The sequence below is a fragment of the Rhodococcus sp. NPDC059968 genome (assembly GCF_042738615.1).
Taxonomy (GTDB): Bacteria; Actinomycetota; Actinomycetes; order Mycobacteriales; family Mycobacteriaceae; genus Rhodococcus_F.
Map to the genome: position 1 here is coordinate 1 of NZ_JBHWUE010000029.1, position 55701 is coordinate 55701.

Annotated in this window: 55 protein-coding genes and 2 pseudogenes (1 of these 57 only partly in view); 26 read left to right on the plus strand and 31 right to left on the minus strand. The window is 66.8% G+C overall.

Annotated elements, in window-relative coordinates:
• Positions 1-251: 251 nt before the first annotated feature.
• From ACFWAY_RS22860 to ACFWAY_RS22890, 7 genes and pseudogenes are all read left to right on the plus strand, one after another.
• A complete protein-coding gene (locus ACFWAY_RS22860) occupies positions 252-473 on the plus strand; it encodes a hypothetical protein (protein ID WP_378512284.1) in 222 nt (73 codons plus the stop codon).
• A gap of 23 nt (positions 474-496) precedes the next feature.
• Positions 497-676, plus strand: coding sequence for a fumarylacetoacetate hydrolase family protein (locus ACFWAY_RS22865; protein ID WP_378451320.1), 180 nt, complete (start codon positions 497-499; stop codon positions 674-676).
• Positions 594-989, plus strand: coding sequence for a fumarylacetoacetate hydrolase family protein (locus ACFWAY_RS22870; protein WP_378512285.1), 396 nt, complete (start codon positions 594-596; stop codon positions 987-989). The genes ACFWAY_RS22865 and ACFWAY_RS22870 overlap by 83 nt, the downstream gene beginning before the upstream one ends.
• A gap of 555 nt (positions 990-1544) precedes the next feature.
• Complete coding sequence (locus tag ACFWAY_RS22875; RefSeq protein WP_378451201.1) at positions 1545-1862, plus strand: hypothetical protein; 318 nt, start codon at positions 1545-1547, stop codon at positions 1860-1862.
• Between the two features lie 50 nt (positions 1863-1912).
• A pseudogene (locus tag ACFWAY_RS22880) lies at positions 1913-2209 on the plus strand (SDR family NAD(P)-dependent oxidoreductase); the annotation flags it as partial.
• Between the two features lie 85 nt (positions 2210-2294).
• The gene (locus ACFWAY_RS22885) at positions 2295-2765 is read left to right on the plus strand and encodes a hypothetical protein (RefSeq protein ID WP_378451322.1); all 471 of its coding nucleotides are present in this window, start codon (positions 2295-2297) and stop codon (positions 2763-2765) included.
• A gap of 116 nt (positions 2766-2881) precedes the next feature.
• Positions 2882-3349, plus strand: a complete 468-nt coding sequence (locus ACFWAY_RS22890; RefSeq protein ID WP_378512286.1) for an SRPBCC family protein — start codon at positions 2882-2884, stop codon at positions 3347-3349.
• A gap of 100 nt (positions 3350-3449) precedes the next feature.
• Here the strand turns inward: ACFWAY_RS22890 and ACFWAY_RS22895 are convergent, their stop codons facing one another.
• Positions 3450-3845 (minus strand): hypothetical protein, encoded by a 396-nt coding sequence (locus ACFWAY_RS22895; protein WP_378451199.1) that lies wholly within the window; start codon positions 3843-3845, stop codon positions 3450-3452.
• A 160-nt stretch (positions 3846-4005) separates the two neighbouring features.
• Positions 4006-5463 (minus strand): CHAD domain-containing protein, encoded by a 1458-nt coding sequence (locus ACFWAY_RS22900; protein WP_378512342.1) that lies wholly within the window; start codon positions 5461-5463, stop codon positions 4006-4008.
• A gap of 170 nt (positions 5464-5633) precedes the next feature.
• Between ACFWAY_RS22900 and ACFWAY_RS22905 the strand changes: the two genes are divergently transcribed.
• Entirely contained in the window at positions 5634-5831 is a 198-nt protein-coding gene (locus ACFWAY_RS22905) for a three-helix bundle dimerization domain-containing protein (RefSeq protein WP_378451198.1), read from the plus strand.
• Positions 5832-5905: 74 nt separating this feature from the next.
• Here ACFWAY_RS22905 and ACFWAY_RS22910 read toward each other — a convergent pair whose 3' ends face one another.
• From ACFWAY_RS22910 to ACFWAY_RS22950, 9 genes and pseudogenes are all read right to left on the minus strand, one after another.
• Complete coding sequence (locus ACFWAY_RS22910; protein ID WP_378451197.1) at positions 5906-6133, minus strand: hypothetical protein; 228 nt, start codon at positions 6131-6133, stop codon at positions 5906-5908.
• A gap of 215 nt (positions 6134-6348) precedes the next feature.
• Positions 6349-10281, minus strand: coding sequence for a Pls/PosA family non-ribosomal peptide synthetase (locus ACFWAY_RS22915; protein WP_378512343.1), 3933 nt, complete (start codon positions 10279-10281; stop codon positions 6349-6351).
• 31 nt (positions 10282-10312) lie between these two features.
• On the minus strand, positions 10313-10777 hold the full coding sequence (locus ACFWAY_RS22920; RefSeq protein WP_378512287.1) for a MarR family winged helix-turn-helix transcriptional regulator: 465 nt from the start codon (positions 10775-10777) through the stop codon (positions 10313-10315).
• 84 nt (positions 10778-10861) lie between these two features.
• Positions 10862-11893, minus strand: coding sequence for a glutamate ABC transporter substrate-binding protein (locus ACFWAY_RS22925; RefSeq protein ID WP_378512288.1), 1032 nt, complete (start codon positions 11891-11893; stop codon positions 10862-10864).
• A 22-nt stretch (positions 11894-11915) separates the two neighbouring features.
• Positions 11916-13229 (minus strand): hypothetical protein, encoded by a 1314-nt coding sequence (locus ACFWAY_RS22930; RefSeq protein ID WP_378451194.1) that lies wholly within the window; start codon positions 13227-13229, stop codon positions 11916-11918.
• A gap of 27 nt (positions 13230-13256) precedes the next feature.
• Positions 13257-13574 (minus strand): DUF3349 domain-containing protein, encoded by a 318-nt coding sequence (locus tag ACFWAY_RS22935; protein WP_378451317.1) that lies wholly within the window; start codon positions 13572-13574, stop codon positions 13257-13259.
• Positions 13575-13661: 87 nt separating this feature from the next.
• A pseudogene (locus tag ACFWAY_RS22940) lies at positions 13662-14024 on the minus strand (DUF3349 domain-containing protein); the annotation flags it as partial.
• Positions 13931-14206 carry a hypothetical protein gene (locus ACFWAY_RS22945; RefSeq protein ID WP_378451193.1) on the minus strand — a complete coding sequence of 92 codons (276 nt, stop codon included), beginning with the start codon at positions 14204-14206 and terminating at the stop codon, positions 13931-13933. The pseudogene ACFWAY_RS22940 and the gene ACFWAY_RS22945, both read right to left, overlap by 94 nt.
• 12 nt (positions 14207-14218) lie before the next feature.
• A complete protein-coding gene (locus ACFWAY_RS22950; protein WP_378512289.1) occupies positions 14219-15397 on the minus strand; it encodes an anion permease in 1179 nt (392 codons plus the stop codon).
• 462 nt (positions 15398-15859) lie between these two features.
• Between ACFWAY_RS22950 and ACFWAY_RS22955 the strand changes: the two genes are divergently transcribed.
• Positions 15860-16561 carry an MspA family porin gene (locus tag ACFWAY_RS22955; RefSeq protein ID WP_378512290.1) on the plus strand — a complete coding sequence of 234 codons (702 nt, stop codon included), beginning with the start codon at positions 15860-15862 and terminating at the stop codon, positions 16559-16561.
• 80 nt (positions 16562-16641) lie between these two features.
• Here the strand turns inward: ACFWAY_RS22955 and ACFWAY_RS22960 are convergent, their stop codons facing one another.
• Positions 16642-16845: a three-helix bundle dimerization domain-containing protein gene (locus tag ACFWAY_RS22960; protein WP_378451190.1), complete on the minus strand. Its 204-nt coding sequence runs from the start codon at positions 16843-16845 to the stop codon at positions 16642-16644.
• A 533-nt stretch (positions 16846-17378) separates the two neighbouring features.
• On the opposite strand from ACFWAY_RS22960, the gene ACFWAY_RS22965 reads away from it, so the two are divergent.
• From ACFWAY_RS22965 to ACFWAY_RS22985, 5 genes are read left to right on the plus strand one after another with little or no spacing between them, the layout of a single operon-like run.
• On the plus strand, positions 17379-18509 hold the full coding sequence (locus ACFWAY_RS22965) for an ABC transporter ATP-binding protein (protein ID WP_378512291.1): 1131 nt from the start codon (positions 17379-17381) through the stop codon (positions 18507-18509).
• A gap of 53 nt (positions 18510-18562) precedes the next feature.
• The gene (locus tag ACFWAY_RS22970) at positions 18563-19939 is read left to right on the plus strand and encodes an ABC transporter substrate-binding protein (RefSeq protein ID WP_378512292.1); all 1377 of its coding nucleotides are present in this window, start codon (positions 18563-18565) and stop codon (positions 19937-19939) included.
• Complete coding sequence (locus ACFWAY_RS22975) at positions 19936-20799, plus strand: metallophosphoesterase (RefSeq protein ID WP_378512293.1); 864 nt, start codon at positions 19936-19938, stop codon at positions 20797-20799. Before ACFWAY_RS22970 ends, ACFWAY_RS22975 begins: the two co-directional genes overlap by 4 nt.
• Positions 20774-21769, plus strand: coding sequence for a carbohydrate ABC transporter permease (locus tag ACFWAY_RS22980; RefSeq protein WP_378512294.1), 996 nt, complete (start codon positions 20774-20776; stop codon positions 21767-21769). The genes ACFWAY_RS22975 and ACFWAY_RS22980 overlap by 26 nt, the downstream gene beginning before the upstream one ends.
• Positions 21759-22592 (plus strand): carbohydrate ABC transporter permease, encoded by an 834-nt coding sequence (locus ACFWAY_RS22985; RefSeq protein WP_378512295.1) that lies wholly within the window; start codon positions 21759-21761, stop codon positions 22590-22592. Before ACFWAY_RS22980 ends, ACFWAY_RS22985 begins: the two co-directional genes overlap by 11 nt.
• On the opposite strand, the gene ACFWAY_RS22990 is transcribed toward ACFWAY_RS22985, so the two are convergent.
• Positions 22561-23541 (minus strand): LysR substrate-binding domain-containing protein, encoded by a 981-nt coding sequence (locus ACFWAY_RS22990; RefSeq protein ID WP_378512296.1) that lies wholly within the window; start codon positions 23539-23541, stop codon positions 22561-22563. The two genes, ACFWAY_RS22985 and ACFWAY_RS22990, sit on opposite strands and share 32 nt — an antisense overlap.
• A 251-nt stretch (positions 23542-23792) precedes the next feature.
• Between ACFWAY_RS22990 and ACFWAY_RS22995 the strand changes: the two genes are divergently transcribed.
• Positions 23793-24152, plus strand: coding sequence for a YtxH domain-containing protein (locus ACFWAY_RS22995; RefSeq protein WP_378451183.1), 360 nt, complete (start codon positions 23793-23795; stop codon positions 24150-24152).
• Between the two features lie 99 nt (positions 24153-24251).
• The gene (locus tag ACFWAY_RS23000) at positions 24252-24986 is read left to right on the plus strand and encodes a GAF and ANTAR domain-containing protein (RefSeq protein ID WP_378512297.1); all 735 of its coding nucleotides are present in this window, start codon (positions 24252-24254) and stop codon (positions 24984-24986) included.
• Between the two features lie 374 nt (positions 24987-25360).
• Here the strand turns inward: ACFWAY_RS23000 and ACFWAY_RS23005 are convergent, their stop codons facing one another.
• Complete coding sequence (locus ACFWAY_RS23005) at positions 25361-25810, minus strand: hypothetical protein (protein WP_378512298.1); 450 nt, start codon at positions 25808-25810, stop codon at positions 25361-25363.
• A gap of 191 nt (positions 25811-26001) precedes the next feature.
• Between ACFWAY_RS23005 and ACFWAY_RS23010 the strand changes: the two genes are divergently transcribed.
• Complete coding sequence (locus tag ACFWAY_RS23010) at positions 26002-28182, plus strand: catalase (protein ID WP_378512299.1); 2181 nt, start codon at positions 26002-26004, stop codon at positions 28180-28182.
• 24 nt (positions 28183-28206) lie between these two features.
• Here the strand turns inward: ACFWAY_RS23010 and ACFWAY_RS23015 are convergent, their stop codons facing one another.
• The 7 genes from ACFWAY_RS23015 to ACFWAY_RS23045 form a co-directional block, all read right to left on the minus strand.
• Complete coding sequence (locus ACFWAY_RS23015) at positions 28207-28572, minus strand: HNH endonuclease (RefSeq protein ID WP_378512300.1); 366 nt, start codon at positions 28570-28572, stop codon at positions 28207-28209.
• A gap of 70 nt (positions 28573-28642) precedes the next feature.
• Positions 28643-30376 (minus strand): CocE/NonD family hydrolase, encoded by a 1734-nt coding sequence (locus ACFWAY_RS23020; RefSeq protein WP_378512301.1) that lies wholly within the window; start codon positions 30374-30376, stop codon positions 28643-28645.
• 23 nt (positions 30377-30399) lie between these two features.
• A complete protein-coding gene (locus ACFWAY_RS23025) occupies positions 30400-31341 on the minus strand; it encodes an MBL fold metallo-hydrolase (RefSeq protein ID WP_378512302.1) in 942 nt (313 codons plus the stop codon).
• A 1-nt stretch (position 31342) separates the two neighbouring features.
• Positions 31343-32263, minus strand: a complete 921-nt coding sequence (locus tag ACFWAY_RS23030) for an alpha/beta hydrolase (protein ID WP_378512303.1) — start codon at positions 32261-32263, stop codon at positions 31343-31345.
• Positions 32264-32279: 16 nt separating this feature from the next.
• Positions 32280-33407 carry an FAD-dependent oxidoreductase gene (locus ACFWAY_RS23035; RefSeq protein WP_378451175.1) on the minus strand — a complete coding sequence of 376 codons (1128 nt, stop codon included), beginning with the start codon at positions 33405-33407 and terminating at the stop codon, positions 32280-32282.
• A gap of 14 nt (positions 33408-33421) precedes the next feature.
• Positions 33422-34375, minus strand: coding sequence for a phosphotriesterase (locus tag ACFWAY_RS23040; RefSeq protein ID WP_378451174.1), 954 nt, complete (start codon positions 34373-34375; stop codon positions 33422-33424).
• A gap of 49 nt (positions 34376-34424) precedes the next feature.
• Positions 34425-35411, minus strand: coding sequence for a phosphotriesterase (locus ACFWAY_RS23045; RefSeq protein WP_378512304.1), 987 nt, complete (start codon positions 35409-35411; stop codon positions 34425-34427).
• Positions 35412-35557: 146 nt separating this feature from the next.
• Between ACFWAY_RS23045 and ACFWAY_RS23050 the strand changes: the two genes are divergently transcribed.
• Positions 35558-36145 (plus strand): TetR/AcrR family transcriptional regulator, encoded by a 588-nt coding sequence (locus ACFWAY_RS23050; RefSeq protein WP_378512305.1) that lies wholly within the window; start codon positions 35558-35560, stop codon positions 36143-36145.
• Here the strand turns inward: ACFWAY_RS23050 and ACFWAY_RS23055 are convergent.
• The 5 genes from ACFWAY_RS23055 to ACFWAY_RS23075 form a co-directional block, all read right to left on the minus strand.
• On the minus strand, positions 36055-37068 hold the full coding sequence (locus ACFWAY_RS23055; protein WP_378451172.1) for a LysR family transcriptional regulator: 1014 nt from the start codon (positions 37066-37068) through the stop codon (positions 36055-36057). The two genes, ACFWAY_RS23050 and ACFWAY_RS23055, sit on opposite strands and share 91 nt — an antisense overlap.
• A 39-nt stretch (positions 37069-37107) precedes the next feature.
• Complete coding sequence (locus ACFWAY_RS23060) at positions 37108-38241, minus strand: NAD(P)/FAD-dependent oxidoreductase (RefSeq protein WP_378512306.1); 1134 nt, start codon at positions 38239-38241, stop codon at positions 37108-37110.
• Positions 38238-38432 carry a ferredoxin gene (locus ACFWAY_RS23065; protein WP_378451170.1) on the minus strand — a complete coding sequence of 65 codons (195 nt, stop codon included), beginning with the start codon at positions 38430-38432 and terminating at the stop codon, positions 38238-38240. The genes ACFWAY_RS23060 and ACFWAY_RS23065 overlap by 4 nt, the downstream gene beginning before the upstream one ends.
• Entirely contained in the window at positions 38429-39604 is a 1176-nt protein-coding gene (locus tag ACFWAY_RS23070) for a cytochrome P450 (RefSeq protein WP_378512307.1), read from the minus strand. Before ACFWAY_RS23070 ends, ACFWAY_RS23065 begins: the two co-directional genes overlap by 4 nt.
• 295 nt (positions 39605-39899) lie before the next feature.
• The gene (locus ACFWAY_RS23075; RefSeq protein ID WP_378512308.1) at positions 39900-40820 is read right to left on the minus strand and encodes a LysR family transcriptional regulator; all 921 of its coding nucleotides are present in this window, start codon (positions 40818-40820) and stop codon (positions 39900-39902) included.
• A gap of 423 nt (positions 40821-41243) precedes the next feature.
• Here ACFWAY_RS23075 and ACFWAY_RS23080 point away from each other — a divergent pair, with 423 nt between their 5' ends.
• From ACFWAY_RS23080 to ACFWAY_RS23090, 3 genes are all read left to right on the plus strand, one after another.
• The gene (locus tag ACFWAY_RS23080) at positions 41244-42638 is read left to right on the plus strand and encodes an SLC13 family permease (RefSeq protein WP_378512309.1); all 1395 of its coding nucleotides are present in this window, start codon (positions 41244-41246) and stop codon (positions 42636-42638) included.
• A 208-nt stretch (positions 42639-42846) separates the two neighbouring features.
• Positions 42847-43965, plus strand: a complete 1119-nt coding sequence (locus ACFWAY_RS23085; RefSeq protein ID WP_378512310.1) for a PrpF domain-containing protein — start codon at positions 42847-42849, stop codon at positions 43963-43965.
• A gap of 37 nt (positions 43966-44002) precedes the next feature.
• Complete coding sequence (locus ACFWAY_RS23090; protein ID WP_378512311.1) at positions 44003-44848, plus strand: HpcH/HpaI aldolase/citrate lyase family protein; 846 nt, start codon at positions 44003-44005, stop codon at positions 44846-44848.
• 6 nt (positions 44849-44854) lie between these two features.
• On the opposite strand, the gene ACFWAY_RS23095 is transcribed toward ACFWAY_RS23090, so the two are convergent.
• Positions 44855-45775 carry a LysR family transcriptional regulator gene (locus ACFWAY_RS23095; protein WP_378451164.1) on the minus strand — a complete coding sequence of 307 codons (921 nt, stop codon included), beginning with the start codon at positions 45773-45775 and terminating at the stop codon, positions 44855-44857.
• Positions 45776-45989: 214 nt separating this feature from the next.
• Here ACFWAY_RS23095 and ACFWAY_RS23100 point away from each other — a divergent pair, with 214 nt between their 5' ends.
• From ACFWAY_RS23100 to ACFWAY_RS23115, 4 genes are all read left to right on the plus strand, one after another.
• Complete coding sequence (locus ACFWAY_RS23100) at positions 45990-47261, plus strand: CaiB/BaiF CoA transferase family protein (protein ID WP_378451163.1); 1272 nt, start codon at positions 45990-45992, stop codon at positions 47259-47261.
• Positions 47261-48052 (plus strand): HpcH/HpaI aldolase/citrate lyase family protein, encoded by a 792-nt coding sequence (locus ACFWAY_RS23105; RefSeq protein WP_378512312.1) that lies wholly within the window; start codon positions 47261-47263, stop codon positions 48050-48052. Before ACFWAY_RS23100 ends, ACFWAY_RS23105 begins: the two co-directional genes overlap by 1 nt.
• 464 nt (positions 48053-48516) lie before the next feature.
• On the plus strand, positions 48517-49641 hold the full coding sequence (locus tag ACFWAY_RS23110) for a DUF3500 domain-containing protein (protein ID WP_378451161.1): 1125 nt from the start codon (positions 48517-48519) through the stop codon (positions 49639-49641).
• 68 nt (positions 49642-49709) lie between these two features.
• Positions 49710-51011, plus strand: coding sequence for a HupE/UreJ family protein (locus tag ACFWAY_RS23115; protein ID WP_378512313.1), 1302 nt, complete (start codon positions 49710-49712; stop codon positions 51009-51011).
• A 13-nt stretch (positions 51012-51024) separates the two neighbouring features.
• Here the strand turns inward: ACFWAY_RS23115 and ACFWAY_RS23120 are convergent, their stop codons facing one another.
• A complete protein-coding gene (locus ACFWAY_RS23120; RefSeq protein WP_378451159.1) occupies positions 51025-51939 on the minus strand; it encodes a LysR substrate-binding domain-containing protein in 915 nt (304 codons plus the stop codon).
• A 106-nt stretch (positions 51940-52045) separates the two neighbouring features.
• Between ACFWAY_RS23120 and ACFWAY_RS23125 the strand changes: the two genes are divergently transcribed.
• Positions 52046-53290 (plus strand): CaiB/BaiF CoA transferase family protein, encoded by a 1245-nt coding sequence (locus ACFWAY_RS23125; RefSeq protein ID WP_378512314.1) that lies wholly within the window; start codon positions 52046-52048, stop codon positions 53288-53290.
• Here the strand turns inward: ACFWAY_RS23125 and ACFWAY_RS23130 are convergent.
• The 3 genes from ACFWAY_RS23130 to ACFWAY_RS23140 form a co-directional block, all read right to left on the minus strand.
• The gene (locus ACFWAY_RS23130) at positions 53287-54066 is read right to left on the minus strand and encodes an NAD(P)-binding domain-containing protein (RefSeq protein ID WP_378451157.1); all 780 of its coding nucleotides are present in this window, start codon (positions 54064-54066) and stop codon (positions 53287-53289) included. The genes ACFWAY_RS23125 and ACFWAY_RS23130 overlap by 4 nt on opposite strands.
• 122 nt (positions 54067-54188) lie before the next feature.
• Positions 54189-54602, minus strand: coding sequence for a carboxymuconolactone decarboxylase family protein (locus ACFWAY_RS23135; protein ID WP_378451156.1), 414 nt, complete (start codon positions 54600-54602; stop codon positions 54189-54191).
• 121 nt (positions 54603-54723) lie between these two features.
• A protein-coding gene (locus tag ACFWAY_RS23140; RefSeq protein WP_378451155.1) for an NAD-dependent succinate-semialdehyde dehydrogenase crosses the window boundary here: on the minus strand, positions 54724-55701 show its 3' portion. The gene runs 399 nt beyond the window's last position; the window shows 978 of its 1377 coding nt (coding positions 400-1377); its start codon lies off the right edge, out of view — the gene reads right to left on this strand; it ends in the stop codon at positions 54724-54726.

Below are 55701 nucleotides of genomic sequence, written 5' to 3' on the forward strand. Positions count from 1 at the left end.
ATGATTGCACTGAAAGTGCCTTTCCGTATGTGGACAATCGTGATGTGAGAATCTTGATTGTCTCACTACGGGAGGCGCTTTCGTCATTCGCACCCTGTTACGGCCGGCGTAGTCTCCACGGATCCAGGCTAAGTTAGTCCTCGGCGGGTCGGCCGGTGTGGGCGACGCAAAGGCGCTGCACCGGATGAGGTCTGTGCGGAAATGTCCGATGTGATGGGCGCGCGAAATCGGAGTCCGCCGACGTCTTCGACGTGCTCGCGGCCGGCAACCCGAGCGGGGTGTCGACCGGTCGGCGGCTGCCCTGGGATTCGACCACCGAACTGGCGGTGCCGGTTCCGGTCGGCAGCATCCGTGACTTCATCACCTTCGAACAGCACACAGCAGGCGCGCTGCGCGCGGTCACCGGGGCCGGCGAGGTGCCGAAGGACTGGTACGACGCGCCCGCCTTCTACTTCACCAAACCCGACGCGTGATCGGATCGGGCGCAACGGTTCCGATGCCGCCGGGCTGCGAGGTGCTCGACTTCGAGCTGGAAGTCGCGGTCGTGATCGGCGAAGCCGGCTACAAACTGTCCGTGGACGAGGCCTTCGATCATGTCGCCGGGTTCAACCATCCTCAACGATTGGTCGGCCCGCGACCTGCAGGTCGTGAGATGCGGGGGCCTCGGACCCGCTAAAGGCAAAGTCACCGCCACCATCCTCGGGCCCGTGCTGGTCACCGTGGATGAGTTCCTCGACTGCGAGGTAGATGGTCGCTTCGACCTCGCCATGGAAGTCTTCGTCAACGACACCCGCATCGGTGGCGACATCCTGGCGAACATGGCGTGGACCTTCGCCGAGTTGATCTCCTACGCCAGGCGAGGGACCTGGGTACGCCCCGGTGACGTGCTCGGCTCCGGAACCTGCGGTGGTGGCTGCCTCGCCGAACTGTGGGGGTGGCACGGGATCGACAACCACCACCGCTGCGCATCGGTGACACCGTCACCATGACCGTGGAAGGAATCGGGACCATCCACAACACTGTGGTCGCCGGACCACCCCTGCATCCTGTTCCTGCGGCCAACCGCAAATCGATTGATCGACAATTGTTTTGGAAGCTGTGTTCAATCGGTGCTACTACTGGAGGCGCCGCATCCGAGGTCGTCCGAGAAGCCATGACGCGTCGCATCAACCTGGGTGGAGGCATCGCCGCAGGCTTCGTCGTGATCGGCCCGAGAAATGAAACAAACCAATTGGCCCGTTTTCTGGTAACGTCTGGGCCGTCATGGTGGTCACATGACGACGCGGACGTCTCAGGCACACGAGTCGGTTCACGCGAGGGGTGGAGTGCAGGTGTCGCCTGAGCTGCTGGTTGGGCGGCATCTGCATCCAACGTCCCCGGGGCTCGGCGCGCGTCCGGCCGCGGATTGAAGCCTCGTTTCGGTAGTGACGCACGTCACAGCATTCCGGGGTCTGGCCGGCGTAACGTTCCCGGCCCTCATGGACACCATTCGAGTAGCCGCAGACGCTGGGCCAGCGGCACTCGGATCAGGAAGACCCACGACCATGAGCACCACACAGCTCCACCCGATCACACACTCCGCCGCCAGCACCTCCTCCTGGAAGCGACTGGCCGCCGTCGCCGCCGCGACCGCCGCACTCGGCCTTATCCCGGTCGGCGCCGCCAACGCCACCACCGCACAACCGAACGCCGTGCAGCCCGTCGCCTCCGCAGTCACCCACGACAGTCCGCTCGACCGCGACAACGACATGCAGCAGGAACGCCAGCACGACCGCCAGCGTGACCAGCGGCAGGACCGCCGCGCCGAAACCACCGTGCTCGACCAGATCCTGGTCGGCTTGAACAGCAGCACCCAGATGTAGAGCCGGGCGAGCCGAACCCTCGCACCAGCCGCCGAACACGGACAACGCCAATGACACAGGACCGGATCACCAGTCCCTTCGACGCGACCTCGACCGCCATCGAGGTCCTCGAAGGAATCGACTTGCGCGGCAAGCGCATCATAGTCACGGGTGCCTCGTCCGGCATCGGCATCGAGACCGCTCGCGCGCTCGCCAGTGCCGGCGCAGACGTCACCATCGCCGTCCGAAACCCGGACGCCGGCCGTATCGTCGCCGACGACATCAACACCGCCCTCGGTCAGCAGCGTGTCGCAGTTCGCACGCTCGATCTCGCCGATCTCAGTTCAGTTCACCGCTTCGCCGACCAGTGGGGCAGCACGCCCCTCGACGTGCTCGTCAACAACGCCGGAATCATGGCTACTCCGCTCGGCCGAACGATGTCCGGCGCGAATCGTGTCGCTGAGCTCCCGCGGACACCTGAGCTCCGACATCGTCTTCGACGACATCAACTTCGACAACCGCGAGTACGACCCGTGGCTTGCATACGGGCAATCCAAAACCGCGAACGTGCTGTTCGCAGTCGAGGCAACCCGCCGCTGGGCACACGACGGAATCACGGCAAACGCGCTGCACCCCGGCGGCATCTGGACCAACCTGACCCGACACCTGCCCGAGAGCGTGTACAACACCCTGCGCGCCGACCCCACCGCCGAGTACAAGTCACCCCAGCAGGGAGCGGCGACATCCGTGTTCGTCGCAACCTCACCCCTCCTCCGCGACGTCGGCGGACGCTATTTCGAAGACAGCAACCAAGCCGTCCGTTACGCGGGCGGACCCGAGCGAGTCGGAGTCGCCGACTACGCCCTCGACCCTGAATCGGCGCAACGACTCTGGACGCTGTCCCTCGCAGCGGTCAACAGGTAGCCCGCACCCAAGGAGGTCCGCACACCCAACACGGACCCCGCACACCCAACACGGACCCCGCACACCCAACACAGACCCAACGTGTCAACAGATTTCAAGTATCAGAGGAGAACGCCATGTCCACGATCCACCTCCATCAGACCACCACCGCAACACCCGAACAGGTCCTCGACGCGCTCACCGACTTCGGGCCCGGCCGCGAGGCGCTGTTCGGCAACAGCGCCGACGACTACCTCCAAGTGCACGAACTCGGCACCGACCACGCCGACGTCACCGAGGGCTCGGGCAGTGTCTGGGAACGCCTGCAGTACGACTGGACCGATCCCCGCCGCATCGTCATGACGACAACCGACTCCAACCTGTGGGGCGGGAAGTCCGGCCACACCTACACCCTCACCCCGATGCCCGACGGGACCACCGACATCGACGCCGTCGTGGTCCGCGACGGCAAGAATCTCAAAGGACGAGCGCTCGGGGCCGTGCTCGGCGCCTTCGGCACACGCGTGCTGGGAAGGGAGTTCGACAAGACGGTCGACGCCATCGAAGCCCGCAACGCCACCCCGACGACGGCGGACAACACCTAGACGCCGCACTCGGCACCGGCGAGAACCACGGCCGAGGTGCTCGTCGGTGCATATCTTTTTCCGAAGAAGGCGGGCGCATACCGAATGCGTCCGCCGACCGTCACGGCGTAGGCGCAGCCGGCGTCTTCGTCGGTGCTCGGCGCCGCGGTGCCGCCCCTGCTCCGGTCGCCTTCTCGCCGGTCGCCTTCTCGCCGGTCCCGGATTCGTCCGGCTTCGGGGTACCCGGCTTGAACTGGTCGAGCACCAGCGCCGTCCCACCGACCGCGGCCACGATCGGCCACTGCACCACACCGGTCAACGCGACCGCGCCCATGGTCAACACGGCTGCGGGCGTCGAATGACTTCCGCGCCGGGCACCCTCCTGAACCCCGACGGCCGCCCCCTTCACGCTGCCGACCAGACCGCCGACCGCGGCTCCGCCGATCGCGCCGAGGGTGGCTGTCGCGGCCTCACCCGCTCCGGCCGCCATCCGTGCCGTACCGCTCACCAGATTCATCGCCTTGCACCCCACTTCGCCATTGCTCGAGATCGACGACGACGCCGATCCTGTCCGACCGGGAGTACCCACCGACTGCCCGAATGAACAGGCGGCCGACCACGGGTTTCCATACGGCGACGGCGTGTGCCCATCCCGCGACGATCCGGCACGATCCGGGTCAGGTCGCCAGCTCGGTTGCCTGGGTGCGGGCGTGTTGCGCGGCTTGTTGTTCGAGGCCGTAGAGCAGGCCGAAGGTGAAACCGTTCTCGCCCGGGGTGGTGCCGGCGCGGGCGCCGAGGGTGCGCAGGATCCCGGCGGCGACGACGCTGTCCTGGTGTTCGCCGAGCACTTCCTGCAGTTTCTTGAATTTGGCGACCTTCTTCTTGGCAGGCTTCTTGCCGAGGACAGGGGCCGCGAGCTCGGCGGCGTAACGGGCGCGTTTGGCAGCCTTACGGGCACGGTGCAGCGCGTCGTCATCGGTACCGGCCGCGGCAGCGGTCACCCTCGTGACGGCCTTCCGTTCCGCCCGCCGCGATCCTCGCTCGATCGACCGAGGTTCGGTGACCGCCTCGGTCAACGGTGGACTGATGCGCCAGGAGGTCAGAGCGGTGAGCAACTTCCGGTAGCGGTCCCCGCTCAAGGCCTCCATCACCGCGGCGCGGTGATGAAGTTGCTCGCCGAGTAGATCGTTCTCGATCCGGGCGGCCACCGGTCCCAGCACCAATTCCGTCGGGAGGGCGGCGACCGCGGCAGCGAACCTCTCGCGTTGCACCTGCCGGTCCCGAACCTCACCGAGCAGTCCCGCGTACCAGGACAACTCTGCATCGAGCCAGTCCCGCGACGTCGGGTCGAACAAGGTGCCGTAGACGCGCAGGGTGCTGCGCAGTCGCCGGATGCCGACACGAGTGGGATGGACCGGGTCGTGTCCACGGCGCAGTGCCACGTCGCCGGCGACGATCGCCTGGATCTGTGCATCCACATATGCGAGCAGCACAGCCCGCGCGTCGCCGCCCTCGTCGGGAGTGCGGGACGGGTCGGAATCGGTTGACAGCGCCCGCTCGAGTTTCGATCCCCGCCCGGCGGGGTGCGCGGCGCCGCGGGTGAGGCGTTTGCCGATCCGCTTCAGCAATTTCTCGTCGCCGCCCTCGCCGACCTCGACCTCGACCTCGCGCCACTGGCTGGCCCGGGCGCTCTCCCCGACCGCGGTCGCCTCAACCCGATCGTCGGCCACCTCGGCGAGCAGGATGCCCTGCTTGTCGTAGAGGCGGTGTGCGCTCCGCACGGTCGAGATCATCGCCACCGGATGTAGAGGTTTGCCGAGGGCGACACCCGCGATGAGATCCGCGAACTCCGCAGGGACGCTGTCACCGTCATCGGGCGGAAGCCGGAGCTCGGTGCGGGCCTTGTCTGCGGGCACCTTCAGATGCCAGCCGGCGTCGGCACCCCCGGACCGTCGGCGCAGCGTCACGTGGTGACGGAACAGGTCCTGGTCGGCGGTGTCGTAGTAGACGCTGTCCAGCTCGACCGTGGCCTGCTCGATGCGGCCGTCGGCGGGTAGCGCCTTCGCGAGATCCGGGACCGCGAAGTCGAGATCCACGTCGTACTTGTCTTCTCGCTCACGCTGCGCCTCGAGCAGGGTTCCCATGACACCTCACCACATTTCGACGTTGTACGTCGGCGGTCGAATCGACCCGAATCCAGTGCGAGTACCCTTCCCCAGCCTAGGTGAACAACCGGTGAATACCGCTCGCAGATGCACCCGAGTAAACAGTGCATTCACGCCACCGTGGGGACGACAATTCGAAGATGAACTCCACCACCGAAGAGCAGCACATCGGCGTGGTACGACAACGCCTGGCGCGGCGGTTTCCGACCATCGATTCCGGCGTGATCGATCAGGCGATCGACACCGCACACCACCGGTTCGACGGACGACCGGTACGCGACTTCGTTCCGTTGCTCGTCGAACGCGCTGCCATCAGATCGCTCACTGACGACACCTAGCGGGCGCCCTCACCACGACGTTTGCGTTCTGCACATCCCAGCTACTCCGTCACCCGCCGGAGTCCCGCACCTGTTCACACGGGTTCGGTGTCGGGCTCTTCGTCGTCGAGGTCTTCGCTGTCGCGGAAGATCAGATTGCCGTCGTCGAGGGCGATCGCCCACCGCCGGGAGAAGGCCCAATCGCGTCCGTAGGCCTTCGGGCTGAGGCCACCCGAGTCGGCGAAATCCTCGATGATCACTCCCGACGCGAGGGGCCACTGGTCGGCCGGAAGTTCCGCGTCGAGGGAGTGCGGGGTGCGCACTCGTGTTCCGACCGAAAACCGTCGCCGTCGCCCGCTCTTGGGATCAGGGTTCATCGACATGCGTCTTCTCGTTCCGCTCAGTGATGTCGCAGGGTGTCATCACATTCCGCAGCTATCCAGGCCATCGCCGCAGCCCTACGACGAGGCCGAGCATACGGGCCGATCCGTGGTTACGCGCGAGTAGCGAATTGGCGCAGCCCGGTCGACGCCGGTGCTCACCGGCCATGTTCGGGCTGGGGTGCGATGGGGTTGCCCTGCCAGCGGGTCGAGTCGGGCACGCGGTCTCCGCGCATCACCAGCGACGCCGGCCCGACGGTGGCGCCCGGTCCGATGGCCGAGGCGGGCAATGCCACGCTGTGCGGGCCGAGGGTGGCGCCGGCGCCGAGGGTGACGGTGTCCATGCTCATGATCCGGTCGTGGAACAGGTGGGTCTGCACCACACAGCCGCGGCTCACGGTCGCACCCTCACCGAGGGTCACCAGGTCTGCTTCGGGCAGCCAGTACGTCTCGCACCAGACGCCGCGCCCGATGGTCGCGCCCATCGCCCGCAGCCACAGGTTCAGCACGGCGGTACCGGTGGCGGCGCGGGCGAACCAGGGTGCGGCGACCGTTTCGACGAATGCGTCGGACACCTCGTTGCGCCAGACGAACGAGCTCCACAGCGGGTGTTCGACGACGCCGATGCGGCCGACGACGATCCACTTGGCCGCCGCCGCGATGCCGCCGGCAACGGAACCGGCGACGAGGAGTACGAGCCCGGACAGCAGTGCTGCCCACACGAATCCGATGCTGCCGGTGAGCGCCTCGAGGGCGACGAGCACACCGAGCCCGATCCCGAACGTGATGATCATCGGGATCAGCCGGCAGGTTTCGATCAGGGCTCGGGCGACCCGCAGGCGGGTCGGGGGATCGAAAGTTCGCGACGTCGCGGTTTCGGTGGCCGAACGGCGCAGCCGGACGGGAGGGCTGCCAAGCCAGGACGAACCGGATTTGCCCTTCTTGTCCGGGGTTGCCGAGAGTACCGCGACCAGACCGTTCTTCGGCACGGTGCGTCCGGGTCCGGTCATGCCGGAGTTGCCGAGGAACGCACGTTTGCCGATCTTCGCGGGCTCGATGCGCAGCCATCCGCCGCCGAGTTCGTAGCCTCCGACCATGGTGTCGTCGGCGAGGAACGCGCCGTCCGCGACGGTGGTGTATCGCGGGAGGACCAGTGCCGTCGAGATTTCGGTGTTCTTACCGACCTTGGCGCCGAGCAGCCGCAACCAGAGCGGGGTCAGCAGGCTGGCGTACAGCGGGAACAGGAAGGTACGGGCGGAGTCCATCAGCCGTTCGGTGGACCATGCCTGCCACCCGATCCGGCTGCGCACCGGGTGATAGCCCTCGCGCAGGCCGAGCCCGAGCAGGCGCACCGCGACGACGGTCATGCCCGCGAACAGGGCGAGGGTGAGGATGGTCGCGGCTGGGAGCATCGGCAGTGCTGTCATCACGGCCGCGCCGAGGTCGTCGGCGTCGCGGATCCACCACCCGAGCAGGACGAGACCGCCGGCAAGCGCGAGCAGGGGCATCGCCGCTACCGCGAGGGAGGTCAGGCCGTAGATGGGTACCCATTTCGAGGCACGCGGCGGCCGGTTCTCCGGCCAGGGGTGCACGGCCTTGCCGACCTTGACTGCGGGCGAGCCCGCCCACCGCTGACCTGCCGTGACTTTTCCGGTGACCGCGGACCCCGGGGCCACCTCCGCGTGCGCCCCGATGCGGGCGCCGGGAAACAGGGTCGAGCGGGCACCGACCGACGCCCCGGCTCCGATGCGGATCGATCCGACGTGGACGACGTCGCCGTCGATCCAGTACCCGGACAGATCTGTCTCGGGTTCGATCGAGCAGCCCTCGCCGAGTTCGATCATTCCGGTGACCGGGGGAAGGGTGTGCAGGTCCACCCGCCGACCGATATTCGCGCCGAGCGCCCGAGCGAAGTAGACCATCCAGGTGGCGCCGGACAGGTTCGCCGCCCCACTCGCCTCGATCAGCCGCTCGGCGACCCAGATACGGACGTGTTCGGGACCGCCGCGGCGGTAGGTGCCCGGTTCGATCCTCCGTAGAAGCAGCCGGGAGCCGGACGCGGCGATCGCCATCCGGCCGACCGGGGTGATGAAGACGAGGAACATCACCAGTACCGGCCACCACGACAGCGTCGGCGCCCACGGCGCGGGCGAAGCCCAGGCCAGAACGTTGTTCGCCATTGCCAGCCAGGTGATCCATTGCAGGCCGGTGAGGGTGGTCAGCGGGACGGTCGCCGCGATCTGTACCCATTGGGTTGCCCGCGGTGTCGGCGCGACAGTGCGTGGCTCGACGAAAGCGGTGGGTGCGAGTTCGTCGAGGAACTGGGCCAGTGAGCCGAGACGTGGGTGGTCGTAGAGTTGTGCGACGGTCACCTCGGGGAAGCGTTCGCGCAGGGCGCTGACCAGCTGGGCGGCGCTCAGCGAGCCCCCGCCGATGGCGAAGAAGTCGTCGTCTTCGCCGCCGATCTCGGCGCCGAGGATTCGGGTCCAGAGCCCGGCGATCCACGCCGCGGTTCCGTCGAGACCCGAGGCCTGCGCGTCGGGCCCACGGGACCCGGGCAGTGGCCACGGCAGCGCACCGCGGTCCACCTTGCCCGAGGTGCGGGTGGGTAGCTCGTCTACCCGTGCCAGCCGGGGTACGAGGGCTGCCGGAAGCTGCTGCGCCAGTTGCGCGCGGGCATGGGTGAGGTCGAATCCCTCCCGTGCGGCGAGGTATCCGATGAGCATCCCGGTGCCGGCTTCGGACGTGCGCACCGTGGCGGCCGCTGCGGTGACTCCGGGTAACGCGTGGAGGGCCGCGTCGATCTCACCGAGTTCGATGCGCCGCCCGCCCAGCTTGACCTGGTCGTCCGCACGGCCCTGGAACAACAGTCCCTCGCGGTCGAGTCGCACCAGGTCGCCGCTGCGGTAGGCGCGATCCCAGCCGAGCGAGGGCATCGGCGCGTACTTCTCGGCGTCCTTGGCCGGATCCAGGTAGCGGGCGAGGCCGACCCCGCCGATCACGAGTTCCCCGACCTCGCCGTCGGCTACTCGGCGGCCGCCCGCGTCGACGACGGCGAGGTCCCACCCGTCGAGCGGGAGCCCGATGCGCACCGGGCCGATCCCGGTCATCTGTGCGGCGCAGGCGACCACGGTGGCCTCGGTGGGGCCGTAGGTGTTCCACACCTCCCGGCCATCGACCGCGAGCCGCCGAGCAAGCTCGGGCGGGCAGGCCTCGCCGCCGAAGATCAGCAACCGCACGGAGTCGAGGGCCTCCGCGGGCCAGAGCGCGGCCAGCGTCGGGACCGTGGAGACAACGGTGATCGACCGCGAGATCAGCCACGGTCCGAGATCCATCCCGCTGCGCACCAGCGAACGGGGCGCCGGGACCAGGCAGGCGCCGTGCCGCCACGCCAACCACATCTCTTCGCAGGAGGCGTCGAACGCCACCGACAGTCCGGCCAGCACCCGATCGCCCGGACCGAGCGGGGCGTCGCGCACGAACAGCCTCGCCTCGGCGTCCACGAAGGCGGCGGCGTTTCGGTGCGTGACGGCCACCCCTTTCGGGGTGCCGGTGGACCCGGAGGTGAAGATGATCCACGCATCGTTCGACGGTTCCGGGGCCCGGACCTCGACCGCACTGCTGTCCGAGGTTTCGATACCGTCGGCGGTGACGACCGACTTGACCGCGGACTCGCCGAACACGAGCTCGGCCCGCTCGGGCGGGTCGTCCGCGTCGACCGGGACGTACGCGGCGCCGGCGGCGAGAACGGACAGGATCGCCAGGTACAGCTCCCGCGAACCCGACGGCATCCGAATGCCGACCCGGTCGCCCGGCCCGACACCACCGGCAGCCAACTCGCGGGCGCCCGCGGTGATCCGTTCGACCAGTTCCGCGTAGCTCAGTGCGACTTCACCGTCGTCGATCGCGGGGGCGTCGGGGTGATGCTCGGCGGTGTCGGTGAGGATGTCGATGAGGGTTCGCGGGACGGGTGCGAGGTCACCGGCGGTGAACGGGTCGAGACGCGTGGGGGCAGACAATGTGCGGGCTCCTTGTGGAACGGCTCCGGCTTGCGCGAAGGAATCCGCGGGGCCGGGATGAGAACGGTGCAGTGGACACCGTGGAAACCGGGGGCTGTGCCGGCTAAGTGGGTGGGGCGGCGTACTTCTTCGGTAGGCCCAGCGCCTTCAGGACCAGGCGCTGCAAGCTCCGGCGTTCCTTCGCCGAGAGGTTGCCGTAGAGCTGATCGAATGCCTTCTCGACCAACTCGTCGCTACGCTCCCTGACGTGCCGGCCTGCTGTCGTCAACGACAGCACGTGCTTGCGCCGGTCCTTGGCGTTCTTGGTGCGGGCCACGAATCCGCGTTCCTCGAGGTCGTCGAGCAGTCGCACCATGTCGCTGCGGTCGATGCCCAGAACATCGGCGAGCTGCTTCTGGGACAGCTCGCCGGGCTCCTCGAGGCAGCAGAGGATCCAATGCGTCCGCAGATTCAGTCCCTCGGCCGCCAGTACGGCCTCGAGGTCCTCGCGTCCCACCCGATGCAGCTGCGCCACCACGAAGGTGGGGTTTCGCAGCAAGCGCTCCGGGGGCGTCGTGGATGCAGGCATGAAGCCCACCATAACAGTAGTGGGGATTTGAGATCATGGATAATCCCCACTATTTGCAGGCATCGCCCGAACCGTGCGCCTCGGCTAGTCCCGGTAGGAGGGTGCGGGCGGGCCGGTGACCGGGCCGAGGACGGTCAACCACCGGTCGTAGAGACTCATCCACGTTCCGTCCGCGCGCATCCGCTCGAGGGTGCCGTTCACCACCCGCACCAGCGCGGTGTTGGTCTTGTTGATGCCTATGCCGTACGGCTCGGTTTCCAGTGGCGGACCGACGATCTGGAGAGTCGGGTCCTGGGCGGCCAGGCCCGCGAGGATGGAGTCGTCCGTGCTGACGGCGTCGGCCTGCCGTTGCTGGAGAACCATCAGGCAGTCGGCCCAGTCGGGAACTGCGACGATCGTGGCCTGCGGCTGGACCCGCTGAATCGTGGCGAGTGAGGTGGTGTCGGCGGCGGCGCACACCCGTTTACCGGCCAGGTCCGCGGGCCCGGAGATTTCCGACCCGTCGGGTACCAGCACACGCTGGTACGCCTCGAAGTACACCGTGGAGAACGCCACCCGCTCGGCGCGCTGACACGTGATCGTGATGGTTTGCGCGACGATATCGACCTGATTCTTCTCGAGCGCGTCGAAGCGGCCGCCGGGGGTGAGGAGTCGGAACTCGACCTTCGCCGGGTCGCCGAGGAGGTCGTGCGCGACCTCCCCCGCCACGTCCACGTCGAATCCTTCGAGAGTGTCGGTGTTCGGGTCACGGAAGCTGAACAGGTTGGTGCTCTGGTCGACGCCGACGATCAGCCGGTCCCGCGCGAGGATGTCGGCGACCAGCCTCCCCGGTGGCGCGGCACCCGCCTGGACGGATGGCGCCGGACGCAGGCTTGCCAACGCCCCGCACTCGGACGGCGCCACCGGCGCTGCGGGGGTGGCACCCGATGGCGGGATGATCTGCGTCCCGTCCGGCAGGGACAATTCCGTGTAGTCGCCCGTCACGGCGGGAGTGACGGGTTCGGGGGCAGCACAACCGGCGAGCACGGCCCCGACAGCCACGAGCACGCCGACAAGGCCACGAACGCGAGAGGCTCGACGACCGTGGACATGCTCGACGCGGGGACTCGTCACCATCCCACTCACCTCGCCGGAGGCATCAGTGGTACTCGTTCAGTCTGGGCCAGATGCCCCCGCCGACGGCGAACCCGGAGAGCACACCGAGCACGACGGCACCGACAGTCAACAGCGAAGTCGAGCGATACGCCTCGGTCGTGGCCTCGCGTTCCTCGCTCCTCAATCGATTGATCGCGGACTGCAACGCCTCGTCGAGTGCGGAGAACTGGGCGGTCGGCGCGAGCGCCCCGGGATCGACCGCCATGGCCGACGCCGCCGGATAATCCCCGTTCACGAGTTTCTGCTGCAGCAACTCGTGGGTGCTCCGCCAGCCCTCGAGCGCCGCGGTAGCGTCTGAGTTCCGGTGTTGTTCGAGTATCCCGGACAGGACCGTGGAATGCCGCGAGAAGTCGACCTCGGATTGTGGGTCCGAACCGCGCTGCAAGACCCCGAGCATCTCATCCGCCCGTGCCTGTTGCGCCAGGATCCGGGCCGCCGCGATCGCGCTGAGTGGTTCCGCCCCAGCGGTCCTCGCGCGCTCCCCCGCCGACGTGGACATCCCGAACGCCGTCATCGACCAGACCAGGAGGCTCGCCATGAGGAGTGTGGCCACGATCAGGCCGGGGTTGAACAGCCGTCGGCTCTTGCGGGTCAGGTACACGTGCGCGAGCACGAGCCCGACGAGAGCGGAGGTCGTCACAGCGAAAGCGGCCACCGGCAGCCTGGTTGTGCGCGCCTGTGTGGTGGCCACCGACTTCCACTGCTCGGCGCAAAGGCGGTGCGCCAGCGGAAGGATGGTGCCCTGCATCATCGACGAAGCGTTGCGGAGATACGTGATTCCGATCGGATTTCCCCAGCGATCGTTCGCGCGGGCGGTGGAGACCAGACTGGTGTACTCGGCGAAGCGCCTCGACACCTCCGACAGCAGGCCGAGCGCTTCCGCGTCCGCGGGATCGACGCCGTTCGAGGCGGTCACCAACGCATTGGAGGCATCACCGACGGCCTGGTTGTAGCGTTCGCGCACCGCCACCGGTTCGACCCCGCCGAAGATGAAGGAGGTCGTCGCGGCGGCGTCCGCGATCGACAGCGAACTGTAGAGGTTCTGCGCCGCGTCGGCGAGAGGTTCCGAGTAGGTCCGCAAGGCGTCGATTTCCTGTTGACGGGCGGCGTTGACCGCCGAAGTCACGGTCCCCGCGGCGAGGGCGGCCACAACGAGGACCACCGCGAGCACCGACAACCGTCCGGGCGTCGACGTGAGAAAACCCCGCCAGGACGGCCGAAGCCGTTGAGGCTCGATGAGCAGGGACTCGTCCAGCGCGTGCGGGTCGTCGGCAACGGTGTCTCCGCGTAGGAACACCACTCCTCCTCGCTGATCGGCGGTCGGTCAGTGCGACTCGTCGATCGGCGTCTCGTCCGGGATGGCCCAGCCACCGGCCATGAGGTGGGCGTGGACCCGGTCGACATCGGCGTCGAGGGGCTTCTCGTCGGTGACCTTGGCGATCATCACCTGGATGTCCGGCCTGCCGATCGGGAGGTCGCCCTGGTCGACCAGTGTTGCGGTGATCTCGCGGACCTCCTCGTCGGACAGTCGCCGGCGCAGCAGGGCTATCAGGGGGATGTAGTCGGTCTCGGGCACGCCCTGTGGATAGCCGGCGCGCAACCATTCGATGATGTTGCTCAGCAAGGGCGGCAGGGCCTTCACGAGTGGAGGCTTCTCCTCGATCGGTGCCGCTAGCGGCCAGCCGCCTGCGGCGAGGCGAGAGGCCACCCGCTTGACGTCGTCCTCACCGGGATGTTCGTGCGCCAGTCGGGCGATGGCCTCCTCGATCTCCCCGCGGTCGATCCTGCCGTCCTCGAGGGCATGCCCGTCCGGGGCCGACAACTCGTCGACGATCTCGCTCACCTCGGTGTCGGTGAGCCTGCGGTGCAGGACGGCGAACAACGCGATGTAGTCCTCGCGGGGCACCCCGTGCGGGTAGCCGTCGCGCACCCATCGCAGGACCTTCGCCGGAACTGAGGTGATCGGTTTCCGTACCACTGCACGCGTCCTTTCCGGGGTCAGAAGATGTGGATTCCGAAATCGTGGGCGAGAAAGTCCTTCATGATGAAGAGGATTCCGGCGACGACCGCGACGAGGATCACCGCGAAGCATGCCGACCCGGCGATCCAGGCGGTCGGTGTGCGTGCGGCGCCGTTTCCGTCCGTGGATGGCGTTACCCCCAGCGACAGGAACCGGATTCCGAGCGCGAAGACGGCGGGCAGGCCGGCACCGAAGAGCAGGCCGATGAGCACGACCTGCCAGAGCGAGTCCACGGTGTCCATGAACAGATTCACGATGCCTGCCTCTCAGACCTGAGCCGAATGCGAGGTGTGCGTCTTCTCGGACGGCGGGGTCAGGCCACCGTCCCACTCCTCGTTCACGTTCGAGGTGTCGATCGGGTTCCGCCGCGAGCGCAGGTACATGGCGCCTGCGGCCACCAGGAGCAGCGCGAACACCACGAGAACACCGGGCAGTCCGCCGATGGCATCGGCGATCACCCAGCACACGGCCCCGACCACAGCGGCGGAGGGAAGGGTGAACAACCACGCGACTGCCATGCGTCCGGCGACGCCCCACCGGACCTCCGCCCCGGACTTGCCGATTCCCGTTCCGAGGATCGACCCGGTTGCAACCTGTGTCGTCGACAGCGGCAAGCCGAAGTGGCTGGAGGTGAGGATGATGGCGGCCGAGGACGACTCGGCGGCCATGCCCTGGGGCGACGCGATCTCGACGAGACCCTTGCCGAGTGTCCGGATGATCCGCCAACCGCCGAGGTAGGTCCCCAGGGCGATCGCGAGGGCGCAGGACAGCTTTACCCAGAACGGCATCGCGGTGTCGGCGGTGATGGTGCCGTGCGCCACCAGCGCCAGAAAGATGATGCCCATCGTCTTCTGGGCGTCGTTGGTGCCGTGCGCGAGCGAGACCAGAGAGGCCGACCCGATCTGTCCCCAGCGGAATCCGTCCTCTTTGGCATTCTCCTCGACGCCGGCGGTGATGCGGTAGATCAGCCAGGTGCCGATGGCAGCGACCAGCGCTGCGACCACGGGTGCGAGGACGGCGGGGATGACGATTTTGCTCATCACGCCCGACCACTCGACGCCGCCCATCCCCAGGGCTGCGATGGTTGCACCGATGAGCCCGCCGAACAGGGCGTGCGACGAACTCGACGGTATGCCGAGTAGCCAGGTCGCGAGGTTCCACAAGATGCCCCCGACGAGGCCCGCGAAGACGATGATCAGCAGCGCCTGCCCGCCCGTGTCGCCGAGGTTGACGATGCCCTTGGCGACGGTGGCCGCCACCTCGACCGACAGGAACGCGCCAACCAGGTTCAGGATCGCCGAGAGGGTAACCGCGACACGGGATTTGAGTGCCCCGGTGGCGATCGACGTGGCCATGGCGTTCGCGGTGTCGTGGAAACCGTTGGTGAAATCGAAACCGAGTGCAGTGACGACGACGATGAGAAGAACGAGAGATTCTGCGTTCACTGTTCCAGTGTCGTCGGGATGGACTCGGCAAACCAGTCTCCACCTGGGTGTTCATGGTGTGTTCAACTCCGGGTAATCGCAATGAGATCGCCGAGTCGAAGTACTACGGCGGCGCCCGGCCCGGGGTCGAGGTGCCGCATCCTGACGGGTCGAGATCGGTTGCCGCGACACTCCCTCGGCGTAGGCGTCACCCAGAAGTGTCGGAGGCGACGTATCAGGAACGTCTGAGTGAACGTTCTCGGGAGCCTTCGGTGGTCGAATCCCAGCACATGCCATGTGCGACCAGGCCCCGCGCGCGATGCGGCAAACGCGACCGTGCCAAGAACTACCAGGTCAACGGATGGCGGACCACACGAAACGCTCGTGAACTCTCGAACAACACAAAGACATCGGAGGGCCCGAATGGTTACGCTGCGCATGCTTTTTCGTATCGGTTGCAGTACGAACTGAATGGGGATCGGCATGACGAACATCAGCACAGCTCGACCCGGGCACAGACAATTCACCCGCCTGGCGGCGGTCGCAGGTATCGCAGTGCTCGCCATGGTGATGGGTAACGGCACCGCCTCGGCCGGTGTCGACAACGCCAGTTCCGTCATCGACGCGGACGGCAACCGCATCGAGGTCCTGCAGGGCGACACGCAGTATCAGGTCGTTCCGCCGCTCGACGGCGTACCGACCAGCGTCGAGTTCTTCCACAACGGGTATGCCGGAGTGAACATCAGCGGTCCCGACGCCGCGGAGTTCGAGGGCACCCAGCTGACCGTCGGCTACCAGATCGGCTACCCGGTTGCGCTGGCAGGCGCGACCATCGTCCTCAATTCGCCCGGCCTCGGGTTCGCGATCGGGTCGGACACCGGCATCGACCTGGGGCTCGTCCCCGACTTCACGCTGGATCTGAGCGCGGGGACCAACGCGGAGCTGGCGGGTGACATCATCCCGTCGCAGGAGCTGGACATCGACCTGGAGCCGGGCGGTATCACCACGGTCCCGCTGCTCGAGGGCCAGGAGTTCGACGGACCCGAGGCGCTGGTGCGGATGCAGGGCGTTCACGGTTCCATCTCCGGAGCTATCGGACCGGTCACCATCCGGCCGTACGCGATGGCGGTGACGGAGAACGGCGACACCGTCATGACCTACGGTGTGCCGCAGAAGCTCAGCTGAACGAGATCCCGAACAGGTTTCGGTGGAGCGCGCCGGGGTCGCCATCTCGATCGTGGATGGGGACCCCGGCGCGACGACGCCTACGACGTCACCAGTTCCTGGATCTTCTCGCGGGCAGCCCGCTCGACGAGCAGGGGCACGAAGTCGCGTACCTTCCGGTCCGCAAAGTGGCTGTGCGCAGAGCGCACTACCTCGTCGATGGCCTCCCGGGAGATGTCCGGGTAACGCGTCTCGAGGCGATCGATGACCCTGGTGACGTGGAGCTGCTCTTCATCGTTCAACATTCAACAATCTTCCGCCGAACTCGGCGACGGGGTCAAGCCGCAACGAAGTCACCGGTTCGCCGCGTCCTCATCGGCTCCCGCCCGGGCCGAGACGCCGTTCACGCCGCCGGCCGGGCCGCTGACATGGGCAAACTCACCGCAAGGCAGCGCCTGCCGCTCTCGCTCCGCAGTGCGCGACACGTGGGATGCACGCACTGTGTGAGCGAATCTGTGACGAAGTGCATTCTTCATACCTGCCGCCTCCGACCCCTCGCTTCGACCTGCGAGCAGAACTCACCGAGTCGGCGAAGGAACGCTGATCAAAAGCTGCTGATCTGCAACCCCTTTCGTTGCGAACGATGGATCAGGTCATCGACCACGCAAGGTAGGGCCTGAGGAGTTTCCTATCGCGCGGGCACACTCCTCCTATCGTCGCTGCATGCCGCCGCCCCGGCGCGGGTCGGGTCGGGAATTCGGGGTGCGGTGTTCACCGCACCGTCATCCCCGGCTGCTGTGGTGTCTCCGGGAAACACGGAACAACCGAGGAGATGCGGGTGGCGCGGATAAGACTCGAAGGTGTGTCGAAACAGTTCGGCACCGCGCGGGTGGTGCGTGATGTCGACCTGGACATCGCCGACGGAGAGTTCATGGTCCTTCTCGGCCCGAGCGGGTGCGGGAAGTCGACGCTGCTGCGTCTGATTGCCGGGCTCGAGAGCCCGTCGTCGGGTCGCATCCTATTGGGCGAGAACGACATCACCAGGACACCGCCGCGACAGCGGGACGTTGCGATGGTCTTCCAAAGCTATGCTTTGTACCCGCACCTGACCGTCGCGAAGAACATCGGCTTCCCCTTGCGTGCACGCAGACGGTCGAAGGACGAGATCCGGGAACGGATCACCACCGTCGCGTCGGCGCTCGGCCTGCAAAGCCATCTGGACCGGCGCCCGGCCCAGCTTTCCGGTGGGCAACGTCAGCGGGTGGCGCTGGCCCGGGCGATGGTTCGCGACCCAGGTGCCTTCCTCATGGACGAGCCGCTGTCGAATCTCGATGCCGCGTTGCGCAGCGCTACCCGCACCGAGCTCATCGACCTGCACCACCGTCTGGGATCGACGTTCCTGTACGTCACCCACGACCAGGTCGAGGCGATGACGATGGCGACACGGATCGCACTGCTGAACAACGGGAGGATCGAGCAGGTCGGTACACCGACCGAGCTGTACGACACTCCGCGTTCGACGTTCGTCGCCGCATTCCTCGGCGCGCCACCGATGAACCTGTTCGACGCAACAGTCATCGAGCGGGCCGGGGAACTCCACCTCGTCGCCGACGGCGTCGACGCGCCCCTCGGGCTGTTCGCCGGCTCGGCGACCGGACCGCAGAAGGTGACCGCAGGCATCCGGCCGGAACGCATCCGGCTGAACGGCGCCGATACCCGACTCCGCGGTGTCGTCACCGCCTCGGAGAACCTGGGCAGCGAAGAGATCCTGCACGTCACCCTGGGCGGCAACGTCATTCGGGTCCGCGCTCCGCGCCCGGTTGCCGCCGAGGTCGGCGACGTCGCCGCGCTGAGTGTCGGTCCCGCCGACATTCAGCTCTTCGACTCCGGGACCGGCCGCCGGCTGGTCTGGCACGTTCCTCACGAGCACGGGGCATCTCCACGCGATGCCTCGCTGTCGGTGGCATGAGCACCGGCACGATTCACGAGCCCCGCCCACACACGAACAACAGGAGAACCACAGTGAAGAAGACCCTGCCCGGGCTGGGCGCCCTGGTGACCAGCGCGTTGGTCCTGACCGCCTGCGGAGGCCTCGGCACCACAACCACGGATTCCGCGGCGAGCAGCACCGATCCGGTGCCGGAACTCGCTCCGGACCAGAACGTGTCGATCGTGTTCGAAAGCTACAACTACGGTATGGCGGGTGCGTGGACCGACACCTTCAACGCCCTGATCGACGACTTCACCAAGCAGAATCCGAACATCCACGTCGCGGCGCAGAAGCCGCAGGGCAACAGCCCGAACCCGGCAACCGACACGATCGCGAGCATCCAGAGCCAGACGGTGGCCGGAGCGCCACCGGACGTCGCGCAGCTCGGGTTCAGCGACCTGGACTTCACGATCCACCAGCTCGGCGCCCACTCGCTCGACGACCTCGTCGGCAAGGACGCGGTGCAGAAGAACTTCGACGGTGCGAAATACCCGTACGCCCCGACTGCGCGCACCCTGGGTGACTGGGAAGGCTCCACCTACGGCGTGCCCTTCGTCTTCTCGACCCCGGTGTTCTATTACAACGCAACACTGTTCGAGCAGGCCGGGCTCGACCCCGCGGCACCACCGAAGACGTGGGACGAGGTCGCGGCCGCGGCGGACGCGATCACCACCAAGACCGGCAAGGGCGGGGCGTACCTCGACTGCCTGACCAAGACCGCGAAGGACTGGTGCTTCCAAAGCCTGGTCCGGTCCAACGGCGGACAGGTGATCTCCGACGACCGCTCCACGCTGACCTTCGCCGAAGACCCGGCCGTGCAGGTCGCGGACATGGCGCAGAACCTGGTGCAGTCGGGATCGACACCCAAGCTCAGCCAGCAGCAGGGCTACGAGGCCTTCGCCCGCGGAGATATCGGCATGATCCTCGAGACCAGCGCGATCCAGGGCACCTTCGTCAAGGGCGCCAAGGACAAGTGGGACCTGCGCGCCACCACGATGCCCTCCTTCGCCGGCACGCCCCCCGTTCCCACCAACTCCGGTGCCTCCCTGTTCACATTCGCATCCGACCCCGCCAAGCAGCGCGCCTCATGGGAATTGATCAAGTACCTCACCAGCGAAGAGGCCTACACCAAGATCGCGCAGGGAATCGGGTACCTGCCGCTGCGGACCGGACTCGTCGACGACCCGGCCGGGTTGAAGGACTGGGCGCAGAAGAACCCGCTGCTCGCGCCGAACATCGCCCAGCTCGGCTCGATGGAGCCGTGGATCTCGATGCCCGGCAACAACTACCTGCAGATAAGAGACGGCATGATGGACGCCGTCGAGGCGGTCGTCTACCAGGACGCCGACCCGAAATCCACCCTCGACGCCGCCCAGAAGCAGGCAACCGCGCTTCTGCCCACCCAGTGACCCCCGCAGACGTCACGGTGATTCACCTGACGGACACCCACATCCGCGCCGCGGGCGACCTCGTCCACGGCACGATCGACACCCTCGACAACCTCACCCGCGCCCTCGACCGCATCGTCGGATCCCGGCAGCGCGTGGACGCGGTGGTGTTGTCGGGCGATCTCAGCGACAACGGGGCACCGGAGGCCTACCGGCGGTTGCGGAAGGTTGTCGAGCCGGTGGCCGCCGAACTCGGTGCGCAAATCGTCTACGCGATGGGCAATCACGACGACCGCACCGCCTTCCACGCCGAACTGCTCGGACTCGACTCCGGCAGTGGTGATCTCGAGGCCCCGCACGACGCAGTCCACGACATCCACGGTCTCCGGGTGATCGTGCTCGACAGCACCACGCCCGGTAGGCACGAGGGTTGGCTGACGGACGCGCAGCTCGCGTGGCTCGACGAGGAACTGTCCCAGACCAGTGAGCGGGGAACGCTCCTCGTCCTTCACCACCCGCCGATTCCGTCACCGGTCGCCACCGTGAACTACCTGCGCCTCCGAGACCCCGACCGGCTCGAGGCGGTTCTGGCCGGCTCCGATGTGCGGATGATCCTCTGCGGGCACGCGCATCTGACCGGTACCGGTGCGGTGGCGGGGATTCCGGTGTGGGTCGGCCCGGCCCTGTCCTACCGGGTGGATCCAATCGCGGCAAAGGGCAGTCACCGCGGCGTCGCCGGCTACGGGTTCAGCCGAATCGACGTCCTCGAATCCACGGTGGTCGCCACCGCGGTCGAGGCGACCCCGGCCGAGGTGGTCTACGACATCCCCGAACAGGACACGCTCGACCGCTTGCATGCCCTCGAGCTACAGGCGGGGTGAGGGAAACATCGTGTTCGTTGCCGTACCGGACCTCGCCGACGCGACAACGCCCGTCCGGGAACCGGTGGCGGTGCCTGCCATCCGTACCCACCCTCTGCGGAGGGCGGTGCGGGTGGCCGAGCCGTACCTGTTCCTGGCACCGGCTATTGCGCTGCTGGTCGTGTGGACATACCGCCCGCTCGTTCAGGCGGCCCAACTCTCCACCTACTCCTGGAACCTGCTTCCGACCACTCCCATGGTTCCCGTCGGCACGGACAACTACCGCCGGCTGCTCGAGCTGCCGGCGGTCGGTGACTCCGTCTGGCGGACAGTCGTCCTCATCGTCGGGCTGTTGCCGTTCACGCTCGTGCTACCGGTGGTCGTCGGATTCGCCACCCGCGGCGTGCACGGGCGAGCCCGGACGATCTACCAGAGCCTGATCTTCGCGCCCTTTCTCGTCGCCCCGGTCGCGAGCGCGGCCGTGTGGCAATGGCTCCTCGACCCGGGTGCCGGAATCGTGAACCGGGTGCTGGGCTCGGACACCAACTGGATCCACGAACCGGCGACGGCGCAGTGGGTGATCGTCGCCATCACCGGGTGGCATTTCATGGGTTTCGCCGTGCTGGTTGTGTCGGCCGGGATGGCCGGCATCAGCGGGGACTACGCCGAGGCCGCGCAGGTCGACGGAGCGACGCGGCGGCAGATCGACTGGTGGATCACCCTGCCGCTGCTGTCGCCCACGCTGGTGTTCCTCGGACTCATGACGGTGCTGCTGAGCGCGCAGTGGACCTTCCCGCTCATCGACACCCTGACTCAGGGCGGACCGTCTCGGGCGACGACCAACATCTATTATCTGTTGTGGGACTACGGGTTCCACAGCTTCGACGCGGGCCTGAGCGCCGCCGCGGGCATCATGCTGTTCATCGGATTCGGTCTCGTTGCGGGCGTTCTCGTGTGGATCTCGGAAAGGATCTCGTTCCATGACGACTAGCGATTCACTCGTACCCGAGCCGTTGTGGCGGCGGGCGCGGGGGCATGCCGTCCTCGTCGCCATCGCAGGCGTGTGCATATTTCCCATCTACTGGCTGCTCGCAACGTCGCTGCGACGGCCCGACGACGTCGGCTCCCTCTCCCCCGTTCCGTGGCCGCTGTCACTGGGGAACTACGTGGACGCGACCGAGAAGGTCGACGTGATCCGACTGCTCGCCAACACGTTCGCCGTCTCCGCGGTCTCGGCAGCTGGTCAGCTCCTCGTCGCCCTGCTGGCCTCGTACGCGTTCGCGATGTATTCGTTCCGCTTCCAGCGGCTGCTCTACCTCGCGTTCGTCGGAACCTGGTTGGTGCCCTTCCAGGTCACGATGCTCCCCAACTATGTACTGCTGTACCAAATGGGACTGATCAACAACCTTGCCGGCATGATCGTGCCGACGCTGTGCTCCGCGCTGGGTGTCCTGATGCTCCGCCAGCACATGGCCGGCTTCCCGAAAGAACTGGTCGCGGCGGCGAAGCTGGACGGCCGTTCGTCGTGGTCGATCCTCTGGACCGTCATGGTGCCGAATCTGCGTCCCGCATTGGCGGCGCTGTCGATCCTGTTGTTCATCAATGCCTGGAACGAATACTTCTGGCCCGCGGTGGTCCTGCAGCGCAGCAACGCCGTCGTGCAGTTGGGGCTGAGGAGTTTCATGGGAACCGAGGGAAACGACTGGGGGCCGATGATGGCCGTCGCAGGTCTGGCGTGCCTACCGGTGTTCGCGCTCTACGTCGTCCTGCAGCGGCACATCGTCAACGCGTTCGTTCGATCCGGTCTGAAATAGGTCTCGGAACGCGGGGCGGAACGGCGACCAGGCGGTCCTCGCCGCGGTCCAGATCGTCGGAATCGTCGACGCAGTCGAGGAAGGAGAACACCGCAGGATTCACCTCGACGGCCCGCCACACCGCATACAAGTCGATCGTCGGAATCGGATCGACCAATCTCACCGCCACAGTATTCACGCCCATCGCATCGAGTCCGCCCGAACTGGCGCGCGGCAGGGACGCGAACCCGACCAACGGCTTGACCGACACGATGTGCGCCGTCGCGCCCGGGTCGTCGGCGGTCTGAGCGACGTCGAGCGAGATCCGACTGTCGGACGCCGCACCGAAGATGGAGTCGTACATTGCGGGGCACTGATCGCGAGAGAACATCACGCACGCCTGGGTCGCCAACTCCGCGAACGGAACCGCAGCCCGCCCCGCCCATCTGTGGCCCTTGCCTACGATGGCGACGAGCGGAATCTTCCGCAAGACCCGGCGGTACCGGAAGTCGGCCGTCCGCGGATGCCCGTACACGAGCGCGATGTCGAGCGTGCCGTCCGCGAGATCGACGAGCTGCGGTCCGGTTCGCTTCTCCCACAACGACACCACGACGTCCGGGTGCTCTGCGCTCATCCGGGCCAGCGCCGCCGGCAGGACGTGCTTACTGGCCGGCATGTTGTATCCGATGTCGAGGGTTCCCGAGCGGCCGTCCGCGGTGGCTTTCGCTATCCGCGCCGCCCTCTCCATCTGGGAGACGATCAGCCTGGCCTGTGCCACGAATTCCCGGCCTGCGGAGGTCAACCTGACCTCATGGGAGTTCCGCGCCACGAGTCTCACCCCGAGCGACTTCTCGAGCTTCTGTAGTTGCGCGCTGAGGGACGGCTGCGAGAGATGCAGCCGTGAGGCGGCCCGACCGAAATGTAGTTCCTCGGCAATCGTGATGAACGCGACGAGATGTCTGAACTCCATAGTCACTCCCCGGCGACGAGCGCCGCCTCGATGTCCGGTAGCTCGCTCTACAAGGCTAGCGTCGAGCCGAAACCAGGGGTGAACTGCGCGGGCACGGTCCTCGCCGCGGACGTGACCGGTAAACGAACGTCTCGGGAACAGACGACCCGGATCGACGGTTTGGGCTCGGCAGCTGAGGGCAAGCTGTGTAGGAGGGCGTTCGGCCGATGATTCGGCTGTCCGCTCGTGCCACACGACAAACAGGAGATGTCATGCAGAAAGCGTTGATTTTCGCAGCGGGCGCGGCCGTAGGCTTCGTCGTGGGCACTCGGTCCGGCCGACAAACCTACGAGAAGATGAGGCATCAGTCGCTCGAACTCTGGCACAACCCCACCGTGCAGGAGAAGGTGAGCAACGCGACGGAGACCGTGAAGGACAAGGCTCCGCAGGTGCAGCACAAGGTCGGCGAACTAGCGAAGAAGGCTACCCACCACGGCACCGACACGGGCTCGGCGAGCGTCCCCACCAACGGGGTGTCACTGGGTGAAGCTACAACTCCCACTCCGACGGCCACGGCACCGGCGACGGTTACTCCGCCCACGGACGGCAAGCACACCCAGGGCCCGAACTGACCGGGCAGGCGGCGGTGCGGCAGTTGATGCGCGGCGACGGCTACGCCTTTCGATCGCATTGTGATTGCGTCCGTCGAATGCAGTGGCGACTATGGATCTATGGGCGGATTCGGAGGCGACATCCACGGCGGGCCGGGCCGTGGTGGATTCGAGCGGCGGTTGCGGGCGGAGCTCGAACGGGTGGCGAGGGATCTGGGCGCCGAGCACGCGAGCATTCACGGCACCCTCGAGTTGATCATCCGGGCGGCAATCGAGATCGTGCCCGGCGCCGAGCACGCAGGTATCACCCTGGTGACCAGGGGCTCCTCGCCCGAGTCCCGAGCTGCAACGTCGGAGCTTCCGAAGGCGATCGACGACTTGCAGCACCGACTGGGTGACGGCCCCTGTATTCAGGCGATCTGGGAACACGAGACCGTGCTGGTGCCGGACATGGAACACGAGACCCGGTGGCAGCGGTTCGCACCGGCAGCAGCGGCGGCCGGCGCACGATCGATGCTGGCGTTTCAGCTCTACGCCACCGAACAGACCATGGGTGCATTGAACTTGCACTCGACCCGGGCACACGCGTTCGACGATGCCGCAGTCAGCGTCGGTGGTTCCCTGGCCACGCATGCCGCGATCGCGCTGATCGCGTCCCTCCGTGAGCAGCAACTCCGCGATGCCATCGCCTCACGCGACGTCATCGGCCAGGCCAAGGGAATGCTGATGGAACGCTACTCGATCGACACCGAACGGGCCTTTGCCATCTTGAAGGCGCAGTCTCAAAACACGAACGAGCCGCTCCATGACGTGGCCCGGAAGATGGTGGAGAGTGAGCGTCCGCCAGGCATCTGAAAATATTCGGGGTAGGCGTGGTCGTCCGCGGTCACCGACAATCCAAACCCCTCGTGACGGAGGTCAACGGTCTGCGGTTGCAGGCGAGCGATCAACCCTCGCAGACGGACCCATCACCTATCTCGAATCCACCCTCGACGACCGCTGCAGCGCCTCCAGGTCCGATCGATGACACCGGCGGGCGGGCCCGATCTCGGGTTCAGCCGTGTGGCATCGGGGTATTCAACCGTCAGGTGCTGTGATGTTCCGGATCATCAGAGGGCTCAGGCTGCGCCGGTTCAGAACCGAGAGCCGGTGCGGCCGCCCCGCCGTCGAAGTGACAGCATCGCCCACGGGGACCGCACGAGCTCGACAGCATCCGCGTCGACCCTCTGTCACTTCTTGTCTTCGGCTTTGCCGACGCCTCCTTGATGCGCGGGACCCACTCCGGAGTCGCTGCCCTCGGTCTCGGCGGCATGTGCGGCGGGCTTCTCTTCGGCCGGCGATGCCACCGCGCCGCGCGGGGTCTGCCCGGGTTTCGGTGACTGCATTCCGCCGGAGTCCACATGGTCGTCGTGCTCCGGGCGTCCTTCCTTCGTGCTGGTCGTCCGGCCGTCGTACGGCGGTGTCGCCGGCGCAGCGTCGCCGGGAGGCAGCGAACCGCCTGCGGGCGCAGGGTTCGTGCCCGGCTCCGCGGTGGAGGTGACCTCTTCCTGATCCAGAGACCCCGGCTTACGGTCTGTCTGGCCTGCTCCAGCCTGGTCCGGGCCCGCGTCTCGTGAGCCCTCGGGGCCACGCTCGGACTGTGGTTCTTCGTGCAACTGCTTGCCTGCTTCGGTACCCATGATCACTCCTTCCCGACGCCGCAGAACGCCGGATTCCTACTTCGTTTTGTGGTGGACATCTGTTGTAGCTATGCCCTGGGACGTGAATGCGAAACCGCGTCTCTCGGTGGGACAAGGTTTGGTGCAGCGCTCATCTTGATTCGTTTTGCGAACGTGTGGGCACTCCGAGAAGAGCGGACCGTTCAGCAACGATGCGGCGCCGATCCCACGGATTTCCAGCGAGGAGCTACGCCGTGCCCAAGAAGAACCCGCCCATTCCCGGAACTCCCGGCTCCGGTACCCCGACGCTCGCCGAGCCCACGGAACCCACCGAGCCGTTGCCCCCCAAGCCTGATCAGCGGGCTCCCGCGCTGGGCACCGCAACCGGGCAACCCGTCGAAGGTCCGGACACGGCCCGCGGTCAGCAGGGTGAGCACCTCACCACGGCCCAGGGCGCGCGGCTGTACGACACCGATCACTCGCTCAGGGCGGGAACCCGGGGACCGACACTGCTCCAGGACCACCATCTCCGTGAGAAGATCACGCACTTCGATCACGAGCGGATCCCGGAGCGGGTGGTGCACGCACGCGGTGCGGCCGCCCACGGCGTCTTCCGCGGATACGGTTCCGCCGAGCCGATCAGCAAGGCGGCGTTCCTCGGCAAGGACGTCGAGACGCCGGTGTTCGTCCGGTTCTCCACCGTCCTCGGCTCCCGAGGGTCGGCCGACGCCGTCCGCGACACCCGAGGGTTCGCGACCAAGTTCTACACCGGCGAAGGCACTTTCGACCTGGTGGGAAACAACATTCCGGTGTTCTTCATCCAGGACGGCATCAAGTTTCCCGACGTCATTCACGCCGCCAAGCCGCACCCCGATCGCGAGATTCCGCAGGCGCAGAGCGCGCACGACACGTTCTGGGACTTCGTGTCCCTGCACACCGAAGCCACCGCGCACACGTTGTGGAACATGTCCGACCGCGGCATCCCGCGGTCGTACCGGATGATGGAAGGCTTCGGCGTCAACACCTTTAGGATGGTGAACGCGGAGGGCGAGAGTTCGCTTGTGAAGTTCCACTGGAAGCCGAAACTCGGTGTGCACTCACTGGTGTGGGAAGAAGCGCAGATCGTCAACGGCATGGACCCCGACTATCACCGCCGCGACCTCGCCGACGCGATCGAGTCCGGCGCGTACCCGGAATGGGAACTGGGCATCCAGGCGTTCCCGGACACACCGGACCAGACGTTCGAAGGCATCGACCTGCTCGACCCGACCAAGATGGTGCCCGAGGAACTGGCCCCCGTGCAGCCGGTCGGGCTGATGACGCTCGACGCGAATCCGACGAACTTCTTCGCCGAGACCGAGCAGGTGGCGTTCCATCCCGGGCACCTCGTTCCCGGGATCGACGTCACCGACGACCCGCTTCTGCAGGCGCGGCTGTTCTCCTACCTCGACACCCAGATCACTCGGCTCGGTGGGCCCAACTTCGGGCAGATACCGATCAATCGGCCCCACGCCGAGGTCAACGACATGCTGCGCGACGGCATGCACCAGACGGGAGTCCATCCCGGTGTCGCGCCGTATCGGCCCAATTCTCTCGACGCCGGTTGCCCGTTCCTGGCCGGCGCGGACACGGCCTTCGTCGAGGTGCCGGTGCCGATGCCGGAGTCGACGAAACTACGCGCCGCCCCCGCTAGCTTCGACGACCACTTCTCGCAAGCCCGACTGTTCTACGCCAGCCTCAGCCCAGTCGAGCAGGCGCACGTCGCGGAGGCCTACACGTTCGAGTTGGGCAAGTGCTACGAGCAGGTGATCAAGGAGCGCGCCCTCGGGGTCGTCGCGAACATCGACCCCGGACTGTGCGAGCAGGTGGCCGCGGGTCTCGGCCTCCCGGCGCCGGAACCGACCGTCGCCTACGACGTGGCTCCCACGCCCAGTCCCGCGCTGTCGCAGGTCGGTGCCGAGTGGCCGCTGGACGGTCGGATCATCGGCATCGTCGCCGACGACGAGTCGGATCTGTCCGAGGTCGCCGACGCGGTCGAGAAGATCGGCAAGAACGGCATGGTTCCGCTCGTCATCGGACCGCACGGTGGCGAATTGGGGTCGGGCAAGGGCGCCGTGCCGGTGTCCCGGACGTTCCACACGATGCGGTCGGTGGAGTTCGACGCCATTCTCGTCGCGGCGCCGGCGTCGGACCCGCGGGTCCAGGTGTTGCTGACGGAAGCGTTCCGGCACTGTAAGGCGATCGGGGGATGGGCCGCCGGTCGCGGCCTCCTCGAAGCGGTCGGAATCCCGGCCGAGGCTCCGGGCATCGTGATCGCCGACGACGCGTCCGCACTGTTCGACGGCATCACTGCGCTGATGAAGTCCCACCGGGTCTGGGAGCGCCAGGTGTGACGTGATCCGTGGGGGGCCGGCCCATCAGTGGCTGCTCCGGCAGCGTCGCAGTTGGCCGGACAGGTACCGCTTGGCGCGGCGATGCCCACCCACGGTGTCGAGTTCGAGGTCCAGCGCGGTCAGGAGCGTCGCGAGCAGGCTCGCCTGCGGAGCCCAGCCGTGTCGGCTCCGGCAATGCGCGAGCCAGTCGACCGGACCGGTGTGTCCGCGGTCCGAGTTGCACCGCGGACACGCGGCGGCCTCGTTGGCCGCGATGCTGGGACCGCCTTTGAGTCGTGGTACGAGGTGTTCGGTGGTCGGCGGAATCAACGGTCCGAAAAGGCGACCGCACCACAGGCATCGTCCGCCCTGTCTGTCGACAGCGAGGGCGAGTCTGGCGGTGCGGTCCACCCGTCGATCGTGACCGATCCGCTCACCGATCGCCAGTGCTCCGCCGGTCCGCGGGCCGAAACCATTGTCGCTACATGGTCTCCTCCGCCGTGTGTGTCGTGAACGGCAGCACGAGGCGGGACCGGTGCGCGGCGTCCCGGTAGATCTTGTGGGTGACCGGGCGGCCCACCGGCAGATGGAAGGCATCCGGCGGCAGCAGTGCGTTGTGCGCGTCGGCCAGCGGTTCGTTGTTCGAGAGCTCCACCGTGAGAAGGTGTCCCGGCTGGAACGTCGCGGCAAACGGGTAGAGGCGCAGCACATACTCCTCGATCGTCCCCGGCTCGACCGGCACGGCGCGGGTATGCAGGTGGTACGGGTTGCCCTCGGTGGTGCGCTCGTCCAGCTCGCGGTGCGAGGCCTTGAGGTACCCGGACGTGATCAGCTGACGCTTGCCGCCCGGAGCCTCGTCCCACAGGCGCAGGATGAAATTCGTGTCCTCCTGGTCGATCTCCGCGAAGATGTGTGCGGCGCCGGTGCCGATCAGTTCCGTGGGCTCCTCGAACGGCTCGGTGCTCCAGCGCAGCATCGCCACCGTGTCGGTGACCGTCAGCGGCGCCTGGTAGAAGCCGTCAGGGGCGGCGTATTCCGCACCCATCGGCTCGGGCTCCGTGGACAGCTTGCCGCGCGGGCGCAGGTACAGCGACTGGTGCTCCACGTCCTTCGGCGGCCACTGACTGCCGGTGACGTGCTTCCGTGAGCCCTCGACGAAGACGTTCACCGCGGGCTCGTCCATGATCCCGTTGTCGATGCCCTTGATCCAGTAGTCGTACCAGCGGAACATCTTGTCGTGCTCCTCGATGAAGGGGCGCGACTGCATGGGCGGGTACGGACCGATGTCCAGCTTCTTCGGGCCCTTCAGCGCGTCGAAGAGTTCGATCGTGCCGTCGACCGTCCAGCCGCGGCCCTGGTCGATCTGCAGGTAGACGGGGATGTCGATGTTCGGGGCCAGCGTGGTGGGGTTGCGCTCCTCGTACCAGTCCCCGTCCAGGTCGTTCATGACGATGTCGAACCAGGCCTCGTGGTGCTTCGGGTAGTTCAACACGTGGACCAGGTTCGGCCAGGCGGCCACATCCGGATCCTCGAGCCGCTGGCCGACGCGTTCCTTCATCTCCTCGGGGGAGTACGTCTCGAGCATGCGGGACTTGACGTTGTCGGTGAAGGCCCAGCCGGAGTCGCCGCCGCGGCCCTCGCGCGCGGCACGCGGCATGAACCACATGATGCCGCCGTGGTAGGTGGTCTCGTAGAAGTCGTAGTGACCGCCGCTCACGAAGATCGCCTTCAGATGCGGCGGACGCTCCGCGGCGGCGAGCACCTGCATCGAACCGAAGTAGGAGATCCCGATCATGCCGACGTTACCGTCGCACCACGGCTGCTCGGCCACCCACTCGATGAAGTCGTACGCGTCCTGACCCAGGGACACGCCGCCGGCGTTGTAGTTGCCGATGTGCTCGCCGTCGGAGCCGCCGGAGCCGCGGAGGTCGCCGATCACGTGGACGTAGTCCTCTTTGACGACGCGTGCGATGTCGCCCGCCTCGATGCAGCCGTCCCACATCGGGCTGGGGCGTCGCTGCGGCGGGGTGGTGAGCGCGAGGGCCTGCAACTCCTTGCCGTACGGGCTCAGAGCCACCAGCGCGGGCCGGGGCTTGTCCTCCACACCGGAGTACGAGTCGGCGACGAGGGTGACCCCGTCCCGCATCGGCACCCGGAGGTCCTTGCGGACGGCGATCTTCTGCCCACCCGCGTCAAGCGTTCGAAAATCCGTCATGAGCGCACGACTCTCTTTCTCTGTCAAAATTTCTGGTCGAATTGCGTGCGGTGGCCGTGCAGCGTCGTGAAGAACGGGGACGGTTCGAGTGTGGGGTCCCCCTCGTAGCCGAGTTCCTCCGCCACACGGGCGAACGGCGAGTACGCCGAGTCCGTCTCCTGCAGACCGTTCTGCAGATGCCGATGGGCCACGTCGCTGACCCGCGCCTGAATGTCCAAGCTCTCCTGGAGGGCCTGCCGCGCCTGCTCGCTGTCGAGCTCGACACCATAGGCCACACCGTCCGCCCGGCGGTACGGATGCCCCAGATACAGGTGCTGCGGACGGATCTCGTCACGCAGATACTGCACGCTCGACCGGTAGGCGACCGGATCCTCGTAGCCGGGAAAGCCGTTTGCGGCGCCGTGGACCTGCACGGCGTCGCCGACGAACACGGAGTTCTGGCCGTCCACCACATAGGCGACCGATCCGGCGGTGTGGCCCGGGATCGAATGCACCGAGACGGTGACATCTCCACCGAGGGACAGGGTCTCGCCGCCCCGGAGCAACATGGACGGCTCCATCTCTCCCGAGATGACCGCCTGCGCCGTCGACGTCTGCTTCGCAGCGCCCTGCGGGTCGTTCAGGTACTGCCCACGCACCGCCACGTACTCGTCCACGTGCGCCTGCCGCGATCGCAACAGGTGCGCGTCGGCCGCGTGGATCACGACCCGGGCACGCCTGCCCGTGAGTTCCCACAGAGCGTGTGCCCCGCCGAGGTGGTCGATGTGGCCGTGAGTCAACAGGATCCAGCGAACGTCCTCGATCCGGCGACCGAGAGCCTCGAGCGCGGGGGCCATTCCCTCGGCGGGCGACGAGGCGATCCCGGTGTCGACGATCGCCGGCTCGGGGGCGTCGATGAAGAAGCTGTACAGGCCGAATCGACCCCACGGCGAGACGAGGGGGTGAATCTTCACGTCCTGCGTCACGTCACGCCCCCGACGTGGACTGAAGGAAGTCGGCCGTCTCCTCGAACACCTTCCGGTATTCCGGGATCCAGGAGAAGTTCTGGACGAAACCGTGATTGGCGCGGGCATAGCGGCTGACCGTCGCTTTCACTCCGGCCTCGTTCAGCCGCTCGCCGTAGAGTTCGCCCTCGTCGCGCATGGGGTCGAACTCGGCGGTGACGATCAGCGCCGGGGGCAGCCCGGTCAGATCCCCGCGCTTGATCGGCGACACGAGCGGGTCTGCCGGATCGGCACCGCTGTCGAAATAGAAGGCGTTGAAGGCCTTCAGCCCCGCGGTCTCCACGCCGTATCCTTCGGCGTTCTCCCGCAGGGAGTCGTAGCGGTCGATGTCGAAGTCCAGGTCCAGGGACGGGTAGAACAGGACCTGGTGCGTGATGCGATCGAAGCCCTCGTCGTGGGCCATCGCGGCGACGGCGGCGACGAACGTGCCGCCCGAACTGTCGCCGGCCAGCGCGAGCGTCGAGCCGTCCCACTTCAGGGCCGCGCCGTTCTCCGCGACCCACCGCACCACCCCGAGGCAGTCCTGGAGGCCGGCCGGGAACGCCGCCTCGGGCGCCCGGCGGTAGCCGACGGAGACGACCTTCATCCCGGTCTCCTTCGCCAGGGACCGCGCGACGTGGTCGTGCGTGTCCAGGCTTCCGAGGAAGAACGCGCCGCCGTGGAGGTACACCAGCAGTCCGTAGGAGTCGGCGTCGACCGGGGTGTAGATCCGGACCGGGACGTCCCCTGCGGTGGTGTCCTCGACTGCGTGAAGCGGCAGGCGCTCCTCGACGGGAGCGACCTGTGCTTCCTCGCCGGCGCGCATGGCAGCCGGGTCGAGCGGGCCCTCGGGCGGGGCGGGCAGGTTGGCGATCACCTGGGCGATCTGGGGGTGTAGCGGCATTTCGGTGACCTCGTTTCTACTTCGCGACGGGCTGCTGAGTGGCGGGCTTCTGACCGGGGAAGACGTCGTCGACCTCGTCCTCGGTCCACCCCTGACGCGAGATGCGCTGCAGCTCGTCGGTCACCGGCTTGCGGGTCGCCTGGTACAGCGCCAGCGCCTCCTTGACGGAGCCGGCCTCCTGCAGGGCGTCGGCGAGTGCGCCGGCGTCCAGGATCGCCGAGTTCGCACCCTGCCCCTGGTGATGCAGCATCGAGTGCGCCGCGTCGCCGACGAGGACGACCGAGTCGGAGTGCCAACGCTCGACCGGGTCGATGTCGTAGACCGCGCGAATGCTCACGGTGTCCAGGTCGAGGCCGCGCGCGATGCTCACGATCCGCTCGTCGAAGCCCTCGACGGTTGCCACGATGTCGTCCTTCGTGATCTGCGGCGCCCAGGTACCGTCCGGGCACAGCGCGGTGATGTCGAAGGACACCTGACCCCGGTGGCGCAACGGCAGCAGGTAGACCTTCGTACCCCTGCCGATATACATCCGGAGGTTGTCGTCGACGACCATCCCGTGGGCGTCGTCGACGGAGATCACCGCGCGGTAGGCGTGCTCCCCGGAGAACACCGGGTCCTTCTCGCTGAAAAGCTGCTGGCGCACAACCGACTTGATTCCGTCGGCGCCGATGATCAGATCGGCCTCGACGGTCTCGGCATTCGCGAAGGTGAGGACGGAGCGATCGCCCCTGTCCTCGACGGTCTCGAGTTTGTGACCGAGGTGCACCATGCCCTCGGGGAGCACGCCCAGGAGTGCGTCGATGAAGTCTCCGCGGTGGATCAGGTGCGTCTTGGTCTCAGCGGCGAAGTCGTCGATTCCCGGCCACGCCTCCTTCATGATCGGATCGCCGGTGGCGGTGAGGATCTCGAAGTAGTCGCTCGGCGAGCTGACCTTCGCGATCGCGTCGAAAATCCCCCACTGGCGGAAGCGGTTCATGGTGGAAGGACGCAGACCGATGCCGGCGCCGACCTCCCGAACCGCGGAGGCCTGCTCGTACACAGTGACGTCGGCGCCGAGCAGGCTCAGGGCCTTGGCTGCCGCAGCGCCGGCGTATCCCGCGCCGACGATGGCGATGTTCAAGTTCTTCAGATCCGTTGGCTGCATGGTTCTCGTCCTTGTCAGTTCTGGATGGTCAAGAAATCGGCGGGATTCTCGACGAACAGCGTGGTGATCGTGGCCTCGTCGATGCCGGCCTCACGCAGGTCGGGGATGAGGTCCTCGAAGAGGTAGTTCACGGTGTGGCCCTTGACTCCCGGCCACCCGAGCGGGCTGCAGTTGGCGTCGACGCCGGCAAGCGCCTGGTTCAGGTGGCCCCGGGCGAGGAACCGGAGGAAGTGGTCCAGGCGCTCCTTGCGCGGGCGGGCCCAGAACGGCGGGTCCTCGAGTTCGGTCTCGTACCCGAAGGTGTCGAAGCCGACGCGACCGCCCTGCTCGGCGATCCAGGTGTCGCGGGTCTTCTCGGCGTTCACGCCGTCGTCGACGTGCCCGAACAGCACGCGGTCCAGCGGCAGGCCCTCTTCGTGGAAGATCGCGATGGCGTTCTCGGCGTCGATGGCCAGATGGGTCAGGATCGGCACTCCGGTGCTCAGGGCAGCGCGGGCGGCGGCTCGGTAGATTCGCTTGTCCAGCTCCGTCATTCGGCCACCGCGACTCACCCCGACCTTGATGACGCCGGCGCGGCTGCCGGTGTCCCCGATGCCGACGGTGATCTCGTGGACGAACTGCCGCGTCAGGTAGTCGACGCTTGCCCGTTCGAAGAACGGCAGGGCGGTGTCGCCGCCGACGAATCCGGTGCAGGCGACGATGTGGACGCCGGTCTTCGCGGACAGCGACTTGTAGTAGTCGACGTCACGACCGTTGCAGATTCCGGTGACGTCGACGAAGGTCCCGCCCCCGTAATCGTGGAACTTGCGGAGTTTCGGGACGGTCTCCTGGTACCGCTCCTCGGGGGTCTTCCACCACCTCGTATCCAGCTCGGAGCCGGGCATGCCGTATCCGATGTGCTCGTGGATGGCGACGATGCCCAACTCCTCGGTCGGGATCGGCCCCAGAACTGTATTGACTCTCGACACAACACTCCCCTTCGGGAAAGACGAAACTTCGATTGTGGATTTCGCGCGGTCAGCGCACCGACAGCAGTTCGCGCGGGTTGTCCACGAGGATGCGCTGGACGTCCGCGTCGCCGAGCCCCTGCGCGGTGAGGAGGGGTACGAACGTCGACAGGACGTAACTGAACGGAAGATCGCGCTGCGGATGACCCTTGGCCACGCCGATCGCGTTGCTCGAGAGCAGGATCCGGTTCCCGTGCCCGGCCTCTACGAGTTCGCACACCACGGCGGCGCGCTCGTCGTCGGCGATGTGCGCATCATTTTCGGAGCCCACGTGGTCCAGTGCGACGAAGGCGCCGCGGCGGGCGATCTCGAGTGGTGCGCCGGCGGCGACCGCGTCCTTGCGGTCGAGCCCGCCGACGACGACGCGATGGGCCGGTAGCGTCTCGTCCGCGACGATCTCGAGGTCGGCCGCCGCGTCCCTCCCGTAGCGGAGGGACACCGCGACTCCCGTCTGCAGCGCGGCCCGGGCGGCGCCGCGGAACAGGCTCTCGTCCGTGGGGGTCATGCCTTCGCGCGTCGCGGTCGTGGTCACCAGACCCGCGGCGCCCCACCGCTCGACACGTGGGATCACCATGCCCTCGGTGATCTCCTTGGTGAATAGGCCGGCGAACTTCTCCGCGGGCCACGGCGTAGGCGGATTGGTCTGCGGCGTCAGGAAATAGCCGCCGAGCATCTCTTCCGGGCCCATGCCCGTCGACGCGACGATGTGCACGCCGGTCGAGCGGGAGAGTGCCTGGTACAGCCTCACGTCGCGACCGTGGAACATTCCGGTGCTGTCGACGATCGTCCGTCCGCCGTGGTCCCGGAAATCTGTCAGCTTCGCCGCCAGGATCTCGAAGATCTCGGCGCGGTCCATGGCGATGTCGAACGCATGCTCTGCGCCGGGAACCACGGAGAGCAGCGCCTCGTGAACCGAGACGACTCCCAGCTCGGCAGCGGGAACCGGGCCGAGGACGGTGTTGACGGTGTTGCTCTCGGCGGTCTGGGAGCCCTTCATCGGCACTTCCTTTCGTCAACGTCATGTCTGCATGACGTGCTGCGCATCACAGTAGAGATTCACATTACAGACTGTCAAGTGAGTGAATGAACAGACATGTGACTTTGCGGGCAGGTTCGTGGCTGTACTGCGGATAGAATCCGGCCATGTCTCTCCGTGCCGCACAGAAGCAGATGACCTATGAGCTCTTCCTCGCGAAGGCGCTCGAGCTGTTCGGCGGGAAGGGCTACTCCGCGACCACGATCGACGACATCGCCACCGCCGCAGGTTCGACCCGGACGACCTTCTACCTGCACTTCTCGTCCAAGGCCGAGGTGATGAGCGCGCTCCTGACGAAGGTCGACGCGATCCTCACCACCGCCGACGACCCCACGCTGACCGCAGTGGTCGCCTCCGGCTCACGCGACCTGATCCGGGAGTGGCTGGACCGCAAGTTCTCGCAATGGGACGAGATCAAGCCCTACCTCACCGCGTCCTTCCAGGCCACACACGAGCCGGACGTCGCGGCCAAGACCGAGCAGTGGTTCGAGGACGCGGTCGGTCAGATGACCGAGGGGCTGGACCGGGCGAAGCGCTTCCCGCCGGACCGTCGCCAGGTCCGCTGCGTGCTCGCCTTCGGCCAGCTCGAGTACCTCTCGCGCCGCTACTTCTCGGTCGGCTGGCGGATCCCCCGCGAGGTCTGCCTCGACGAACTCACCGACTCCTGGTGCCACCTGCTCGCATCGGACAACTGAGAGTCGAAAGTCGTCGCGTCGACGAGGATCTCCCGTAACCAGCCGACGAACGCCGCATCTGCCAGGCGCGGGTTCCACACCATGTCGACCCCCAACGGCGAGACCGGCAGCGGGAACTCCTCGATCCGGAGGTCCACCCGTTCGCGCATCGCGACAGCGACCCGGAGGGTATGGACCGCAACCCCACCGGCCGTCGCCACCAGATGCGGGATGAGCAGGTGGTCGGAGATGAGTTGCCCGATCCGGTACTGCACGCCGTGCGCGTCCATCGCCGCGTACGGCGCCACCCGGTGCCGGGAGTCGTAGGTGACGTGCGGCAGCGAGGTGAGCAGGTCCAGTGCAGATGCCTCGGGATCGCTGTCCGGATGGGCGATCACCACCCAACGGTTCTCGTAGAGCCGCTCCCGCGGGTACGGCGAAGTGAACGCCTCGGACAGGAGCACGACGTCCACCCCGTCGTCGGTGAAATCGCTTGCCTGCGGCTGGACGAAGTTGCGCACCCGGAGGGTCGCATTCGGCGCTCGCTCGGCGATCAGTCGTGCCACACCGGGCCCGACCACGAATGCCGTGCTGGTGGTCATCGCCACCGTGATGGTACGAGGGTCGTGGGCAGGGTCGAAGCCCGGGAAATTCACCACCTGCGCGGTCTGCCGCAGCACTTCCCGCAGTGGCGCGATGAGTTCCAAGGCACGGGGGGTGAGCACCAGGCCGCTGCCCTGCCGCGTCACCAGGTCGTCACCGATCATTCGGCGCATCCGTCCCAGGGCATGACTCATCGCGGGTTGGGACATGCCGACCCGGGCCGCGGCGCGGGTGACAGATCCCTCCTCGAGTAGTGCCAGCAGCGGCACCAGCAGGTTGAGGTTGACCGAGGCGAGCCGCTCCAGGCCGAGATCACTCGAATGATCCCCGGGTTGGTTCATCCACACGAAGTTACGCGTCCTCCTCCCGAACCGTCGGCGTCATGCTCCGGCCGAGGCCATCCGGCGCAGTTTCGGGATCGGGATCCGGTGGTTGACGGCGACCGCGACACCGTGACCGTCGTCGTGGGTCCAGCGCATCACCGACGGCCCGTGTGGGCTGTCCCCGAGAAGGAAGTCGGGTTCACCGGCAGCCGGTAGGTGACCGGCGGCCTTGAGGTTCAACCCGAACTGCTCGGTCCAGAAGTACGGATCGAGGTCGAGTTCGGGCGCCTCGTCGCCGGTCAGAAGCGCGAGGGCAGCGACCTTGGCCTGTTCGATGGCGCTGCTCCACAGCGGAATTCGACGTACTCCAGTCCGCGTCGGGACGGCCGCGACGTCCCCGGCAGCGACGATGACGGGCCTGATCCGCCCCCGCGAGTCCGCCTCGAGGCGGCCGCCGGTCATCAGTCCGCTGGTGGCCAGCCACTCCGTGTTGGGGATGTCACCGACCGCACTGACGAGCAGGTCGGCCTCGACGCGTGATCCGTCCCGCAGGACCACCCCACGCGCATCGTCGATCCCGGCGGCCGAGCAGACGACGACAGTGAGTCCCCGGGCGACCGCGGCCGCGGTGAACGCGTCGGACAGGCAAGGCCCCAGATGCGACAGCATCGGCCGGCCGGCGGCCACCAGCGTCACCGGGCATCCCGCCGACAGGGCTGCGGATGCGATCTCCATCCCCAGCGGACCGGCTCCGACAACCGCGACCGACGGCCGGGCGGCCAGCCGTTCCCGGAGAACCAGGGCATCGTCCAGGGTGCGCAGGGTCAGCTCCGGGCTGTGGTCGCCACCCAGACGCCGGGCCCTGGAACCGGTGGCGATCACCAGTCCGTCGTAGGGCAGGTCCGAGCCGTCGTCGAGACTCACCCGGCGGGACTCGACGTCGAGGCCGACTGCCGCCACCCCGAGCACCTCGGCGGCGTCGTGCGTGGGCAGTGCCAGTTCGTGGGAACCACCACCGTCGACCAGGAGCGCCTTGGAGAGCGCGGGCCGCGAGTACGCCGCCCGGGGTTCGTCCCCCACGATGGTCAGGTCGCCGTCGAAACCTGCGGCACGGAGGCTGTCACACGCGGTCTGGCCGGCGATCCCGTTGCCGATGACCAGAATTCGCCTGGGAGCATCGGTGAGTTTCATGCGAGTTTGAGTGCGGCGACGGGGCAGACCCGGACAGCGGCGCCGGCGTTCGCGATCTCGGGGCTTCCCTCGGGGAGGTCCTCCACGTCGAGGATCAGTTCGCCCTCGTCGTCGAGGTGCATCAAGTCGGGAGCGATCTCTTCGCACAGTCCGTGTCCCTCACAACGGGGTCGATCGATCACGATCTTCATGCTGGGACCACCTTCAGGATCTCGAGTGTGTCGATGGAGCGGGTGATGTTGCTGGGCAACCGAACCGGTTCGGCGGCCACCAGACGCTGAGCGTGATCGGCCAGCGCCCCGATGACGGCGTGGGCTTCCAAACGGGCCAGGCCCTGGCCGGCGCAGCCGTGCGGGCCGTAACCGAAAGAGAGGTGGTCGACCGGGTTCCGTTCGACCAGAAAGGCGTCCGGGGTCTCGTAATGGCGCGGGTCGCGGTTGCCTGCACCGAAGAGGATCGCCACCTGGGACCCGGCCGGCACCACGGTGCCGTCGATGATTACGTCCCGGGTGACGAGGCGCCCCCAGGCATGCACCGGCGCCCAGAATCGGAGTATCTCGTTGAAGGCTGCCGGCACCAGGGCGGAATCCGTTCGGACCAGGTCGAATTGGTCGGGAAACGCCGAGAAGAGCGCGACGATGTTGCCGAGCGCGGCGATCGTGGTGTCCACACCCGCGCCCAGATACTGGTGGATGATGTGGCCGGCGGTGCCGGGAGGAATGGCGCCCCGGTCCTCGGCATCGAAGATGCCGCGACCGACCGAGCCCGGCGCCAGATCCTCGGCCCGGACCCCGGTGCACCAACCGTAGAGTTCGCCGGCGATCGGGAAGTTCTCCGCAGTCCGCTGGTTCATCGGGCCGATGACCTCCATAGCGGCTCGTCCCCATCGCAGCATGTTGTCGCGCACCTCGCCGGTGAAGCCGATCAGGTCCGCGACGACCTCGAGCGGAAGAGCGCGGGCCAGCGCGTCGATGGCCTCGAACGAGCCCCGGGCAACCAGGTCCGCGACCAGCGCATCGGCCTTGATCTGGATCTGGTCTCTCAGTCCCCGCAGCGCCCGGGGGGAGAGGTTCTCGGTGAGGGTCGCGCGCAATTCGGTGTGGATCGGCGGGTCGGAGGCCAGCGACGTGCCTTGCAGCGCCTCGTTGACCATGGAGTTGAAGCCGATCGTCCGGGACGAGAACGTGCCGGGGTCGGCCAGAGCGTCGCGGATGGCGTCGTATCGGGTCAGGGCATAGACGTCGTTGGCGGGCAGATGCACCACCGCGCCGAGATCGCGGAGTTCGGCGTACGTCGGATAGGGGTCGGTCAGGATGTCGTCGGCGAAGAGGTCGATATCGGAACTCGCGGGAGTGCTGGTCATGCACCCAGTGAAGTGACTCCACTCACATAAATCTAACTCATATTATGTATATAGGAACATGCAGGAGATTGATGTCAGCGTCCAGCGTTCTCCGCCGCCGAGCGAAACTCGTTGTGCCCCTCTTGGATTTCCGGTGTCGACTCCGCCGGGGGCGGGCCGTTCCGGGCTGCACGTCTGCCCGATCCCTACTACGGCGGTCGCCACAGAGGGAGGTACGCGCGGGGTGTCTGCCGCGCGAGCACTCGATATCCCTATCGGGCATGCCGGGACTCGGCCGGATGAGGGTCGATCGGTCTCACCTTCGCGCGGTGATGGCGTCGGCGGCGTCGTGTAGCGCCCGGGAGACGGCGTGCATGCCGGGGGTGTACTGCCGGCGGGCGAGTGAGGCGATGTAGATCGAGCGTGTCGGCACTCGGTCGGTGGGAAGAAATCGCACCGCGTGTACGTCGGGGCGATGGTGTGCGACGGCCAGACGCGGAACCATGGCGATGCCGACTCCCGCGGCGACCATCGCTTCGATCTCTTGGTAGTCGTGGGCCTCGTAGACGACGTTCGGGGTGAATCCGGCCGTCTCGCAGCTACGGTAAAGCACTTCGGCGGCCGGGTGGTCGGCGTTGCGGATGATCCACTTCGCCGATCGCAGCGATGCCACCGCGACATTGTCGGCGTGCGGCCCGTCGAGCGGGACGAGCAGAACCGTTTCGTCCTCCATCAGCGGCACGAGGGCCAGGGATTTCTCGGCCTCCTCGGTCCAGTCGTAACTCCAGAGCAACGCCATTTCGACCTCGCTCGAATGAAGCATTTCCAACAGTCGCGGGCGGACCGCGGATTGGACGCGCACGTCGATGCCGGGCCAGTGGGCGTGATAGTCCTTGAGCGCGTCCGAGAGCAGAGAGGCGCTGACGGTAGGAAACGAGCCGAGTCGGACGGTGCCACGCTCGAGCCCCAGCAGAGCTTCCAGGTCGCCACGGGCAGCGCGCATCTCCTGACGGAACAGTCGCGCACGCGTGACGAGAATTTCACCGGCCTCCGTCAACCGGACGCCTCGAGGCAGACGGGTCAATACCGGCTGCCGGATCTCCTGTTCCAGCTTGGCGATGCGCTGCGACGCGGCGGACGGCGTGACGTTAGCGCGTTCGGCGCCGCCGGTGAGCGATCCGGCCTCGGCTATGTCGAGGAGCAGGAACATTGTCACCACATCGAACGAGTTGCGCATCGATACCTCCAACAAGCCTTTAATCCTGCTAAACCCCGCCGTAGAAATACGACATTGTCATAAACATAACCCGCTCATAGTGTGATCTGGGTAATGATCAAGCGAAGGATGTGACATGCAGACGATCGCTACTCGCCAACCACCCGGGATCACAGCACGGAATCGCCTTGTCGGTCGCCCAGTGCGCTCACTGCAGCTCACGTCGGTCGGCATCGATGAGGTGCTGCAACCCGGTGCGGTGTGGGCGGCCGACGCCGTCGACAGTCACCTCGGGCGGCGGCGTGCACCGTGCACTGCGCCGGCGGGAGTGACAGCTCCCGATCCACATCGCTCGGCTCCGCCCCATATTTACGTTTGTCCGTCGCGACCGGCCGCCGACCAGGCGCCGTTCGATCCGCCCCGCAGCGAACCGAAAGTACGCCCATGACTTCCATCGAGATACTGCCACTGATCGCGCTGGTGGCAATGTTCGTGATAGCCACCTTCTTCCCCATCAACATCGGCATTTTGGGGTTCATCGGCGCTTTCGTCGTGGGGGCGTTCCTCCTCGGCTACGACGACAAGGAAATCCTCGCCGAGTTCCCCAGTTCGATCGTGCTGACGATCATCGGCGTCACCTACTTCTTCGGTATGGCGAAGAAGAACGGGACCATCGATCTGCTCGTCAATGCCTGTATACGTGGCGTTCGCGGACGAGTGACGATCGTCCCGTGGGTGTTCTTCTTCTGTGCCTCGGTGCTCACAGCCCTGGGCACGTTCAGCCCTGCCGCGGTCGCATTGATCTCGCCGGCGGCGATGTCGTTCGCCGCCCGGACCCGGATGAGTCCGCTGGTGATGGGCATCATGACGATCAACGGCGCGCACGCCGGAGCGTTCTCGCCGATCTCGGTCTCGGGTGTCCTCGTCCGCGACATCGTCGAATCGAGCGGCCTGACGATCGCCCCCTGGACCCTGTTCTTCGCCAGCTACGGCATCAACCTGCTGCTCTCGGTCCTGACCGTGGTCGGCTACTCAGTCCTCGCCCGGGTACGGAACCTCGAATTCACCGCCACCGGCGCGAGCGACGGCATCGACTCCGACGGCGGCGGGAGCGCACTGCGCACCCCCACCGCGGGACCCGGTGGAACCCCGACCGGCGGATCGTCCGGTTCGGGTGGTACCCAGGTACTCATCCGGACACCGCGCACCGAGGCCGTCACCGACCACGCCGTGCAGCCGGTCACCGGGGTCCAGAAGCTCACCCTCGTCCTGATCGCCGCAGTGTTGGTGCTGGTCCTGGTCCTGCATATGCCGATCAGCTTCGTCGCCATCGCGGCCGGTGCGATCCTCGCCTTCACCGACCTGTCCAAGCAGAGTGAGGCCATCGCCGGTATCAGCTGGTCCACGGTCCTGCTCGTCGCCGGCATGGTCACCTACATCTCGCTGATGCAGGAGATCGGAACGATCGACCACCTCGCCGCGATGGCGATCACCATCGGCGCACCGCTACTGGTCGCTATCGTCCTCTGCTACGTCATCGGCGTCACCTCGGCCTTCGCATCGTCGACGGCGCTTCTCACCGCCGTCATCCCGCTCGCGCTTCCACTGCTGCAAACCGGCGCACTTCCGGTCGTCGGAGTCGTGGCCGCCCTCGCCATCTCCGCCACCGTCGTCGACGTCTCCCCGTTCTCGACCAACGGCGCACTCGTCCTCGCCAACGCCCAGAACATCGGGCGGCCCCGGTTCTACCGCCAGCTGCTCCTCAACGCGGGCATCGTGGTCGCGATCGCACCGGCGCTGTGCTGGCTGCTGCTGGTGGCCGTCCCGACTCTGGTCTGACGCACAGACAGCACCCGCGAGGGTTTAACTGAAGTTAACCCTCATCGACTTATTCGCCATTGTTCTCCACCCTGATATCAGTCAGGGTGGGTAGTGGGACACCGCTGGGAAGCACGCTCCCCATCCGATCAGAGCCTCCAGCGGTGCCTCACAAACTCTTCGAACCCGAAAGGTGGGCCGGACCGTGTTCACACTTCATGGAACTTGGATGCGGGGAGGCACCAGCAAGTGCTGGCTGTTCAACGCATTCGACGTCGATCCGCTCATTGCCCAGGCCGGTGGCCTGAACGCCATCTTGACGTCGGCATTCGGATCGGGTGATCCGCGTCAGCTCGACGGTGTCGGCGGCGGCAGCTCGACCACATCGAAGGCGGCGATCGTGCGCCGCTCCAGCGAGCCCGGAATCGACGTCGACTACCTGTTCGCGCAGGTCGCTATCGGTGACCGCCAGGTCGAATGGGGCAGCAACTGCGGGAACTGCGCCACGGCGATCGGGTTGTACGCATTGCAGTCCGGGTTCGTTCCGGTCGACTCCGCGACGACGACTGTGCGGATGCGTAACCAGAACACCGGCGCGATCCTGAACGCCGAGATCGCCACCCCAGGCGGGATGATCCCCACCGAGGGCGACGCGGCCGTGCCCGGTACCAGCGCGTTGGGTGTCCCGGTGGGGCTCACCTTCGCCGGTCTCGCCGCCGGTGCGGCCACACTGCTGCCCACCGGCGCGGCCGCCGACCAGATCTCGATTGCCGACCACACCTACCGCGCCACGATGGTCGTCGCCGGAGCCCCGGCGGCGTTGTTCAACGCCGCCGACCTCGGGCTGACCGGCGCGGAGGACAACCAGACGATCGCCGAACACCTGCCGTTGCTTCTCCGGCTGCGACAGGAATCATCATTGCGGATGGGACTGAGCAAGCCGGGAGATCCTATCTCCCATGCGATTCCGAAAGTCGGAGTCGTGGGCCCGCCGGCGGACTACCGCACCAGTGCCGGCGTCGACATCAGCGCCGACGACTACGACATCTCGGTCCGGATGCTGTCGATGCTCGCCCCGCACCCGGCGATCGGGCTCACATCCGCGGTCGCCGTCGCCGCGGCATCCACCGTGACCGGTGGTGTCGTCACCGACAACACGCAGGTCCGGTGGCCGGGATCACTGCGGGTGGGGACACCCGCCGGAGTACTCGACGTCGACCTCTCCGTTTCCCCCGACGGGGTACTCGAATCGGTCACCCTGCGCCGGGCGGCACGCCGCATCGCATCGGCGGAACTGTTCGTCACCGCCCCGGCGCCGGCTCCGGCACTGGTCGGCTCCGCGCGGTGAAGACTCCGCACGGCCCCGCGATGTGTGAGGACGCCTGATGCCCGAGAAGATCGCGATCGCGCCCAGACCGATCGACACGCGGATCGCCCGATCCTGGCTCCTGGTCAACGGCACCCGAACCGACCTGTTCGACCAGGCCGAACGCTCCTGCGCGGACCAGATCGTCCTCGACATCGAGGACGCCGTCGACCCTCAACTGAAATCCACCGCGCGGGAGGACGTTGCCGCCTGGCTCGAGAACACCTCGGCCTGGGTGCGGATCAACGACCGGTCCTCGGCGTACTGGAGTGATGACGTCGATCGCCTCGCCGGCCTTCCTGGACTGGCGGGCGTGATGCTCGCCAAGACCGAAGCGGCGGAACATGTCACCGAAACCTTCGACCGACTCGGCGGAGCCACCCCGGTGCTCGCGTTGGTCGAATCCGCCCTCGGCATCGACAGGGCCGGTGATATCGCCCGCGCTCGCGGCGTGTTCCGGCTCGCCTTCGGCAGCGGCGACTATCGCCGCGACACCGGCACCAGCGCCGACGACCTCGCCATGGCCTACCCCCGCTCCCGGCTGGTCGTCGCCAGCCGAATCGGCAATCTGCCCGGACCGATCGACGGTCCCACCGTCAGCAACAGTCACAACGTGCTGCGTAAACAGTCCGCGGTGTCCGTGTCCCTCGGTTTGACCGGGAAGCTGTGTCTGGACACCGAACAACTGCCAGTGATCAACGAGTCGATCAGCCCCACGCCCTCGGACGTGACGTGGGCGCGGGAGTTTCTCGCCGATTTCGCAGCCCGCGGCCGGGTTGTGCGCGACGGCAGCGACCCGCCTCGGCTCGGTCGGGCCGAGACGATCACCCGCCTCGCCGACGCGTTCGGAATCTGCCGGAGTTGACCGGTCCTATCCGGTTTCGAATCCCTCCTGTAGCTGGTGGGCGGCGGCAGTGCACACCGCGATTCCTTCCTGCGCGGCTGGGCTCAGCCGCCGCTCGGTCAGGTGCGCGACCAGGATCCGCCGTTGCGGTGGGCGAGTCGCGAGGGGGATCGACCGGACATCGGGCCGGAGGTTGAGCACAGCCAGGCGGGGTGCGATGGCTACCCCGAGTTCGACGGCGACCATCGCCTGCACCTCACCGTAGTCGTGCGCGAAGACGCTTGTGCGTGGTGTGAAACCGCCTTGCTGACAGAGTTTTTCGAGCGTCTGCGCGACCGGGTGATCGTCGGCGCGGACCACCCACGACTCGTCGCGCAATTCGGCGATCCGGATCGAGTCGCGGTCGGCCAGGCGGTGCCGTTCCGACACCAGCAGCACGGTCGGATCGTTCATCAGGTGGTGGTAGGTCAACGTCGGGTCGTCGACGCGGTTCCATTCGTAGTCCCACAGCAGCGACAGTTCGGTCTCCCGGCGGCGAAGTGCATCGACCAGTTGCGCGAATCGGCCGCTGAGCACCTTCAACTCGACGCCCGGGTGCCGAGTCTTGAATTCCTTGACCACCAGCGGCAGCAGTGACGACCCCGCCGTGGGGAAGGTGCCTATCGCCAGCAGACCCGCGCGCAGTCCCTTGATCTCCGCGAGTTCGGCATTGGCGGCCTCGAGTTCGATCAGGATGCGTTCGGTGTGCCGGACCACCGACCGCCCGGCCTCGGTCAGCACGATGCCCCGCGCGTGCCGCTCGAGAAGCGGTTGCCCGGCCTCCTTCTCCAACTTAGCGATCTGTTGGGAGACAGCCGAAGTGGTGTACCCGAGCGCCGCCGCCGCCGCGGTGATCGAGCCGTGCTCGGCGACCTCGCGCAGCGTGAACATCCTGTTCGTGTCCAGCACCCACCCACCTCCTGACTTTAGAGAAAGTTAACGTCTGTCGACATACCCGTGATTGTAGTTGAACCGTGCGAGTGTCAGTCTGAAGTGGCGGCAGCGGCGGCTCGGCACTCCCCAACCGCACCGTGACACCTGTTGGTACCCACCTGTCGGGCGGCACTCGTCCGCGGCGAAGCGCCGCACCCCGTATCGATTCCCCCACACGCGAGGACAGCCTATGACTGCACACCCGAGCGACATCCACTCGCCTGACGACCAGGCCGACGAGAGCACGGGCGACGGCTCATCTCCGGCGCCCGGTCCGCTGCACGGCATCCGAGTCCTCGACATCAGTACCGTCTACGCCGCACCGATCACCGCCATGCTGCTCGGCGACTACGGGGCGGACGTGATCAAGATCGAGCACCCCACCGGCGATCCGGCCCGCACACACGGAGCCCGGAAGGACGGACACGGGCTGTGGTGGAAGGTCATCTCACGGAACAAGACATGCATCACCCTCAATCTCAGCACCACCGACGGTCAGCAGATGCTCCGCGACCTCGTCGTCGACGCCGACGTACTGGTGGAGAACTTCCGTCCCGGCGTTCTCGAGAAATGGGAACTGGGCCCGGATCGGCTCCGTGCTCTCAACCCGGGGCTGGTCATGCTGCGGGTCACCGGCTTCGGTCAATCCGGCCCCTACGCAGAACGCCGAGCATTCGGGACCCTCGCCGAGGCGATGAGTGGATTTGCCCACCAAACAGGTGGCGAGGACGGTCCGCCGACGCTGCCGCCCTTCGGCCTCGCCGACGGTGTCGCCGGACTCGCCGGCGCCTTCGGCGTCGTGACCGCGCTGCTGCACCGCATCGGCCCGGCTGGCGACGGAAAGGGGCAGGTCATCGACCTGTCTCTGCTCGAACCGCTGCTCGGGATCCTGGGCCCCGGACCCACCGCGTACGACCAGCTCGGCACCATCGCCGGCCGCAACGGCAACCGATCCCCCAACAACGCCCCGCGCAACACCTACCTCACCAAGGACGGGCGGTGGGTCGCCATCTCCGCGAGCGCCACCTCCGTGGCTGCGCGGGTCATGCGACTGGTCGGCCGACCCGACATCGTCGACCAGCCCTGGTTCGACTCCGCCGGCGAACGCAGCCGCAACGGCGACCTGCTCGACGAGGCGGTCGCGAAATGGATCGTAGACAGACCGCTCGACGAGGTCACGGCCGAATTCGAACGCGTCGGCGCCGCACTGGCACCGATTTACGACGTCGCGCAACTGATGAACGATCCGCACGTCCTCGCCCGCGACTGCATCACCACCGTCGACGACGACGACCTCGGCCCGATCAAGATGCAGAACCTCATGATCCGCATGCTCGGAACACCCGGTTCGATCAACTTCGCCGGCCGCCGCCTCGGGCAGGACAACCAGCAGTTCTATCACGACACCCTGGGCATCGACCCGGACCGACTGACCAGGCTCACCGAGAAGGGAGTCCTCTGATGGACCGCAGCTACCTATTCGCCCCCGGCCACAACCGAAAACTCCTCGGAAAGGTGTTCGATGCGGGCGCGGACGCTGTCATCCTCGACCTCGAGGACGCGGTCCCGCTTACCGACAAGGCCACCGCCAGGGCGAACGTCGCATCCGCCGTCACCACCCACACCGCGTGGGTGCGCATCAACGCCCCAGGCACCGAACTCGCCGAAGCCGACCTCGATGCCGTCGCCGCATCGGCGCACGGCATCCGAATCCCCAAAGTCGAGACACTCGACGACATCCGCTGGGTTGCAGACCGGGCACCCGGAAAGCCCCTGATCTGCGCCATCGAAACCGCGAAAGGCGTCGCCAACGCCTACGCGATCGCCGACCACCCCGCAGTGACACACATCGCGCTCGGCGGCATCGACCTGCAGAAAGACCTCGGCACAGGCGGCGGAGACATCCCCATGCAGTACGTGCGATCCCACCTCGTCGTCGCCGCTCGCGCCGCCGGCATCGCCCCGCCGATCGACAGCGTCTACCCGCACATCGAAGACACCGACGGACTCCTCCGCCAGGCCACCCACAGCCGCGCCCTCGGCCTGTTCGGCAAGTCCGCCATCCATCCCGCTCAGCTACCGGCCATCCACACCACATTCAGTCCGCAACAGAACGAAATCGACTGGGCTCGAGAGGTTGTCGATGCATTCGAGAATGCAGGCGGAGCCGCGGTGCGACTGCCCGGAGGCGAATTCGTGGACCTCCCCGTCGCGGAGCGGGCAAGGAGAATCCTGGATTCCGCACACGCATGACGTACCGAACGTCCACGATCCGTGCTCCGGAATTGGCAGAAGGACGATCCGAACCGTGAAACCCCTGGCCTCATACTGTGGACGGTGCGGCGCGACATCAAAGCCCCTCGTCGCCGCCGAGGGGCCCTTGGGCAAGGCATACCCCAACCGGCGGCGATTCTCACATCAAGCCGACATCCTGCCACTACTGTCCTGGGCCGGGTACAGCTAGTTCCTCGGGCGATCAGACTGCAGACTCGGGGTCCCTGAGGCGGCGCCGTCGGCCACGTCTTGGTCAGTCTTCCGGGCGCCAAGCTTGCCCGAGCCGTCACCCGCGGTCTCGATGCCGATCTCTCGATTGTGCTCGATTCGTCCCAAGAGTCGGTCGCATGTGTGTTGCGCTGATAGTCGTCAGGAAAGCTCTTCACAGGAAAGTGCCAGCGACTTCACGGGTTGACCGGATTCTGCGCTCTTACGCTCCTCCCATGCGAACTCAGAACTCCCGTGTCACCTCACCGAAGAAGTTGATCGTCGCGTCCTCGATGACGATGCTTCTCGGACTCTCGATCGTGGCGTGCGGGACGGACAACGACAGCACCACCACCCCAACCGCCACCTCCGCTTCGAGTTCTGTCGCATCCACTGCTGCCACCGCCGACGCGGGCACCGTCGTCGCCGGCGCCGAGGCTTTCGCGACGACGCTGACCGACGATCAGAAAGCATCACTACAACAAGAGTATTCGCTCGAGAATGCGCAGAAGTGGTCGAATCTGCCGCAGGCACTGCTCCGAGGCGGTCAGGGGCGGATCGGCCTGCAACTCAGTGAACTCGACGACACTCAAATCACCGCGCTCGACACCCTCTTGCAGGCCGTCACCGGATCGGCGGCGGGCGACGGGTACGACGAGATCCAACAGCTGCTCAACGCGGACGACTACCTCGCGGCCAACGGCGGCGGAACCGACTACGGCCGCGGCAATTACTACATCGCCTTCCTCGGCACCCCGTCCGATTCCGGGACGTGGGAATTGCAGTTCGGCGGCCACCATCTGGCCTTCGCCAACACCTACATCGACGGCGCGCTCGTCGGTGCGACCCCGTCGTTCCGCGGGGTCGAACCGTTCGGCACCTTCGAGCAGAACGGCACGTCCAATTCCCCTCTCGCCAACGAGCAGTCTTCGTTCGCGGCGATGCTCGCGGGAATGTCCACCGAGGAGCTGGCCACAGCGAAGCTCGATTCCGTGTACAGCGATCTGGTCCTCAAACCCGGTAACGACTGGGCATTCCCGACCACCAAGGAAGGCGTGCAGGTCTCGACGTTCACACCGGAACAGAAGCAACTGGTCATGGCCGCGATCGCCACCTACGTCGACGACATCGACGACGCGGACGCGGCCACCATCCTGGCGAAGTACGAAAGCGAGCTGGACCAGACCTACGTCTCGTACTCGGGTAGCACCGGTGTGACAGAGCAGAACGACTACGTGCGGATCGACGGACCGTCGGTCTGGATCGAGTTCTCGATGCAGCACGGCATCGTGCTGTCCGGTAATCACCCGCACTCGGTGTGGCGTGATCGGACGACGGATTACGGCGGAACGCAGGAGTGATCGCCCCGCTCGAGATACGCCGGTCAACTCCCCCTCGACTGCGCAAGTCGGCCGCGGGGTTGTTGGTGGTGCTCTCTTCGATCGGAGTGTGGCTGGTGGGTGGCACCGCACACGCTCACGTTCTACCGACCACCACCATCGAGCTCGATGTTCGTTCCGGGGAAATCGATGCCGCACTGACGATTCCACTGAGCGACCTGGAGGCGGCAAGCGGGATCGACCTCGGATCCGCCGGCCAGGCCGAGGTCGACGCGCATTCGAGCGAACTGGTGGACTATCTCGAGGACCATTTCGTGCCGACCGCGCTGGACGGCCGGCCGTGGGCGGTCACGTTCGACGAATTCACCGTCGGCTCAGCGGAGGACCTCGGTACCGGAATCTATGACACGCTCACGACGACGGCGCATCTGGTTCCACCCGCCGGAGCCGATGAACGCTCGTTCGATCTCGGCTACGACGCAGTGATCCATCGCGTGGTCACCCATGTCGTCCTGGTCACCGTTCGATCCGACTGGTCCACGGGAACAATAGATTCCGGGCGAGAGATCGGCACCGTCGGAGTGGACTCCGTCACCGGCGACATCACGCCACTGACAGTACACCTCGACGACGGAAGCGCCTGGCAGGGATTCGTCAGTATGGTCTCGCTCGGCATCACGCACATCCGGGAGGGAACTGATCACCAGCTGTTCCTGCTCACGTTGTTGCTACCCGCTCCGTTGCTCGTCGCCGCCCGGCGGTGGGGTGGTCCAGCGCGGCCCGTGGTGGCGGTGCGGAAGATAGCTGCGATCACGCTGGCTTTCACCGTCGGCCACTCGGTCACTCTCGCATTGGGCACGATCGGCTTTCCGGTTCCGCAGCAGCCCGTCGAGGTGCTCATTGCGATCAGCATTCTCGTCGCTGCCGTTCACGCGATAGTGCCGATCTTTGCCGGCCGCGAGGCGTTGATAGCGGGGATCTTCGGTCTCGTCCACGGTCTCGCGTTCTCCGCGACGCTCACCGAGCTGGATCTCACCGGCGGGCAACTCGCAGTGAGTCTGCTGGGTTTCAACATCGGCATCGAACTCATGCAACTCGCCGTCGTCGCTGTCGTACTGCCGCCGCTCATCGTGCTCGCGCGGACCCGCACCTACCATCCCGTTCGGGTATCCGCGGCCGTGCTGGCCGCGGCAGCAGCAGTCGGATGGGTGTTCGATCGGATTGGTTTTCCCAACCTCGTCGCCAGCGTCGCGGACAGCCTGGCCGACGTGTCCCCGTATATCGTTGCTGCACTGTGGATTGCCGCTGCGTCCGTCGCCATGGTACGGCGCTCGGGTGGCCGACCAATGGCAGCGATGTCGCCGGTGCCCCGCGCGTCGTCGAGAGTGTGACCGGGCGGCTGTTCTACGTGTGCGGGGCTGCGTCGGGACGGCCGGGCCAGACGCGTTCCGCAAGCGTGAGGACCGGGGGCAGGGCCGGGTTGTCGGAGGTCGGGCGCCACGCCATGCGCAGATGGATCGGCAGGGTCTCGTCGAGCACCCGCAGGAAGTGCACATGCGGGTCCGTCACGTTCTCAGCCACGGACGATACCGTCAGGGAGCATCCGACTTCGGCACCCACCAGCGCCATGGCGGTCCACGAATCGGGTGCCCTCTGCACGATGTCGGGATCGAACCCTGCCCCCAGGCTCAGTCTGCGCAGCCGGTCACCCAGGACCGAGCCCTCGTGCGGAGGCAGGGCCACGAACGGCTCTCCGGCAAGTTCCGCCACGTGCACCTCCCTTCTCGAGGCGAGCGGGTGGGATGCCGGGACGGCCACGACGAGGTGTTCCTCGACAATGATGCGGGACTGGACACCGGCGGGCACGAAATCCCACCGGCCGAGGCTGACGTCGACCTCGCCCCGGAGAACCCGGGCAAGGGCCGGGAGTGCGAAATCCTGGCTGTGGAGCCGTAATTCAATCCCCGGGTGGGCCTTCCTGACCTCCCGGGCGAGCACTCCCACGAGTACGTGGGTCGAGGCACCGGCATAGGCGAACGTGACAGTCCCTGCCTCCCCCTGATCGGCGGCCAGCGCGGTGGCGCGGGCCCGTTTCTCGGCGGCGAGCAACTCCTGGGCGGGTGCCACCAGCGCTGTTCCTGCCGCGGTCAGCCGGACGCTGCGTGTGCTCCGGATGAAGAGGTCGGTTCCGAGGTCGCGCTCGAGTTGTCGCACTATCCGGCTGACCGGCGGCTGCGCGAGGTGGAGCCGCTCGGCGGCCCGCCCGAAATGTAGTTCCTCGGCCACGGCGAGGAACACCCGCAGTTGTTGGAAGTCCATCTCAAGATTATTTCACGAATTGAAATAGTTCGGCCACCAGTAAGTATTGGACGCGAAGTAATGGCGGTGGGATGGTTGAGGGGATTTCCCACACGGAAGAAGCCTCATGACACTGCAGAGCAACGACACCGCCATCGCCCCGGAGGCCACCGAAGATCGGCAACCGGGACGACAGCACCAGGATGCCTTCGGCCGCAACGCAAGCGGTCCGTTGGCCGGAATCGTTGTCGCCGATTTCAGTAGGGTCCTTGCCGGGCCCTACTGCACCATGCTTCTCGCAGACATGGGCGCCACCGTCATCAAGGTCGAGAGCCCGTCCGGTGATGAAACACGTGCGTGGAAACCGCCGGTCTTCGACGGCCAGTCCACGTATTACCTGTCGATCAACCGGAACAAGAGGTCGATCGCGTTGGACTTCGGCGACCCCGCCGATCTCGAGACGGCCCGCGGCATTGCAGAGAGCGCCGACGTCGTCGTCGAGAACTTCAAGCCGGGCGGACTGGACCGCTTCGGCCTGGAGTATGCGTCCATCAGGGAACGCAATCCCGCTGTCGTGTATGCGTCCATTACCGGATTCGGCTCGGCCGGAGGAGCAGCGCTGCCCGGATACGACCTGCTCGTCCAGGCGATGTCCGGACTGATGAGCCTCACCGGAGATCCGGATCTCCCCGCCTACCGCTCCGGCGTCGCGGTCTTCGACGTCATCACCGGACTCCATGCCGCCATCGGCGTCCTCTCCGCGCTGCACGAGCGCGGCCGGAGTGGCCGGGGCCAGCGCATCGAGGTGAACCTCATGTCCTCGGCGCTGTCAGGCATGGTCAATCAGACCGCCGGGTTCCTGCTCAGCGGAAATGTGCCGACCCGCATGGGCAATGAGCATCCCAGCATCTACCCCTACGAGCCGCTGCCCACCGCGGACGGCGACATCGTCCTCGCCATCGGAAACGATAGGCAGTTCCGGACTCTGTGCGATGTCATCGGTGCGCCCGAGCTGGCTGCGGACCCCAGGTTTGCGACACCACCCGACCGTAGCCACAACCGTTCGGTACTGCGCCCCATCCTGCAGGAATTGTTGGCCGCCAAGCCTGCTTCCGAATGGTTCGACAACTTCACCGAGGCACGGTTGCCGTGTGCCCCGATCAACGATGTCCGCGGCGGAATCGAATTCGCGCAGCGCCTCGGGCTGGAACCCGTCGTGGAGGTGGGAGACGGCGAAGAAGCGCTTCCCGGGGTCCGCAACCCGATCACATTCTCGGCGACGCCGGCCAGTTACGACCTCGTGCCGCCCGGCATCGACGCCGACCGGGGTGACATCCTCGGGTGGCTGCACGAGGTCGCTCCCCGAACCTAGTCGGAAGTCAGCAGCGCACGAGCCTGAAGGATTTCCTGTTCGACGTCGTCGTCGAGACCGCCGGCGGGCAGGGCACCGATTTCGCCGCGGAGCAGACCGACATCCTTGAGCAGCAGGTCGTACTGGACGTCGACGAGGTTGTCGCTCATCCAGCTCTGGCCGGTCGACACACCGATGACGTCGAAAAGGCCCTTGGCGGGCATTCCGAGCTGGCCCGCGAGATTGAGCATCCGTGCGGTGGCGGCCAGGTTGTAGGTGGCCAGCGCGTTGTTGAGCAGCTTGACCAGGGCCGGCTGACCGTAGGACTCCATGCGGAATACGCGGCCGGAGATGTCGGTCAGCAGCCGGTCCTCGGCGGGGGTGGCGTCGGGTCCGGCGAGGAAGATGGTCATCGAGCCTTGGCGTGCACCCTGGGGGCCGCCCGATACGGGGGCTTCGAAGACGCGCCAGTTGTTCGGGGCCTCGGACATGATCTTCCGGGCGTCTTCCGGCGCCAGCGTGGTGTGGACGAAGACGGTCAGCGGCCGTGCGGTGTGGTCCCGGAGCGCCGCGAACACGGACGAGACCTGGTCCGCCAGCCGCACCGCGACGTGAACGCTGTCCACGGACGGCCACTCGGGAGCCGCCAGGTCGCTGCCGGCCGGCGACTGGGTCTCCTCCGACCACTCGCGGACGCGCTCCGTGTCGAAGTCGTAGCCGTACGCATCCTGCCCCAGCTGGGCGAGATGCGCACCGATGTTTCCGCCGATGGGTCCGAGTCCAATTATCAAGTGCATGAACGTTCCTGGAGTGTGAGTGAGAAGTGTGTGAACGAAAGTGCCGGACCGGCATGGCGAGTCATCGAGCTGTCGGCGGGATCGGCAGGCGCCACGAGGGCGCCGCGGTGGGGCGAATCGGCTCAGTCCGTGGGGGACTCCGGTGCAAGACCCCGCTCTGCCATGACCGCCTTGACGAGCGTCAGGCCGTTGAGCACGCGCGGAAACCCGATGTACGGGATGCAGTGAATCAGGGCACCGACGATCTTCTCCTTGGTCAGGCCCACGTTGAAGCCGGTGTTGATATGCAACTTCAACTGGGGTTCGGTGCCCAGGGCGACCAGTGTGGAGATGGTCACGAGCGTCTGCTCCTGCTGGCTCAGGCCAATTCGGGAGTAGATGTCTCCGAAGGCGAAGGAGACGATGTAGTCGGACAGGTCCGCGTCCAGACGCTTGTAGGACTCCACGAGCTTGACGTGGTCGAAGGTGTTGGAGTGCTCGGGGGAGACGAGCTCCATCATGCGGTCGAGGCCGCGCTGGTAGCGATCTGTGGCCATGGGGTATTCCTCATCAGCTTATCGGAGAAAGAATATTCACCGTGCACCACGCCTTGGCTGGTTTCACCGAGGCGGGTGCACGTGGGCGCCGGTCGGTGGCTGGCGGATGATGTAACTATCGCTATCCCTTTGGGTTTCGCACCAATTTCTTGTTGGAGAACTCGTTGAAACCGTACCGGGCCAGCTCGCGGCCGACGCCGGAGCCCTTGACGCCGCCGAACGGCAGGTCCGGCGAGCTCTTGCTGGTGCTGTTGATCCACACCATGCCGGTCTCGAGTTCCTGGGCCACGCGGTCGGCCTTTTCCGGGTCCGAGGTGAACACGCTGGACGAGAGGCCGAACGGGGAGTCGTTGGCCAGGCCGATGGCCTCGTCCATCGACCCGACGCGGTGGACGACGGCCACCGGACCGAACAACTCCTCGCTGAACGCGCGCATCTCGCGCGTGACGCCTGTCAGGACGGTGGGCGGGTAGTAGGCCCCGGCCCCGTCTGGCCGGATGCCGCCCAGCAGGGCGTCGGCACCGTGTGAGATCGCGTCCTGGACAAGCTCGTCCAGTTCCTCGGCTCCCGAGTTCGAAGCCAGCGGTCCGAGCTTCGTCTCGGGGCTGGTCGGGTCACCGGGCTGCCAGCCGGTCATCCCGTCGACGAGTTTCCGCACGAACTCGTCGTACACGTGTTCATCGACGAGGAACCGCTTCGACGCGGTGCAGGCCTGCCCGCCGTTACCGAGCCGGCCGACGACGGCGGCGGCCGCCGCGGCGTCGACATCGGCGTCGTCGAGCACGATGAACGGGTCCGAGCCACCGAGTTCCAGCACGCACTTCTTCATGTGTCGGCCGGCGACCTCGCCGACAGCGGACCCAGCCTTCTCGGATCCGGTCAGCGAAACACCCTGGACACGTGGATCCGCAACGGTATTCGCGACCTGCACAGAGGAGATGAGGGCGTTGAGGTACACGCCCGCGGGCAAACCGGCCTCGGCGAGGACCCGTTCGATGGCGAGGGCGGACTGCGGGCAGTTCCGCGCGTGCTTGAGGATGATCGTGTTGCCCAGGGCGATGTTCGGGGCGGCGAAGCGTGCCACCTGGTAGTAGGGGTA

Excerpts from the sequence above, each read along its gene's own strand:
- ACFWAY_RS23030 (WP_378512303.1), bottom strand. The coding sequence starts at position 32,263 with ATGCCGCTACACCCCCAGATCGCCCAGGTGATCGCCAACCTGCCCGCC.
- ACFWAY_RS22905 (WP_378451198.1), top strand. The coding sequence starts at position 5,634 with ATGAACTCCACCACCGAAGAGCAGCACATCGGCGTGGTACGACAACGC.
- ACFWAY_RS23010 (WP_378512299.1), top strand. The coding sequence starts at position 26,002 with ATGCGGCGCCGATCCCACGGATTTCCAGCGAGGAGCTACGCCGTGCCC.
- ACFWAY_RS23020 (WP_378512301.1), bottom strand. The coding sequence starts at position 30,376 with ATGACGGATTTTCGAACGCTTGACGCGGGTGGGCAGAAGATCGCCGTC.
- ACFWAY_RS23000 (WP_378512297.1), top strand. The coding sequence starts at position 24,252 with ATGGGCGGATTCGGAGGCGACATCCACGGCGGGCCGGGCCGTGGTGGA.
- ACFWAY_RS23100 (WP_378451163.1), top strand. The coding sequence starts at position 45,990 with ATGACTGCACACCCGAGCGACATCCACTCGCCTGACGACCAGGCCGAC.
- ACFWAY_RS23055 (WP_378451172.1), bottom strand. The coding sequence starts at position 37,068 with ATGAACCAACCCGGGGATCATTCGAGTGATCTCGGCCTGGAGCGGCTC.
- ACFWAY_RS23075 (WP_378512308.1), bottom strand. The coding sequence starts at position 40,820 with ATGCGCAACTCGTTCGATGTGGTGACAATGTTCCTGCTCCTCGACATA.
- ACFWAY_RS23070 (WP_378512307.1), bottom strand. The coding sequence starts at position 39,604 with ATGACCAGCACTCCCGCGAGTTCCGATATCGACCTCTTCGCCGACGAC.
- ACFWAY_RS23110 (WP_378451161.1), top strand. The coding sequence starts at position 48,517 with ATGCGAACTCAGAACTCCCGTGTCACCTCACCGAAGAAGTTGATCGTC.
- ACFWAY_RS22925 (WP_378512288.1), bottom strand. The coding sequence starts at position 11,893 with ATGGTGACGAGTCCCCGCGTCGAGCATGTCCACGGTCGTCGAGCCTCT.
- ACFWAY_RS22985 (WP_378512295.1), top strand. The coding sequence starts at position 21,759 with ATGACGACTAGCGATTCACTCGTACCCGAGCCGTTGTGGCGGCGGGCG.
- ACFWAY_RS23050 (WP_378512305.1), top strand. The coding sequence starts at position 35,558 with ATGTCTCTCCGTGCCGCACAGAAGCAGATGACCTATGAGCTCTTCCTC.
- ACFWAY_RS23065 (WP_378451170.1), bottom strand. The coding sequence starts at position 38,432 with ATGAAGATCGTGATCGATCGACCCCGTTGTGAGGGACACGGACTGTGC.
- ACFWAY_RS22990 (WP_378512296.1), bottom strand. The coding sequence starts at position 23,541 with ATGGAGTTCAGACATCTCGTCGCGTTCATCACGATTGCCGAGGAACTA.
- ACFWAY_RS22995 (WP_378451183.1), top strand. The coding sequence starts at position 23,793 with ATGCAGAAAGCGTTGATTTTCGCAGCGGGCGCGGCCGTAGGCTTCGTC.
- ACFWAY_RS23135 (WP_378451156.1), bottom strand. The coding sequence starts at position 54,602 with ATGGCCACAGATCGCTACCAGCGCGGCCTCGACCGCATGATGGAGCTC.
- ACFWAY_RS23125 (WP_378512314.1), top strand. The coding sequence starts at position 52,046 with ATGACACTGCAGAGCAACGACACCGCCATCGCCCCGGAGGCCACCGAA.
- ACFWAY_RS22960 (WP_378451190.1), bottom strand. The coding sequence starts at position 16,845 with ATGTTGAACGATGAAGAGCAGCTCCACGTCACCAGGGTCATCGATCGC.
- ACFWAY_RS22980 (WP_378512294.1), top strand. The coding sequence starts at position 20,774 with ATGCCCTCGAGCTACAGGCGGGGTGAGGGAAACATCGTGTTCGTTGCC.
- ACFWAY_RS22875 (WP_378451201.1), top strand. The coding sequence starts at position 1,545 with ATGAGCACCACACAGCTCCACCCGATCACACACTCCGCCGCCAGCACC.
- ACFWAY_RS23080 (WP_378512309.1), top strand. The coding sequence starts at position 41,244 with ATGACTTCCATCGAGATACTGCCACTGATCGCGCTGGTGGCAATGTTC.
- ACFWAY_RS23085 (WP_378512310.1), top strand. The coding sequence starts at position 42,847 with ATGCGGGGAGGCACCAGCAAGTGCTGGCTGTTCAACGCATTCGACGTC.
- ACFWAY_RS22890 (WP_378512286.1), top strand. The coding sequence starts at position 2,882 with ATGTCCACGATCCACCTCCATCAGACCACCACCGCAACACCCGAACAG.
- ACFWAY_RS23130 (WP_378451157.1), bottom strand. The coding sequence starts at position 54,066 with ATGCACTTGATAATTGGACTCGGACCCATCGGCGGAAACATCGGTGCG.
- ACFWAY_RS22870 (WP_378512285.1), top strand. The coding sequence starts at position 594 with ATGTCGCCGGGTTCAACCATCCTCAACGATTGGTCGGCCCGCGACCTG.
- ACFWAY_RS23035 (WP_378451175.1), bottom strand. The coding sequence starts at position 33,407 with ATGCAGCCAACGGATCTGAAGAACTTGAACATCGCCATCGTCGGCGCG.
- ACFWAY_RS22865 (WP_378451320.1), top strand. The coding sequence starts at position 497 with ATGCCGCCGGGCTGCGAGGTGCTCGACTTCGAGCTGGAAGTCGCGGTC.
- ACFWAY_RS23045 (WP_378512304.1), bottom strand. The coding sequence starts at position 35,411 with ATGAAGGGCTCCCAGACCGCCGAGAGCAACACCGTCAACACCGTCCTC.
- ACFWAY_RS23060 (WP_378512306.1), bottom strand. The coding sequence starts at position 38,241 with ATGAAACTCACCGATGCTCCCAGGCGAATTCTGGTCATCGGCAACGGG.
- ACFWAY_RS23090 (WP_378512311.1), top strand. The coding sequence starts at position 44,003 with ATGCCCGAGAAGATCGCGATCGCGCCCAGACCGATCGACACGCGGATC.
- ACFWAY_RS23105 (WP_378512312.1), top strand. The coding sequence starts at position 47,261 with ATGGACCGCAGCTACCTATTCGCCCCCGGCCACAACCGAAAACTCCTC.
- ACFWAY_RS22920 (WP_378512287.1), bottom strand. The coding sequence starts at position 10,777 with ATGCCTGCATCCACGACGCCCCCGGAGCGCTTGCTGCGAAACCCCACC.
- ACFWAY_RS23120 (WP_378451159.1), bottom strand. The coding sequence starts at position 51,939 with ATGGACTTCCAACAACTGCGGGTGTTCCTCGCCGTGGCCGAGGAACTA.
- ACFWAY_RS23005 (WP_378512298.1), bottom strand. The coding sequence starts at position 25,810 with ATGGGTACCGAAGCAGGCAAGCAGTTGCACGAAGAACCACAGTCCGAG.
- ACFWAY_RS22895 (WP_378451199.1), bottom strand. The coding sequence starts at position 3,845 with ATGAATCTGGTGAGCGGTACGGCACGGATGGCGGCCGGAGCGGGTGAG.
- ACFWAY_RS22955 (WP_378512290.1), top strand. The coding sequence starts at position 15,860 with ATGACGAACATCAGCACAGCTCGACCCGGGCACAGACAATTCACCCGC.